At 65.6% G+C, this 57,671-nt stretch carries 51 protein-coding genes, 1 tRNA gene and 1 rRNA gene (1 of these 53 running past the window's edge); 17 read left to right on the top strand and 36 right to left on the bottom strand.

Annotation, left to right across the window (positions count from 1 at the left end; genetic code table 11):
* Positions 1-8, bottom strand: the beginning of a protein-coding gene (gene dinB, locus AC1DDG_RS14480; protein ID WP_230117683.1) for a DNA polymerase IV. Its footprint begins 1,240 nt before the window's first position; only the first 8 of its 1,248 coding nucleotides appear in the window; it begins with the start codon at positions 6-8; the stop codon falls past the left edge of the window.
* 75 nt (positions 9-83) lie between these two features.
* Here dinB and AC1DDG_RS14475 point away from each other — a divergent pair, with 75 nt between their 5' ends.
* Both AC1DDG_RS14475 and AC1DDG_RS14470 read left to right on the top strand, forming a co-directional pair.
* On the top strand, positions 84-617 hold the full coding sequence (locus AC1DDG_RS14475; protein ID WP_230117684.1) for a hypothetical protein: 534 nt from the start codon (positions 84-86) through the stop codon (positions 615-617).
* Positions 614-1,708 (top strand): polyprenyl synthetase family protein, encoded by a 1,095-nt coding sequence (locus AC1DDG_RS14470; RefSeq protein ID WP_476876586.1) that lies wholly within the window; start codon positions 614-616, stop codon positions 1,706-1,708. Before AC1DDG_RS14475 ends, AC1DDG_RS14470 begins: the two co-directional genes overlap by 4 nt.
* A gap of 110 nt (positions 1,709-1,818) precedes the next feature.
* Here AC1DDG_RS14470 and AC1DDG_RS14465 read toward each other — a convergent pair whose 3' ends face one another.
* Positions 1,819-2,172 carry an Rv2175c family DNA-binding protein gene (locus AC1DDG_RS14465; protein WP_230117685.1) on the bottom strand — a complete coding sequence of 118 codons (354 nt, stop codon included), beginning with the start codon at positions 2,170-2,172 and terminating at the stop codon, positions 1,819-1,821.
* Positions 2,173-2,424: 252 nt separating this feature from the next.
* Here AC1DDG_RS14465 and AC1DDG_RS14460 point away from each other — a divergent pair, with 252 nt between their 5' ends.
* Both AC1DDG_RS14460 and AC1DDG_RS14455 read left to right on the top strand, forming a co-directional pair.
* Positions 2,425-3,747 (top strand): lytic transglycosylase domain-containing protein, encoded by a 1,323-nt coding sequence (locus tag AC1DDG_RS14460; protein ID WP_230117686.1) that lies wholly within the window; start codon positions 2,425-2,427, stop codon positions 3,745-3,747.
* Positions 3,748-3,857: 110 nt separating this feature from the next.
* Complete coding sequence (locus AC1DDG_RS14455) at positions 3,858-6,008, top strand: Stk1 family PASTA domain-containing Ser/Thr kinase (RefSeq protein WP_476876585.1); 2,151 nt, start codon at positions 3,858-3,860, stop codon at positions 6,006-6,008.
* A 133-nt stretch (positions 6,009-6,141) separates the two neighbouring features.
* On the opposite strand, the gene AC1DDG_RS14450 is transcribed toward AC1DDG_RS14455, so the two are convergent.
* Positions 6,142-7,533 (bottom strand): class II 3-deoxy-7-phosphoheptulonate synthase, encoded by a 1,392-nt coding sequence (locus AC1DDG_RS14450; RefSeq protein ID WP_230117688.1) that lies wholly within the window; start codon positions 7,531-7,533, stop codon positions 6,142-6,144.
* A 97-nt stretch (positions 7,534-7,630) separates the two neighbouring features.
* Complete coding sequence (locus AC1DDG_RS14445; RefSeq protein ID WP_476876584.1) at positions 7,631-8,602, bottom strand: lysophospholipid acyltransferase family protein; 972 nt, start codon at positions 8,600-8,602, stop codon at positions 7,631-7,633.
* 112 nt (positions 8,603-8,714) lie between these two features.
* Between AC1DDG_RS14445 and AC1DDG_RS14440 the strand changes: the two genes are divergently transcribed.
* The 3 genes from AC1DDG_RS14440 to AC1DDG_RS14430 are packed head-to-tail and all read left to right on the top strand — an operon-like array spanning position 8,715 to position 10,934.
* Positions 8,715-9,503: an alpha/beta hydrolase gene (locus AC1DDG_RS14440; protein ID WP_230117690.1), complete on the top strand. Its 789-nt coding sequence runs from the start codon at positions 8,715-8,717 to the stop codon at positions 9,501-9,503.
* Positions 9,500-10,318, top strand: a complete 819-nt coding sequence (locus tag AC1DDG_RS14435) for an alpha/beta hydrolase (RefSeq protein ID WP_230117691.1) — start codon at positions 9,500-9,502, stop codon at positions 10,316-10,318. Before AC1DDG_RS14440 ends, AC1DDG_RS14435 begins: the two co-directional genes overlap by 4 nt.
* Positions 10,305-10,934 (top strand): hypothetical protein, encoded by a 630-nt coding sequence (locus AC1DDG_RS14430; protein ID WP_230117692.1) that lies wholly within the window; start codon positions 10,305-10,307, stop codon positions 10,932-10,934. Before AC1DDG_RS14435 ends, AC1DDG_RS14430 begins: the two co-directional genes overlap by 14 nt.
* 32 nt (positions 10,935-10,966) lie before the next feature.
* Here AC1DDG_RS14430 and AC1DDG_RS14425 read toward each other — a convergent pair whose 3' ends face one another.
* Entirely contained in the window at positions 10,967-11,956 is a 990-nt protein-coding gene (locus AC1DDG_RS14425; RefSeq protein WP_230117732.1) for an ROK family glucokinase, read from the bottom strand.
* Between the two features lie 289 nt (positions 11,957-12,245).
* Between AC1DDG_RS14425 and AC1DDG_RS14420 the strand changes: the two genes are divergently transcribed.
* Positions 12,246-14,066 (top strand): AMP-dependent synthetase/ligase, encoded by a 1,821-nt coding sequence (locus AC1DDG_RS14420; protein ID WP_230117693.1) that lies wholly within the window; start codon positions 12,246-12,248, stop codon positions 14,064-14,066.
* 138 nt (positions 14,067-14,204) lie between these two features.
* On the opposite strand, the gene AC1DDG_RS14415 is transcribed toward AC1DDG_RS14420, so the two are convergent.
* Positions 14,205-15,689 carry a MinD/ParA family ATP-binding protein gene (locus AC1DDG_RS14415; RefSeq protein ID WP_476876583.1) on the bottom strand — a complete coding sequence of 495 codons (1,485 nt, stop codon included), beginning with the start codon at positions 15,687-15,689 and terminating at the stop codon, positions 14,205-14,207.
* Between the two features lie 158 nt (positions 15,690-15,847).
* Positions 15,848-19,243, bottom strand: coding sequence for a pyruvate carboxylase (locus tag AC1DDG_RS14410; RefSeq protein WP_476876582.1), 3,396 nt, complete (start codon positions 19,241-19,243; stop codon positions 15,848-15,850).
* Positions 19,244-19,548: 305 nt separating this feature from the next.
* Between AC1DDG_RS14410 and AC1DDG_RS14405 the strand changes: the two genes are divergently transcribed.
* The gene (locus AC1DDG_RS14405; protein WP_230117696.1) at positions 19,549-20,370 is read left to right on the top strand and encodes a ParA family protein; all 822 of its coding nucleotides are present in this window, start codon (positions 19,549-19,551) and stop codon (positions 20,368-20,370) included.
* Positions 20,371-20,475: 105 nt separating this feature from the next.
* Here the strand turns inward: AC1DDG_RS14405 and AC1DDG_RS14400 are convergent, their stop codons facing one another.
* The 5 genes from AC1DDG_RS14400 to gcvH all read right to left on the bottom strand — a co-directional run bounded on the left by AC1DDG_RS14400 (position 20,476) and on the right by gcvH (position 23,565).
* A complete protein-coding gene (locus AC1DDG_RS14400) occupies positions 20,476-21,072 on the bottom strand; it encodes a MerR family transcriptional regulator (protein WP_230117697.1) in 597 nt (198 codons plus the stop codon).
* A 254-nt stretch (positions 21,073-21,326) separates the two neighbouring features.
* Positions 21,327-21,830: a bifunctional nuclease family protein gene (locus AC1DDG_RS14395; RefSeq protein ID WP_230117698.1), complete on the bottom strand. Its 504-nt coding sequence runs from the start codon at positions 21,828-21,830 to the stop codon at positions 21,327-21,329.
* Positions 21,830-22,546: a transcriptional regulator FtsR gene (ftsR, locus tag AC1DDG_RS14390; RefSeq protein WP_230117699.1), complete on the bottom strand. Its 717-nt coding sequence runs from the start codon at positions 22,544-22,546 to the stop codon at positions 21,830-21,832. The genes AC1DDG_RS14395 and ftsR overlap by 1 nt, the downstream gene beginning before the upstream one ends.
* Before the next feature lie 22 nt (positions 22,547-22,568).
* Entirely contained in the window at positions 22,569-23,045 is a 477-nt protein-coding gene (locus tag AC1DDG_RS14385; protein ID WP_230117700.1) for an FHA domain-containing protein, read from the bottom strand.
* Between the two features lie 133 nt (positions 23,046-23,178).
* Entirely contained in the window at positions 23,179-23,565 is a 387-nt protein-coding gene (gene gcvH / locus AC1DDG_RS14380) for a glycine cleavage system protein GcvH (RefSeq protein WP_230117701.1), read from the bottom strand.
* A gap of 141 nt (positions 23,566-23,706) precedes the next feature.
* Here gcvH and AC1DDG_RS14375 point away from each other — a divergent pair, with 141 nt between their 5' ends.
* Positions 23,707-24,579 (top strand): Fpg/Nei family DNA glycosylase, encoded by an 873-nt coding sequence (locus AC1DDG_RS14375; protein ID WP_476876581.1) that lies wholly within the window; start codon positions 23,707-23,709, stop codon positions 24,577-24,579.
* A gap of 71 nt (positions 24,580-24,650) precedes the next feature.
* Here AC1DDG_RS14375 and AC1DDG_RS14370 read toward each other — a convergent pair.
* The 10 genes from AC1DDG_RS14370 to AC1DDG_RS14325 all read right to left on the bottom strand — a co-directional run bounded on the left by AC1DDG_RS14370 (position 24,651) and on the right by AC1DDG_RS14325 (position 34,355).
* Positions 24,651-24,727: transfer RNA gene (locus tag AC1DDG_RS14370), tRNA-Pro, on the bottom strand.
* A 139-nt stretch (positions 24,728-24,866) separates the two neighbouring features.
* Positions 24,867-26,417, bottom strand: a complete 1,551-nt coding sequence (gene der / locus AC1DDG_RS14365) for a ribosome biogenesis GTPase Der (protein ID WP_230117703.1) — start codon at positions 26,415-26,417, stop codon at positions 24,867-24,869.
* Between the two features lie 10 nt (positions 26,418-26,427).
* Positions 26,428-27,129, bottom strand: coding sequence for a lysophospholipid acyltransferase family protein (locus AC1DDG_RS14360; protein WP_476876609.1), 702 nt, complete (start codon positions 27,127-27,129; stop codon positions 26,428-26,430).
* Positions 27,130-27,151: 22 nt separating this feature from the next.
* Positions 27,152-27,865: a (d)CMP kinase gene (gene cmk / locus AC1DDG_RS14355; protein WP_476876580.1), complete on the bottom strand. Its 714-nt coding sequence runs from the start codon at positions 27,863-27,865 to the stop codon at positions 27,152-27,154.
* Positions 27,865-28,974: a prephenate dehydrogenase gene (locus tag AC1DDG_RS14350; protein ID WP_476876579.1), complete on the bottom strand. Its 1,110-nt coding sequence runs from the start codon at positions 28,972-28,974 to the stop codon at positions 27,865-27,867. The genes cmk and AC1DDG_RS14350 overlap by 1 nt, the downstream gene beginning before the upstream one ends.
* A gap of 3 nt (positions 28,975-28,977) precedes the next feature.
* Positions 28,978-30,204: a pseudouridine synthase gene (locus tag AC1DDG_RS14345; protein ID WP_476876578.1), complete on the bottom strand. Its 1,227-nt coding sequence runs from the start codon at positions 30,202-30,204 to the stop codon at positions 28,978-28,980.
* 107 nt (positions 30,205-30,311) lie between these two features.
* A complete protein-coding gene (gene scpB, locus AC1DDG_RS14340; RefSeq protein ID WP_476876577.1) occupies positions 30,312-30,974 on the bottom strand; it encodes an SMC-Scp complex subunit ScpB in 663 nt (220 codons plus the stop codon).
* On the bottom strand, positions 30,971-31,855 hold the full coding sequence (locus AC1DDG_RS14335) for a segregation and condensation protein A (protein ID WP_476876576.1): 885 nt from the start codon (positions 31,853-31,855) through the stop codon (positions 30,971-30,973). Before AC1DDG_RS14335 ends, scpB begins: the two co-directional genes overlap by 4 nt.
* A 5-nt stretch (positions 31,856-31,860) precedes the next feature.
* Positions 31,861-32,760 carry a ParA family protein gene (locus AC1DDG_RS14330; RefSeq protein WP_230117709.1) on the bottom strand — a complete coding sequence of 300 codons (900 nt, stop codon included), beginning with the start codon at positions 32,758-32,760 and terminating at the stop codon, positions 31,861-31,863.
* A gap of 254 nt (positions 32,761-33,014) precedes the next feature.
* Entirely contained in the window at positions 33,015-34,355 is a 1,341-nt protein-coding gene (locus tag AC1DDG_RS14325; protein WP_476876575.1) for a cation:dicarboxylate symporter family transporter, read from the bottom strand.
* 139 nt (positions 34,356-34,494) lie between these two features.
* On the opposite strand from AC1DDG_RS14325, the gene AC1DDG_RS14320 reads away from it, so the two are divergent.
* Complete coding sequence (locus tag AC1DDG_RS14320) at positions 34,495-36,147, top strand: sensor histidine kinase (protein WP_476876574.1); 1,653 nt, start codon at positions 34,495-34,497, stop codon at positions 36,145-36,147.
* Positions 36,144-36,857: a response regulator gene (locus tag AC1DDG_RS14315; protein ID WP_230117712.1), complete on the top strand. Its 714-nt coding sequence runs from the start codon at positions 36,144-36,146 to the stop codon at positions 36,855-36,857. The genes AC1DDG_RS14320 and AC1DDG_RS14315 overlap by 4 nt, the downstream gene beginning before the upstream one ends.
* A 20-nt stretch (positions 36,858-36,877) precedes the next feature.
* On the opposite strand, the gene AC1DDG_RS14310 is transcribed toward AC1DDG_RS14315, so the two are convergent.
* A complete protein-coding gene (locus AC1DDG_RS14310; RefSeq protein WP_476876573.1) occupies positions 36,878-38,785 on the bottom strand; it encodes an AMP-binding protein in 1,908 nt (635 codons plus the stop codon).
* A gap of 172 nt (positions 38,786-38,957) precedes the next feature.
* Between AC1DDG_RS14310 and AC1DDG_RS14305 the strand changes: the two genes are divergently transcribed.
* The 4 genes from AC1DDG_RS14305 to AC1DDG_RS14290 all read left to right on the top strand — a co-directional run bounded on the left by AC1DDG_RS14305 (position 38,958) and on the right by AC1DDG_RS14290 (position 43,250).
* Positions 38,958-39,599, top strand: a complete 642-nt coding sequence (locus AC1DDG_RS14305; RefSeq protein WP_476876572.1) for a GntR family transcriptional regulator — start codon at positions 38,958-38,960, stop codon at positions 39,597-39,599.
* Between the two features lie 12 nt (positions 39,600-39,611).
* Positions 39,612-41,132, top strand: a complete 1,521-nt coding sequence (locus tag AC1DDG_RS14300; protein ID WP_476876571.1) for an MmgE/PrpD family protein — start codon at positions 39,612-39,614, stop codon at positions 41,130-41,132.
* Entirely contained in the window at positions 41,133-42,038 is a 906-nt protein-coding gene (prpB, locus tag AC1DDG_RS14295; RefSeq protein WP_476876570.1) for a methylisocitrate lyase, read from the top strand.
* Between the two features lie 72 nt (positions 42,039-42,110).
* Positions 42,111-43,250: a bifunctional 2-methylcitrate synthase/citrate synthase gene (locus AC1DDG_RS14290; protein WP_476876569.1), complete on the top strand. Its 1,140-nt coding sequence runs from the start codon at positions 42,111-42,113 to the stop codon at positions 43,248-43,250.
* 79 nt (positions 43,251-43,329) lie between these two features.
* Here AC1DDG_RS14290 and AC1DDG_RS14285 read toward each other — a convergent pair whose 3' ends face one another.
* The 12 genes from AC1DDG_RS14285 to AC1DDG_RS14230 all read right to left on the bottom strand — a co-directional run bounded on the left by AC1DDG_RS14285 (position 43,330) and on the right by AC1DDG_RS14230 (position 55,461).
* A complete protein-coding gene (locus AC1DDG_RS14285; protein WP_476876568.1) occupies positions 43,330-44,844 on the bottom strand; it encodes a hypothetical protein in 1,515 nt (504 codons plus the stop codon).
* 1 nt (position 44,845) lies between these two features.
* Positions 44,846-45,355 carry an RNA polymerase sigma factor gene (locus tag AC1DDG_RS14280; RefSeq protein ID WP_476876567.1) on the bottom strand — a complete coding sequence of 170 codons (510 nt, stop codon included), beginning with the start codon at positions 45,353-45,355 and terminating at the stop codon, positions 44,846-44,848.
* Positions 45,356-45,429: 74 nt separating this feature from the next.
* Complete coding sequence (locus AC1DDG_RS14275; protein WP_476876566.1) at positions 45,430-45,918, bottom strand: 8-oxo-dGTP diphosphatase; 489 nt, start codon at positions 45,916-45,918, stop codon at positions 45,430-45,432.
* A gap of 69 nt (positions 45,919-45,987) precedes the next feature.
* On the bottom strand, positions 45,988-46,989 hold the full coding sequence (xerD, locus tag AC1DDG_RS14270) for a site-specific tyrosine recombinase XerD (RefSeq protein ID WP_476876565.1): 1,002 nt from the start codon (positions 46,987-46,989) through the stop codon (positions 45,988-45,990).
* Positions 46,989-47,651: an NUDIX domain-containing protein gene (locus AC1DDG_RS14265; RefSeq protein ID WP_476876564.1), complete on the bottom strand. Its 663-nt coding sequence runs from the start codon at positions 47,649-47,651 to the stop codon at positions 46,989-46,991. Before AC1DDG_RS14265 ends, xerD begins: the two co-directional genes overlap by 1 nt.
* 30 nt (positions 47,652-47,681) lie before the next feature.
* A complete protein-coding gene (locus AC1DDG_RS14260) occupies positions 47,682-49,511 on the bottom strand; it encodes a CTP synthase (protein ID WP_476876563.1) in 1,830 nt (609 codons plus the stop codon).
* 117 nt (positions 49,512-49,628) lie between these two features.
* Entirely contained in the window at positions 49,629-51,368 is a 1,740-nt protein-coding gene (gene recN / locus AC1DDG_RS14255; protein ID WP_476876562.1) for a DNA repair protein RecN, read from the bottom strand.
* 3 nt (positions 51,369-51,371) lie between these two features.
* Positions 51,372-52,427, bottom strand: coding sequence for an NAD kinase (locus AC1DDG_RS14250; RefSeq protein ID WP_476876561.1), 1,056 nt, complete (start codon positions 52,425-52,427; stop codon positions 51,372-51,374).
* A gap of 12 nt (positions 52,428-52,439) precedes the next feature.
* A complete protein-coding gene (locus tag AC1DDG_RS14245) occupies positions 52,440-53,252 on the bottom strand; it encodes a TlyA family RNA methyltransferase (protein ID WP_476876560.1) in 813 nt (270 codons plus the stop codon).
* A 1-nt stretch (position 53,253) separates the two neighbouring features.
* Entirely contained in the window at positions 53,254-53,511 is a 258-nt protein-coding gene (locus tag AC1DDG_RS14240) for a hypothetical protein (protein ID WP_476876559.1), read from the bottom strand.
* Positions 53,512-53,520: 9 nt separating this feature from the next.
* A complete protein-coding gene (locus tag AC1DDG_RS14235) occupies positions 53,521-54,510 on the bottom strand; it encodes an HAD-IIA family hydrolase (protein WP_476876558.1) in 990 nt (329 codons plus the stop codon).
* 6 nt (positions 54,511-54,516) lie between these two features.
* A complete protein-coding gene (locus AC1DDG_RS14230; RefSeq protein WP_476876557.1) occupies positions 54,517-55,461 on the bottom strand; it encodes a hypothetical protein in 945 nt (314 codons plus the stop codon).
* Positions 55,462-55,497: 36 nt separating this feature from the next.
* Between AC1DDG_RS14230 and AC1DDG_RS14225 the strand changes: the two genes are divergently transcribed.
* On the top strand, positions 55,498-56,328 hold the full coding sequence (locus AC1DDG_RS14225) for a hypothetical protein (RefSeq protein WP_476876556.1): 831 nt from the start codon (positions 55,498-55,500) through the stop codon (positions 56,326-56,328).
* Between the two features lie 968 nt (positions 56,329-57,296).
* On the opposite strand, the gene rrf is transcribed toward AC1DDG_RS14225, so the two are convergent.
* Positions 57,297-57,413 (bottom strand): 5S ribosomal RNA (rrf, locus tag AC1DDG_RS14220).
* Between the last annotated feature and the right edge of the window lie 258 nt (positions 57,414-57,671).

The raw sequence follows: 57,671 nt of genomic DNA, 5'->3' as shown, positions 1-57,671 counted from the left end.
GGCCCCACACCTGCAATCCTATGCCCTGGGACTGACTAAACTGGAGGCTGCATCCGGCATCAAACCCCAGGAGGAACGCACCTGTGAAGGTCATTGGAACGCACATGCCTGCAGGACTTGTCCTGCTTGCGGCCGGCACGGTGATGGCAGTGATGTCGGCCTGCGCGGCGCCTGCCCCTGGACCAGGCGCATCCACTGAAGCTGCTGTTTCGACCTCGGCCCTGGCGCAGGCGAGCACCACGGCTCCGCCCAGCCCGTCAGCTTCGCCCGGCACCTCAGCCACTGTGGGGGCACTCGTCGCCGGGTTCCCGCAAAAGCTTCTTCCGCTCATGCCCGGGGCCAAGGTCGTGGCGAGCAGTTTCGACAAGTCGGCTTCCCCCGCCACCGTCGCCCTGGTGGGATCCGCTGCCGCCAGGCCTGCCGCCGTCGTCGCTTTTTACACCAAAGCACTCGAGGCTCAGGGATTCAAGGCCGTTCCGGGCAACAGCGTCGGCACCGTTGCCTCCAAGGACTTCGTCCGGGCCGGCAATGAGACCGTCAACATCGCGGTCCCGGAGAATGCAGGCGTATCCACGTTCACCATCGGCGCCAACGTGGCACCTGAGTCCGTCAAGTGATGGTGGCCGAACAGCTGCGCGTCGAACAGACAGCCTTCGTGGCTGCTGTCGCGGGCAAGCTCACAGACTTCCTGACGTCGAGACAATCCGTGATGACCGCAATCTCGCCGGATATCGATCCCATCATGGGCTCCATCTCAAACCTGGTCACCGGAGGCAAGCGGCTCCGTGCACTCATGTGTTACTGGGGATGGCGCGGAGCCGGCGGACCGGCATCCGCCGCGGACGTCATCACCGCCGGCGCGGCTCTCGAGCTGTTCCAGGCTGCGGCGCTGATCCATGACGACATCATCGACCGTTCAGACACGCGGCGTGGCGGCCCCAGCGTCCACCGCCGGTTCAGCCAGCTGCACGAGAGTCAGGGCTGGGCCCTCGACAGTGAACGGTTTGGCCACGCGGCAGCCATCCTTGCCGGCGACCTATGCCTGTCGTTCAGCGAAGAAGCATTCACCGAGATCGGCGAGCAGGCGGCGTCCGGGAGCCGGGCGAGGCTGATCTTTAACCTCATGCGGGCCGAAGTCATGGCCGGCCAATACCTGGACATTCTTGAAGAGGTCGCCGGACCTGTGCGCGACCGCGCCGGCGCCGTGAGCCGGGCGCAGTCGATCATCCGCTTCAAATCGGCCAAGTACTCAACTGAGCACCCGCTCGCTTTGGGCGGAGCGCTCGGAGGGGCCTCGGATGAGCTCCTTCGCGGCTACTCTGCATTCGCACTGCCGCTGGGCGAGGCCTTCCAGCTCCGCGACGACGTCCTGGGCGTCTTTGGGGACCCGGTCACCACCGGGAAGCCCGCGGGGGATGATCTGAGGGAAGGCAAGCGGACTGTATTGGTGGCCTTTGCCCTGGATCTGTCGACACCGGAGGAATCGGCCTATATCGACGCGAAGCTCGGCAGTCCGGATCTGAGCGACGAAGACGTTGCGGAGATCCGCAGGATCATTGCGGACTGCGGTGCGCTGCACGCAACCGAAGTCCTCATCGACGAGTTCGGGGCGGCGGCGTTTGATGCACTCGAGTTGCTCCCGTTGGACGACCTGCCGAAGACCGCCTTGCGGAAGCTGGCTGAAGCCACAGTAAGCCGCACCGCCTGAGACGAACGCAGGGACGGGCCGTCCTGGCCCGTCCCTGCGCTGCGCGAACAACCGAGGTCTGAGCCTCGCCCCGCCTGCCTGCGTGCCTGCCTGTCAGGCCAGGGACGCGTCTACCAGGCCAGGGACTGGGCGCGCCGGCGGATCTCGGTTTTGCGCCCTTCCCGCAGCGCGTCAACGGGGCGGCCGCGCAGCGAATCGTCGGGCGTAAAGAGCCAGGTGATGAGTTCTTCGTCTGAGTAGCCGGCATCGGACAAGACAATAATCGTGCCCTTGAGGCTTTCCACCACGTGTCCGTCCTGCAGGAAGGCCGCAGGCACGCACCGGATGCGGCGATCGCCCACGCGGAGCGCGGCCAGCGCGCGTTCATCCAGCAGCCCGTGGACTTTGGTGATGGAAACGTCCAGCAGCTGGGCTACATCGGGCAGGGGCAACCAGTCGCCAACAAGGCTTTCTACAGTACTCACGGGTCAAGATTGCCATGACCGGCGCATGCACGCCTAGTCGGCGGGGTGCAGCCACGGTTTTTCGTTGATTTCACAGCGCGACACACCAGAAAGCCTAACTTTCCGCATGCCAGGCAATTCTTGTGCTAAATGCAAAATCGTGAGAGATTCTCATAGACCACATTTGCAACAAAAATAACTTGAGTAACACTAGTATCATTAGTCACACTGGCCTGACCGACAGCATTCGCCGCTGAGAAGAGGATCTTTCCCATGACGACGACCCGCTCGCCAAAGCAGCCCCCCAGGCCGAGCCTTCCCATGATTGCGGCGACGACAGCAACGCTGCCTGCCGTCATGCTGTCCTCCCTGGCGCTCGCCCAGCCCGCCGCTGCGGACGCACAGCCCAGCGCGATTCCCGCAATGCTTGCTGCCGCCATGCAAGCCCAGGCAGCTGCGGCCAAAGCCGGCGTCATTCCCGCCGCGTCCGTTCCGGCCACCATTCCGGCCGGCTTGCAGCCTTCCCGTGCAACGCCTAGCAGCCATACGGTTGTCCGAGGCGATACGGTCAGCGGCATCGCCGGCCGCTACGGCCTGAGCACATCGGGGGTGCTCAAGCTGAACAAGCTGAAACTCAACTCGGTGATTTATCCCGGCCAGAGGATCAAGTTGACTGCCGCCGCACCCGCCGCCAAGAAGGCACCGGTTGCCGCAGCCAGCACCGGCGGCAGAACGTATACCGTTAAATCCGGCGACACCCTGGGCGGCATCGCTGCCCGGCACGGTGTCAAGCTGTCCCAGGTACTGGGATGGAACCGCCTGAGCCTGTCGTCGGTCATCTACCCGGGACAGAAAATCAAGATCGGCGCCGGGGTGGCAGTGTCGCCCGCTTCGGCCAGCCCGGCTCCCGCTGCCCAGGCCTCATCCCGGTCCTACACCATCAAGTCCGGGGATACGCTGTCCGGAATTGCTGCACGGCACGGAGTCCGGCTTGCCGACATCCTGGCGGCGAACCGGCTCAAGGTAACCAGCATCATCTACCCCGGTCACAAGCTGGTCATCCCGGGGAAGTCCACCGGCGCACTCCAGCCGGCATCCAGCGTCACTCCGTTGGTGCCCAGTTCCTTCCTTGGCTACACCTACCCCGCGGCAGTAGTGAGCTCCGCCAACAAGAACAAGGCACTGCTCAACGCGTCGCCGGTGCCGACATTGGCGCAGATGCAGTCCATCGTGGCCGATACAGCCCGGCGCATGGGAGTGGACCCTGCCCTCGCCAAAGCCTTCGCCTACCAGGAGTCGGGGTTCAACCAGCGCGCCGTGTCCCCTGCCAATGCCATCGGCACCATGCAGGTCATACCCTCCTCGGGCGAGTGGGCATCCGATCTTGTCGGGCGGAAGCTCAACCTGCTTGACCCGTACGATAACGCGACCGCCGGCGTGGCCATCATCCGGCAGCTCATCCGCACAAGCAAGAACACGGACTACGCAATCGCCGGCTACTACCAGGGTCAGTATTCAGTCAGCAAGCACGGCATGTACTCCGATACCAAGGCCTACGTTGCGGCCATCAAGGCGCACCGGAAGACTTTCAGCTAAACCCCCCGGCGCCCCCATCCGCGTGGTGCAGGGGCCGCTGCGGATAACGATACGGGTCCGGATCGCATGTTGATTCGGACCCGTTTCCGTGCAGCAATTAGGATCGTAGGGTGCAGGAAAACGTGTCGGACAGTCTTGTTGGTTCCCTGGTGGATAATCGCTACCGGGTCAATTCCAGGCTGGCAAGGGGCGGAATGTCCACCGTGTACCTGGCAACGGACCAACGGCTCGACCGCGAAGTGGCACTGAAGGTCCTCCACCCGCACCTGGTCAATGACGGTAATTTCCTTGACCGCCTGGCCCGCGAAGCACGGGCTGCCGCCAAGCTGTCCCACCCCCATGTGGTGGGTGTCCTCGACCAGGGGCACGACGGCCGGACGGCCTACCTGGTAATGGAGTACATCAAGGGCCACACCCTCCGGGACGTCATCAACGCAAAGGGCGCCCTCTCGCCCCGGCTCGCCCTCGCCCTCATCGATCCTGTCGTGGAAGGCCTCGGCGCCGCCCATGCAGCGGGACTCATTCACCGGGACGTCAAACCGGAGAACGTGCTGATAGCCGAAGACGGCCGGATAAAAATCGGCGACTTCGGACTGGCGAGGGCAGTCACCGCCACCACGAGTACCGGGACGCTGATCGGCACGGTGGCCTATCTGTCACCAGAGTTGGTGCTGGGCAAACCGGCCGATGCACGCAGTGACATTTACTCCACCGGAATCATGCTTTTCGAGATGCTCACCGGCCGGCAGCCCTTCGACGGTGAAGTCCCGATCCAGGTGGCCTACCAGCACGTGAATTCGACGGTTGGGCCACCTTCCGGGTTCGCCCCCGGGCTCGCTGAAGAAGTCGACGAGCTCGTGCAGTGGTGCACCGCGAACGATCCCGAAAAACGTCCCGTGGACGGCAATGCACTGCTCTCCGAACTGCGGCACATCCGCACCAACCTCACCGACACGGAGCTTGACCTGCAACCCCCGGCAGCCCTCCATGCCGCGGAGGCAGCCGGCGCGGAGCCGGAGATGGGCGCGCGCGGACGCACCGGCGCAGCAGGACCCGTCCCGCCACAGCCGCCGATGCCACAGCGGCCGGCCGCCGTGAACCATACCGAACTGCTGAGTCCGGTACAGCGGCCCACGGAAATCATTTCGCACACGAGCAACCCCACAGCGGTCTTCCCCCATGCCCGGCAGCTGCCCCCGGCCTTCGGGCTGGAGCCGCCCGAAACCGACGACGCCGCGCCCGCTGCCCTGGGTTCCAGGGAAGCCGGCGACAGGGAACTGAGCAAGAGGGAACAGCGGAAACAGGACCGCGTCGGCGAAAGGGCGCGCTCCCGGGCCGCCGCAACCCCGCTGCGCACGCTGCGCGAAGGCAACTCACGGCGCCGTGGCGCTCTCTGGATCGTGATTCTGGTCATCGCGGCCCTCCTGGCCACCGGCGCAGGCTGGTTCTTCGGCATGGGTCCGGGTTCCCCCGGCACCGTGCCCTCAGTAGCGAACAGGACCGTGGCCGAGGCGCAGCAACTCCTCCGCACGGCCGGCTTTCAGTCGAGCACCCAGGATGTTTTCGACGACGACGTCCGTGCAGGGCTGGTCGTGGGGTCGGAGCCAGATGCCGGAACGGAGATCCGCAAATTCCAGCAGGTCTCACTCTTCGTCTCCAAGGGCCCGCAGCTTTTCCCGCTTCCCGTGCTGTCAGGCAAGTCCTTGGAAACGGCCAAGTCAGCCCTCAACGGCTCTGAAATGGCCCTGGGAAAGATCACCGAGAAGTTCGATGAAGAAGCGGCGGCAGGCACAGTCCTCGGCCAGTCCCCCGCGCCGGGAACACAAGTCAGGCACGGAACGCCCGTGAGCCTCACAGTTTCCAAAGGCCCGCAGCCCATACCCGTACCGGATGTGCGCGGCGAGGAGAAGGAATCTGCCGTCCAGGCCATCGAGGCGGCCGGGCTGAAGGCGGTAGTCGCGAAGGACACCGTGCATGACCGGAACGTTCCGAAGGGCGCCGTCGTCAACCAGGAGCCGGCGTCTGGCAATCTGACGCGAGGCCAGGCCATAACTCTGACCATCTCCGACGGACCGAAGCTCGTGAAGGTGCCGAACTACATCGGCAAGCAGGCCAGCGATGCCCGCGAAGCACTGGAGAAGCGCGGCTTCGAAGTCCGCGTCAACAACATCCTGGGCGGGTTCTTCGGCACGGTCCGGGACCAGGATCCGGTGGACACCGAGGTACCTGAGGGATCAGTCGTGACGCTCACGGTCGTCTAACCGTTCCAGAGCATTGGCCCGTCCCCGGCGTCTGGCCCACGACATGCCTGCGGGCCCCGGGACATGCCCGGAGCCCGCCAGGGAACCGCTTGGAGTTAGTGCCGGGACGCTTCTACGGTGCCCGGCCTCCCCTTTAGTGCCGGGACAGGGCCCCGGCCACGAGGAATGCCATCTCCAGGGACTGCATGTGATTCAGGCGCGGATCGCACACCGACTCGTAGCGGTCCAGGAAGGCTTCCTGATCGATGGGGTCGGCGCCGCCCAGGCATTCGGCAACATCGTCACCAGTCATTTCGACGTGCAGGCCGCCCGGAATCGTGCCCAGGGCATGGTGCACTTCGAAGAAGCCGCGGACCTCATCGATGACGTCGTCGAAGTTGCGGGTCTTGTAGCCGTTCGGCGACGTGACGGTGTTCCCGTGCATCGGATCGGTGACCCACAGGACCTTCGCGCCGGACGCCGTGACCCTTTCCACGATCGCGGGAAGCTTTTCGCGGATGTTGCCCGCACCCATGCGGGTGATGAAGGTCAGACGGCCGGGTTCGCGGTCCGGATCCAGCTTGTCGATCAGCCGCAGGGCATCGTCACCGCTGGTGGACGGGCCGAGCTTTACACCGATCGGATTGCGCACACGCGAGAGGAAATCGACGTGCGCGTGGTCCAGTTCGCGGGTGCGCTCACCGATCCACAGGAAGTGCGCGGAGGTGTCATAGGGGAAGCCGGTGCGCGAATCGATGCGGGTCAGGGCACGTTCGTAGTCGAGCAGCAGCGCCTCGTGGCTGGCGTAGAACTCCACACGCTTCAGCGCCTCGAAGTCTGCGCCACAGGACGCCATGAACTTGATGGCACGGTCGATGTCCCGTGCCAGCGATTCGTAACGCGCGTGGGCGGGGTTCTCGGTGAAGCCCTTGTTCCACTGGTGCACGAGGCGAAGGTCCGCGAAGCCGCCCTGGGTGAAGGCACGGATCAGGTTCAGCGTGGAAGCGGAGGTGTGGTAGGCCCTGAGCATCCGGCTGGCATCGTGGCCCCGGGATTCGGGGGTGAAGTCGTACCCGTTGACGATGTCCCCGCGGTAGGCCGGAAGGGTCACGCCATCGCGGGTTTCATCGTTCGAGGAGCGCGGCTTGGCGAACTGGCCCGCCATCCGGCCCATCTTGATTACCGGCATTGCGGCACCATACGTGAGGACCACTGCCATCTGCAGGATCGTTTTCACGCGGGCGCTGATCTTGTCCGCCGTAGCGTCCCCGAACGTCTCGGCGCAGTCTCCGCCCTGGAGCAGGAAAGCTTTGCCCTGCGCGGCGGCGGCGAGCCGTTCGCGGAGAACGTCGACTTCACCGGCGAAAACGAGGGGCGGGAGCACCGACAGTTCACCGACGGATGCGTCGAAGACGTCCCTGTCCTGCCACGTGGGCTGCTGCGAGATGGGAAGGTCCCGCCAGTTGTCCAGTCCCGGATAATTAGCGGCACCGCTCTGTGCGGTGCTGGTCAGGGAAGAGGCCGGTTTTGCAGATAGCTCAGTCACACTACTAAGACTAGTTGCCGGAGCGGGCATCCGGACACCCGACCTGTCATTGACCGGAGGCTGGGCGTCATACACCTATGCCGAGCGCAAGGGGCGCCTAGGCACTGCGGGAGGATCCGGCGTCGTTCTCCCCACTTGGCTCGTGCCGGGAGCCTCGTCCGGGAGTTTCCCCGGGCGCGGCATCAGGTCCGCCGGCAGGGGCCGGTTCCCCTGCATTAGGCTCCCCGGCATTAAGCTCCCCGGCAACCTGCGCGGATCCATCCGGCGGGATGTCACCGCGAGCGTCACGGGCAGCGGAGGCGCCCGGCGGGGTGTCACCCGCCGGGGTCGCGTTGGTCGGGATCCCGCTAGACGGGGTCTCAGCGGACGGGGCCGCGGCGGAGGGGCCCTTCCCCGCCAGCCGCAGCTTGACCACGGCGGCATATTCATCCACGTATTCCTGCCCGGAGAGGCGCATGAGCTCATACATGATTTCATCGGTTACCGATCGCTGGATCAGCCGGTCTTCCGCCATGCCCTGATACCGGCTGAAATCCAAAGGTTCGCCGAAGATCATGCCAATGCGGCGGATGTTGGGCAGCCGTTTTCCGATCGGCTGGACCTTGTCCGTACCGATCATCGCCACCGGAATCACGGGCACCCCGGCCTGGAGTGCCAACCGGGCCACCCCCACTTTGCCCCGGTACAGGCGGGCATCAGGGCTTCGTGTCCCCTCGGGATAGATCCCCAGCAGTCCCCCGCTGGTCAGCACGTCCATGCCTGTCTCCAGCGAGGCCGCGGATGCAGCACCACCGGAGCGGTCCATGGGGAGCTGGTTGGTGAGCCGGAAGAACAGGGCCGTCATCCGGCCCTTGAGCCCTGTGCCGGTGAAGTACTCCGATTTGGCCAGGAAAATCACGGGCCGGGGCACCATGAGCGGCATGAAGATAGAATCCGAAAAGGACAGGTGGTTGGAGGCAATAATCGCCGCGCCCTCGGCCGGCACGTTGTCCAGTCCCTTGACCCAAGGCCGGAAGAGGGTGCGGAGCACCGGACCCAGGAAGACCCTTTTCATGACCCAATAGAACACGTGTCCAAACCCCTCCGGAAGGCAACTGGCAGGCGCTCCAAAGGACCCGGCCAGCACTGCAATGCAACCCTACTCTAGTGAGATTTAGGCGTAACAGTGACACGATGGTCTCATGACAGAAAGCAGCGACCGGACCACGCCCGCCGCTTTCAGCTACCCGGGCCATGGCCCGAATGCGCGCATCGGAATCGCCATCTGCCATGGCTTCACCGGCAGCCCCTTGAGCATCCTTCCTTGGGCGGAATACCTGGCAGAACGGGGCTTCGCGGTCTCTGTACCGCTGTTGCCCGGCCACGGGACGCGGTGGCAGGATCTGGCCCGCACTGGCTGGGGCGACTGGTTCGGCGCCTTTGACAAGGCGTATCTGGAGCTTGCCGCCAAGACCGACGACTGCTATGTGGCCGGCTTGTCCATGGGCGGCGCCATCGCACTGCTGACTGCCGCCCGCCGGGATGTGTCAGGCGTGGCCGTGGTCAACCCGGGACTGAGTTTCTATGACCGCCGGGTCCGGGTCATCGGACTGCTCAAGTACTTCCAGCGGACCACGGTTCCCATTGAAGAGGAAAATCCGACGGCGTCCCGCACCGAAGACGGCGACTACTCACGGACGCCGCTGGCAGCCGTCCATCAGCTGAAAAGGCTCTTCGCGGCCGCTGTCCGCGGACTCCCCAGGATCAAGGCGCCGGTGCTGGTTTTCAAGTCAGTGAACGACATCGTGGTGCCGCCCACGTCCCTGGCTATGGTCAGGAAGGGTCTCGGATCAACCTGCCTTGAGGTCGTTTGGCTTCAACACAGCGGCCACGTTGCGACGCTGGATGTCGACGCCCGGGAAATTTTCGAAGCGTCCGCGCGGTTCTTTCAGGTGCACGCACGAAGCCACGTATCGTCGGAGAAGTCATGAGCATAGTTCCGGACCACAGTCCGTTCAGCAGCCCCTTTTCCGGCGAGGGCCCGAGTGTCGGCGTCGCACTCTCGCACGGGTTCACCGGCAGTCCGCACGCGGTGCGGGCCTGGGCAGCGGCGTTTGCCTTAGCCGGCTTCGCCGTCCGCATGCCGCTGCTTCCCGGTCATGGCACCACCTGGCAGGAACTGGCGCGAAGCCGCTGGCCGGAGTGGCATGACGCCATGGATGCGGCGTACCTGGAACTTGATGCCGAGTGCGACCAGGTCTTCTCGGCGGGCATCTCAATGGGCGGCGCCCTGGCCCTTCGTATCGCCGCCACCCGGCCGGTTGCCGGCACCATCCTCGTCAATCCCGCACTTGTCATCGACGATCCCCGCGCCCCGCTGGCCGGAATCCTCAAGCTGGTGCTCAAGAGCACGCCGTCCATAGGAAACGACATCCTCAAACCGGGCATTGACGAGGGCGCCTACGCCAGAACCCCCGTGGCGGCGGCCCATGAACTCAACAAGATGTTCAAGGACACCCGCAAGCTGTTGCCGCGCATTACAGCCCCGGTGCACGTGTTCCGCTCCACGGTGGACCACGTCGTTTCCGACTCGAGCATCGTAGCCCTTCGGCGCGGCCTGACCCGCGCGCCCCTGCAGTTGACCAAACTTGAGAACAGCTATCACGTAGCGACCCTCGATAACGACGCCGAGCAGATCTTCAGCGGCTCGGTGGACTTCATCCGTGACGTTCTCGCGCAGACCCGCCCGGGTCTGAAGCAGTCCGCGACAGCAAGCCAGAAGGGCGAGCCCGATGAACAGGCCTGATTCAAATTCGTCCGATCCCAGCGCCAACCAGGACGACGCCGTCTGGCTGGATCTCGTGGCCAGGCTGGAAGCGGACACTGCTTTTGATCCCGAAACCCGCAACCAAAACGGTGCCGGGAGTACTCCCGCCGCGGACAGCACCGGCGCCGCCGGCGGCACGATGCCAGGTTCCGCAGCGGAGAGCCCGGCCAAGCACTTCACCGACTTTGATCCGCTGGGGCTCGCACCGCGTGCCGGCGCGCCCACCGAGTTGTCGGCAGCAGAGCGGCAGGAGGCGGCCGCCCGCCAGCGCGCTGCCGAGAACGCTCCGCCGGGGTCCGGGGCGCCGGGATCTGCAGGATCCGAAGGCCCACGCGACTACGGCATGGAAGACGACGATGGCGCATTTGTGCCCGAGGAACCGCCCAGCCTCTCGGCCACCGACCCCCTGACCATGCTGGCGTGGATCGGCGCAGTGGGCGCTCCAGTGGCATTGGTATTGTCGGCGATGTTCTGGCGCTCAGCGCCGCTCCTGGCGATCCTCGGCATGGTGGTCACCTTTGTGGGCGCGGTGGTCTACCTGATCATGAAGCTGCCCCAGGACAAGGACGAAAACGACGACGGCGCCCGGGTCTAAGCGGGACGCCGGGTCTAAGCGGGAAGGCCGGGTCAGTTGTGCGTCCGGCTACTGACGCGGGACAGGTCTGCGGCGCCGATGAGTCCGGCGTTCGGCCCGAGGGCCGCGAGGGCAATCTCCGCGGCAGGGCGGAAGCCGCGCCCGGTGAGGTTCCGGGCAAAGGCCTTCCTGGCCGGCGCCACGAGCAGCTCGCCGGCCGCGCAAAGTCCACCGCCGATCACGAATTTTCCCGGGTCGAGTGCCGCGGCCAGGTTGGCCAGCCCGAGCCCCAGCCAGTCCCCCACATCTTCCAGCAGCTCCCGCGACGCCGCGTCTCCGGAGATGGCCAGTTCGGTCACCGTGGCTCCCGTGATGCGGTCTGCGTGTCCGTCGACGGCCTTGAGGAGCTCCTGCGCCACCGGGGAGTTAGCGAGGGCGAGCTCCCGGGCCTCCCGGCCGAGGGCATTGCCGGAAGCGTACTGTTCCCAGCAGCCGCGGTTGCCGCATTCGCAGCGGTGGCCGCCGGGCATGATGATCTGGTGCCCGAATTCCCCTGCGACACCGAATCGGCCCCGCTCGACACGGCCGTCCATGACCATGGCCCCGCCGATACCGGTCCCGAGGGTGATGCACACCAGACGGTCCTGCCCCTGGCCGGCGCCAAACCGCCATTCTGCCCACGCGGCGGCGTCGGCGTCGTTGACCAGCATGACGGGGCGGCGCAGCAGGCGCTGCAGGTTGTCCCTCAGCGGTTCGTTGCGCCAGGCAAGGTGCGGGCTGAAGAGGACGGTGCCGCCGTCGAGATCCATCCAACCGGCCGCGCCGATGCCCACGGACCTGATCCGGGCTCCGCGGCCCAGTTCCTCCACGAGTTCGACTATTACCTGTTCGACGGCACGGGGGTCACTACCTGGGGTGGACCGCCTGGCTTCGCTGACGATCCGTCCCTCCGCGTCGACTACCCCGGCCGCAACCTTGGTGCCGCCGATGTCGATGCCGATGGCCAGCCCCGTGCCGGCTGGGCGCATGTGCTGCCGGAACATCCGGCGGGGTGAGCTGCCGCCCTGGCTGCCGAGCGAGCGTCGCCGCCATGCCCGCGGTCCGGTCTCACGGGTCGGGCTGTGCGGTCCGGTCTGTTCGCTGGGCGGGGGCTGCTGCATAATCCCCCATTCTAGGTGTCGGCGCCGGGGCACGCCCGCCCGTGACTTATTGGCTGAAACGGCGCATTGACGTAATGTTACTGGCGAGTAGCTAAATGGCACCTGGCCCGCATGGGCGGGGTACTAAGGTTAGGACTAACCGCAGCGGCCTACGGATATCAAAGGAGCTATCGTGCGCGAATTCAGTGTTCCGCCCCTGGTGACCGTCCCCCCGGACACCAATATCACGGACCTTGTGGTGCGCCAGGCGGCCAAGGCAACAAATCCGGCCCTGTTTTCCCGGCTGGACGCTGCCGGTCAATGGCAGGACATCGCGGCCGTGGACTTCCTGGCAGACGTCTCCGCCCTCGCGAAGGGACTCATTGCCAGCGGCGTGGGCGCCGGAGACCGCGTGGGGATCATGTCCCGCACACGCTACGAATGGGCACTCGTCGACTTTGCCATCTGGTTCGCCGGCGGCGTGTCCGTGCCCATCTATGAGACATCCTCTCCGTCCCAGGTTGCCTGGAACCTGGGCGATTCCGGGGCGGTGGCCGCCTTCGGCGAGTCCGACCACCACGAAAACATCATCAGGCAGGCTGCCGTCTCCGAGGGTCTCACCGCCCTCACACACGTCTGGCAGCTTGAAGGACGAGGCCTGGATGCCCTCCGCGAAGCCGGGTCGAACGTCAGCGACGACGAACTCGAGGAACGCCGGCAGGCCGCCAACCTCAGCGACATCGCCACCATCATCTACACCTCCGGAACCACGGGCCGGCCCAAGGGCTGCGAACTGACGCACGGGAATTTCGTGGAACTGTCGGAGAACGCGCTGGCCACCTCACTGCGCCAGATCGTCAACGAGCAGGCCCGGACCATCATGTTCCTCCCGCTGGCCCACGTCTTCGCACGTTTCATCTCGGTCCTCGCGGTCGCAGCGGGCGTCACCGTGGCCCACACGCCGGACATCAAGCACCTCCTGCCCGATCTGCAGAGCTACAAGCCCACGTTCATCCTTGCAGTGCCCCGCGTGTTCGAGAAGGTGTACAACTCGGCGCTCACCAAGGCCGAGGACAGCGGAAAGGGCGCGATTTTCCACAAGGCCGCCGACACCGCCATTGCCTATTCCCGCGCCCGGCAGGACGGCGGCGTCGGGTTCGGGCTGAAAATCCGGCACGCAATCTTCGACAAGCTCGTCTACGGAAAGCTCCGTGCCGCCTTGGGGGGCCAGGTGGCGCACGCAGTGTCCGGCGGCGGTCCGCTGGGTGAGCGGCTCGGCCACTTTTTCCAGGGCATCGGACTGCAGATTCTGGAGGGCTATGGCCTGACAGAGACCACGGCGCCGATCAGCGTCAACACCCCCGAAAGGATCAAGATCGGTACGGTCGGTGCGCCGCTGGCCGGCAACACGGTGAAGATTGCCGACGACGGCGAGATCCTCACCAAAGGCGTTTGCGTCATGCGGGGCTACTACCAGCGAGATGACCTCACGGCCGAGGCGTTTGTGGATGGCTGGTTCCGAACCGGAGATATCGGCCAGCTCGATGCCGACGGCTTCCTGACCATCACCGGCCGGAAAAAGGAAATCATTGTGACCGCCGGAGGCAAGAACGTGGTTCCGGCCTTGCTCGAGGACCAGATCCGGGCCGATGCGCTGGTTTCCCAAGTACTCGTGGTGGGCGACAACCGCCCCTTCATCGGTGCACTGGTCACGCTCGACGAGGAGGCCCTCCCGGGATGGCTGCAGCGCCACGGCCTGCCGCCGGAAACCACCGTGACCGAGGCTGCGGACCACAGCGCCGTCCAGGCGGCAGTGCAGGAGCTGATCAACCATGCGAACCAGTCCGTTTCGCAGGCAGAGGCCATCAAGTCCTTCAGGATCGTTCCATCTGACTTCACCGAAGCCTCGGGCCACCTGACCCCATCTATGAAGGTCAAGCGCGCGCAGGTCATGAAGGACTTCGAGTTATTCATCGATGAGATGTACAAGTCCCCTAAGCCGACACGCGCCTGACAAGTCCGCACGCACAGGGCCCTCACGCTCACAGCCCACACGCACAGGGCCCTTACGCACAGGAAAGCACAGAGCCCCGCCGGAGCGTCCGGCGGGGCTCTGTTCTCACTGCTGCATCTAGAACAGGTCAGGGCATGCTCAGGCCTGTTGCAGTTCCTCCATCACGAGGGACGCAAGCTCCACCGCTGCACTGCGTGTTGCAGGCTTCAGCTGGCTCAGCTGGATCCGGGACCCCTCGGCGAGGTGCCGGTCGTGGGGAATCCGGACAACGTTCTTGACCCGGGACAGGAAATGCTGCTCGATTTCGTCGATGTTGACCAGCGTGCGGTCACCGGCAGCCATGTTGATGACAACGGTGGCTCTGGCTACCAGATCCTGGCGACCGTGCGCTTCCAGCCAGGACAGCGTTTCAGAAGCCAGCCGGGCCTCGTCCACGCTTCCGCCGGAAACGAGGACCACGGCATCGGCCTTTTCGAGCGTGCCCTTCATGACGGAGTGCACCATGCCGGTCCCGGAGTCCGTCAAAACGATCGAGTAGTAGCGGCCAAGGATGTCGGTCACAGCCCGGTAATCGGCGTCGTCGAAGGCATGGGCCACCATGGGGTCGGTGTCGGAGGCCAGGACGTCGAGCCGGGAACCGTCCCTGGCGGTGTAGTTGGACAGCTGAGCGAAGGAGTTGACGGTAAACCTGTCCTTGACCAGCTGGCGTGCCGTAAAGTCCGCCCGGCCGGGAGAACGGTCTGACAGCGTTCCGCGGTCCGGATTGGCGTCCATGGCGATGACCCGGTCCTCGCGCAGGTCTGCCAGCACCATGCCCAGCAATGTGGTGACGGTGGTCTTCCCCACGCCGCCCTTGCGGGACAGAACGGGAACATAGCGCGTCCGTTCCCCAAGCCGCATGGCGATTCGGTGCTCCATGGCGCGCTGGATCCTGACCCGGTCCGGATCCCCCAGATTCACGAAGCCCAGGGTGGCCTGGTACAGCCACCGCCGCCAGCCCGCCACAGGTGCAGCGGCGGCTTTGTTCAGCAGGCGGTCCGCCGTCAGTGCGGCAGCGGGTTCCGGCCCTTCCGCACGTTCCCGGCGTTCACTGATGTGGTCCGGCGCTTCGCCGGGAGCTTCGCCCGTGTCCTCAGCCCCCGCCTGGTGCTGCCCGGCGTCCGGGTGGTTGGGGTCCGGGTGGTTGAGGTCCGGCTGGTTCGGGTCCGGCCGGACGGCGCCAGAGTGCGCTTCAGACTCTGTGCCCGGCTGCGTCCCTGGCCCGGCGGCAGCACCGCTTGGCGCCAAGTTCCCGGGCCCCGCCGTCACGAGGGGCATGGCCGCTGCCGCGGCGGCAGGCTGCGACATGGTGTTGACGGCGGACAGCGAGCCAACCGACGTCCTGTCCTGGGCGTCGGAGACTGTCACAACGCTGATGTCGCCAGAGGGTGGAACGGACGGCGGGGCAGCCGGCGCCGTGTCCCGCGGCGGTGTGTCCTGGGACGACGCGCTCTGCGGCGCTTCATCGTGACGGACGGCTGCGGTCTCGGTGGACGCGGCGCCAGTCTCCTCCAGAACCGGATCTTCAGCGCCGGCAGCCCCGGCGGACCTCGGCGCGGGCTTTGGCGTGTTCGTCTGCGTCATGGGCTCCCGCTCAGTGTTTTCATCGTCGTCATTCAAAGGCTGTGGGGGCGGCGTCCGCCGTCCCCACAGCCTTCATTCAGATTCCCAGCCTACCGGCAAGCATCCGGGAGTACTGCGCAGTGGTAGCGCCGGGCTGTGCCCGGCGCTACCACCCGCAGTTACTCAACGACGAGCAGCAGGTCTCCGCCCTCGACCTGTTCCACAGCGGAAATCGCCAGCCGCGTGACTTTGCCGCCCACCGGCGTCGTGATTGACGCCTCCATCTTCATGGCCTCGATGGTGGCAACAGTGTCGCCGGCATTGACGGTGTCGCCGGCCTTGACGGTGACCGTCACGGCTCCCGCGAACGGGGCGGCGACGTGCCCCGGCTGGGCAGGATCGGCCTTCTCCGCAGCCTTCACGTTGCTGACCACGGACGTGTCGCGCACCAGGACGGGCCGGGACTGGCCGTTGAGCGTGCACATGACCGAGCGCATGCCCTTCTCGTCGGGTTCCGACACGGCTTCCAGCGAAGCGATGAGGCGGACGCCCTTCTCCAGCTCGATGACGTGCTCCGCGCCGCGCTGCAGGCCGTAGAGGTAGTCGCGGGTGTCCAGGACCGAAACGTTGCCGTACGTTTCCACGCTCTTCTCGTAGTCCTTGGTGGGGCCGGCAAAGAGAAGCCGGTTCAGGGTTCGCTGCCGGGTCTTCGAGTCCCCGCGAAGCGCGGCGCTGTCCTCGGCGCTGAGCTCGGCATCACGGACCTTGATGCTCCTGCCCTGCAGTGCCTTGGTGCGGAACGGTTCGGGCCAGCCTCCCGGAGGATCACCCAGCTCGCCGGAGAGGAAGCCGATGACCGAGTCCGGGATGTCGTAGTTCTGCGGGTTCTCGTTGAAGTCTGCCGGGTCGGCGTTAAGCCCGACGAGGTGAAGGGCGAGGTCGCCAACCACCTTGGAGGACGGCGTGACCTTCACGAGGCGCCCCAGAATGCGGTCCGCAGCGGTGTACATGTCTTCGATCGCCTCGAAGCGTTCGCCCAGGCCGAGTGCCATGGCCTGCTGCCGCAGGTTGGAGAGCTGCCCGCCCGGGATCTCGTGTTGGTACACGCGGCCTGTCGGGCCCGGGAGTCCGGACTCGAAGGGAGCGTAGACCCGGCGTACTGCTTCCCAGTAGGGCTCCAGCGAACTGACATTGGCGAGGCTCAGGCCAGTGTCCCGCTCGGTGTGCGCCAGTGCCGCGACCAGTGCGGAGGCTGACGGCTGGCTGGTTGTCCCAGCGAGCGAAGCCGACGCAACGTCCACGGCATCGACGCCTGCGTCAACGGCGGCGAGGAGGGTGGCCAGCTGTCCGCCGGCGGTGTCGTGGGTGTGCAGGTGGACCGGGAGGTCGAACTTTTCACGCAGGGCGCGGACCAGCTTGGCTGCAGCAGCAGGACGCAGCAGTCCCGCCATGTCCTTGATTGCGAGGATATGGGCGCCGGCGTCCACGATCTTCTGTGCCAGCTCCAGGTAGTAGTCCAGCGTGTAGAGCTTTTCCTCCGGGTCAAGCATGTCGCCCGTGTAGCAAAGCGCGACTTCGGCGACCGCTGTTCCAGTGGCCCGGACGGCGCGGATGGCCGGCGCCATCTGGTTGACGTCGTTGAGGGCGTCGAAGATCCGGAAAATGTCGATGCCGGTGGCGGCAGCTTCGTTGACGAAGGCCTCCGTGACCTCTTCGGGGTACGGCGTGTATCCCACGGTGTTCCGGCCGCGGAGCAGCATCTGCAGGCAGATGTTCGGCAGGGCTTTCCGGAGTGCGGCGAGACGGTCCCAGGGGTCCTCACCCAGGAAGCGCAGGGCCACGTCATAGGTTGCGCCGCCCCACGCTTCGACGGACAACAGCCCGGGAAGCAGTGCGGACACCGCAGGTCCGGCGGCAACAAGGTCTCGCGTGCGGACGCGGGTGGCCAACAGCGACTGGTGGGCATCACGGAAGGTGGTGTCGGTAACTGCCACGGCCGCTTGCTCACGCAGTGCCCGGGCGAACCCTTCCGGGCCGAGCTCCTGCAGCCGCTGGCGTGAACCTGGCTGCAGATCGGGGCCGGCCACGGCGGGCAGCTTGTCGGCGGGATCGGAATGGACCTTGAGCTCGCCGTTGGGCTTGTTGACGGTCACCTCGGCCAGCCATGTCAGCAGCTTGGTGCCCCGGTCGGCGGAGACCCGGGCTTTTAGAAGCTCCGGACGCTCGTCAATGAATGAGGTGGCCACGTTGCCGGCGATGAAGTCGGCGTCGTCCAGCACGGCCTGCAGGAAAGAGATGTTCGTGGATACGCCACGGATGCGGAACTCCGCGAGGGCACGGCGCGCCCTTGCGACCGCTGCCGGGTAGTCCCTGCCGCGGCAGGTGAGCTTAACGAGCATCGAATCGAAGTGGGGGCTGATTTCGGCACCGGAGTAGACGGTGCCGCCGTCGAGCCGTACGCCGGCGCCGCCGGCGGAGCGGTAGCCGGTGATCTTTCCGACGTCGGGACGAAAGCCGTTGGCAGGGTCCTCGGTGGTAATGCGGCACTGGAGTGCTGCGCCCTTGAGGAACACTGTTTCCTGGGACAGGCCCAGGTCGGCCAGGGTTTCTCCAGACGCGATGCGGAGCTGGGCCTGGACCAGGTCGACGTCGGTGACCTCTTCGGTGACCGTGTGCTCCACCTGGATCCGCGGGTTCATTTCAATGAACACGTGCTGTCCGGCGCGCTCACCGACGGTGTCCACCAGGAACTCGACGGTTCCTGCGTTGACGTAGTTGAGCGCCTTGGCGAACTTGACCGCGTCGCGGTAGAGCGCCTGCCGGATGCCTTCATCGAGGTTGGGGGCCGGTGCGATCTCGACGACCTTCTGGTGGCGCCGCTGGATGGAACAGTCACGCTCAAAGAGGTGCATGACGTTGCCCTCGGCGTCGGCCAGGATCTGCACTTCGATGTGGCGCGGACGGAGCACCGCCTGCTCGAGGAACATGGTGGGATCGCCGAAGGCCGCATCGGCCTCGCGCATGGCGGCCTGCAGGGCCTCCGGGAGCGCCTCGCGGGTGTCCACCCGGCGCATACCGCGCCCGCCGCCTCCGGCCACGGCCTTGGCGAAGATCGGGAAGCCGATTTCGTCGGCGGCGGCGATCAGTTCGTCAAGGTCCTTGGACGGCGCGCTCGAGTTGAGAACCGGAACACCGGCCTTGCGGGCCGCTTCCAGCGCGGATACCTTGTTGCCGGCGAGTTCCAGGACCTCTGCCGGCGGGCCGACGAAGGTGATGCCGGCAGCTTTCGCGGCCCGGGCAAGGTCGGGGTTTTCGGACAGGAAGCCATAGCCGGGGTAGATGGCATCGGCTCCGGACTCCTTGGCTACCCGCACCACCTCATCAACGTCCAGGTACGCGCGGACGGGGTGGCCCTCTTCACCGATCAGATATGCCTCATCGGCCTTCTGGCGGTGAATCGAGTTACGGTCCTCGTTGGGGAACACGGCAACGGTCTTGGCGCCCAGCTCGTAGCCGGCGCGGAAAGCGCGGATAGCGATTTCGCCGCGGTTGGCCACCAGAATCTTGGAAAACATACTTCTCCTGCATCATTGCGGGTGTATCGGTAAGTGGTCACAGTGTGTAAGACGCGTGCATTGAAACACAAATCATTGTGTCTACCATCACAGAATTATCCGTCATGTCGGTGCCACAATCACTCCGTCCCCTGCATGGCCCCGAAAGCGTCTTTCGCGGAGCCATGCCCGGGCCGGATAAGAAGGGTTTAGGCGCCGGGTCAACATATGATGAATGGGGCGGCGGAAGCCTGTCCCCGGTTCCGGCAGTGCCGGAGCGGAAACTACCCCAACACGGCAACCGGCGTTAGGTATTGGTTTTTCAAGTGCAAGTAGTCAGCATCAGCAGCCTCAAAGGCGGTGTCGGCAAGACATCCGTCACGACCGGATTGGCGTCTGCGGCACTGGCCGCCGGAATTCCGACACTAGTAGTGGACCTGGATCCCCATGCCGACGCGAGTACCGCCCTGGGAGTGCAGCCGAGCGACAGGCTGGACATCGGCAGGATGCTCAGGAATCCGCGGAAGGCCAAGCTTCCTGACAACGTTGTTGCCAGCGGCTGGACCGGACGGGCGGGAAGCAACGGTTCCGGCCCTGCCGTCCTGGACGTGGCCGTGGGGTCCGCCTACACAGGGATCTACGACCGTCCGGACCTTGGCAAAAGGGATCTCCGCAGGCTGTCCGCCGTCCTGGCGGGCGCAGATAAATACGAGCTGGTTCTGGTGGATTGCCCGCCGTCCCTGAACGGTCTGACGCGGATGGCCTGGTCCGCGAGCACCAAGGTTGCCCTGGTGGCCGAACCGGGCCTGTTCTCCGTGGCAGGGACCGAGCGCACCATGCGCGCCATACAGCTGTTCCGGCAGGAATTCGCGCCCAACCTTTCTCCCGCGGGGATCGTCGCCAACCGCGTGCGCTCCGGATCGTCCGAACACGCGTTCCGCCTGGCCGAAATGCAGTCGATGTTCGGCGACCTCCTGCTGACACCCCACATTCCGGAACAGGCCAACTGGCAGCAGATCCAGGGCGCAGCGCATTCCGTCCATCATTGGCCCGGCGACTCCGCCAAATCCACTGCGGGACTTTTTGATGCGCTCCTCGGCAACCTGATGTCGGCCGGCAGGGGAAGCCGCAGCCGCAGCAGCCGCTAGGGAGCGCGAGCGACGCAAAATGGGCGAAGGCCGCCTCCCCGTCGGGGAGGCGGCCTTCGCTCATTTGAAGCTTTGAAGGGCGGGCGCCGGCTGCGCCGTGTGGCCCTAGCCGATCTTGCGGGCTGCGCGGCGCTTGCTCAGTTCGTCGTCCGGAAAGGTCTGGTCGCTCGCGTGCTCACTGGGCAGGGAGGCCAGGCTGCCTTCAACCTCACGCCAGACCCGCCCCACGGCAATGCCAAACACGCCCTGACCGCCCTGGACGAGGTCGATCACCTCGTCTGCGGAGGTGCATTCATAAACGCTGGCACCGTCGCTCATGAGGGTGATCTGCGCCAGGTCCTCGACGCCGCGCTCCCGCAGGTGCTCCACTGCGGAGCGGATTTGCTGGAGCGACACACCTGTATCCAGGAGGCGCTTAACCACCTTCAGGACAAGGATGTCGCGGAAGCCGTACAAGCGCTGAGATCCTGAGCCCGCGGCGCCGCGTACAGCGGGTTCGACCAGGCCCGTCCGGGCCCAGTAGTCCAACTGCCGGTACGTTATGCCTGCCGCCTTGCAGGCTGTGGGGCCACGATAGCCGGCGTCCTCGTCAAGGACGGGGAGGTCCTCAGTGAAGAGAAGGCCCTGAGCACCGCTTGCAGGCACAGCTACGCCGGCCGTCGAGGGCTGCTTCAGCTCGCCTGCTTCGCCTTTCGGACTCACGTGGATCCTCCTTGTCATGAGCTCCCTTGAGGAAGTTGCTGCAACAGCTCCTACAGGCATGAGGATCAGAATGAAAACTCACGCATGTAATTTGGCCGGAGTAGCACTTTCCAGTGTGACTTGCGCGGCTGTTGTATGCAATGGGAACTTGGTACCTTCGACGTTAGGCCCGCCGCGGCCCAAGGTCAAAGACGTTCGGGTCATTCACGGGGCGTGTCGAAAGTTTCACCCTCAACTTTAACCTTAACGTGACCTTAGCCGTCGAAGTCTTCCGGTTCCACGTCGTCCAGGAACTCCCTGAACCTGCGCAGTTCACGTTCTTCATCCACGGTGGGACCGGGCTCGGTGTCCTCACCTTCGTCGTGTTCGGTGATTCTCACCCCGGCCTCGTCCATCACCGAATCCGCACACCAGATCCGGCATTTGGCGCGCAGCGCAATGGCCAGCGCATCCGAGGCCCGTGAACTGACGGTCGCGCCATTCTCAAACTGGAGCTGCCCGTAGAAGATGTTGTCTTCCACCGCCACGATATTGACGCTGACCACGGAGTGCCCGAGCGTCTCCACCACGTCCACTAGGAGGTCGTGGGTCATGGGCCGGGGCGGCACCACGCCCTGCTGTGCCAGGGCGATCGCGCTGGCTTCCGGTGTCCCGATCCAGATGGGTACATGGCGTTCCCCGTGGATCTCCCGGAGAAGCACAAGGGGCTGGTTGGAGGGCAGCTCGATCCGGACGCCCACAATCTCGACTTCGATCATCAGATCTCCATCCGTGAAATACGGTCCTGGACCAGAGCCCGGTGCAGGGTCAGGCAGAGGTCGCTGATTTCACGGGCCGCCTCTGCGGCCCGCGCCTGCGAGGCGGCGTCCTTGCGTGACGTCAGCGTGGCAACAGCCCGTTCCACCAGGCCGAATTCGCGCTCGGCCGCAGCCTGGAAGGGACGCAGGTGCCGGGGCTCAAGCCCGTGACCTTCGAGCTGGACGCAGGCGCGCGCGACCTGCAATGCGTGTTCGTCAAACTTGCCGTTGGTGTGGCCGATCAGCCCGTAACTCAGCAGAGACTGCAGCAGCGGGACGCTTGCCCCGGACTCGGCGCGCAGTTGTTCCTCGCTGAGCTTGCGGGCCCTGTTTTGCAGCTCTGCCGCGAGCTCGTCGGAGACGATCCGTGGAGAGACAGTCACTCCTGGCGGGAGGTTCTCCGGCCGTTCCCCGCGGTCAATGGCGTCAAGGTAGTCCTTGATCACCTTCAGCGGCAGGTATTGGTCACGCTGGAGGGACAGGACGAACCGCAGCCGCTCGACGTCGCCGTCGGAGTACTGCCGGTAGCCTGCCGGCGTGCGCCGGGGATTGATGAGTCCTTTTTCCTCAAGGAACCTGATTTTCGACGCCGTCATGCTGGGGAAGTCGTCGCTCAGCTGAGCGAGGACCTCCCCGATGTTCAGGACCAGGGGTCCGCGGCGCTCCGGTTGTGCCATTGCCACAGGCAGCCGCTCCGAATCAGACGCGTCCTGCTGCGCGGGCAGGGCTCAAGTAGAAGGTGAGTCGGAATTTGCCGATCTGGACTTCGTTTCCGGACTTCAGTTCCACGCTGTCCACGCGGTCGTGGTTGACGTACGTGCCGTTAAGGCTGCCGGTGTCCACAACTTCGAAGCTGCGTGCCGTGCGGCGGAATTCAACGTGGCGGCGGGAGACAGTGACATCGTCGAGGAAGATGTCTGCGTCCGGGTGCCGCCCGGCTGTGGTGACGTCGGAGTCAAGCAGGAAACGGGCGCCCGAGTTGGGCCCGCTGTGTGCGACCAGCAGTGCGGAACCGGAGGGCAGCGCTTCAACAGCAGCCCGTTCCTCCGGCGAAAGCTTGGGTACGATGGTCGGCTCATCGTGAACTGGAGTGAGGTTGATCGAGGTTGTCTCCGAAGCCCTGCCCACGCCCGTGCCGTAATCACCGTTGGTGTGGTTCTGTTCGCCGCCAACCATGGATTTCTCCTCCTTCGTTGCAGATGTCCCCCTGCAATCAACGCATACCGTCCGGAAATGCCTGGCAGATCCGGTTTCCGCCCGCTGTCCGGGCCACTGGAATCCAATGGCCCGTCAGCGCGAACGGTTAGCTTTAGCCTACCTGTTGTTCGTACTCCGATGCACTGAGCAGGGAGTCCACTGCATCCGCTTCCGCCAGCTTGACCTCGATGAGCCAGCCGTCGCCGTAGGGATCGGAGTTAATGAGGGCTGAATCAGTGTCCAGGGCTTCGTTGCGGGCCACGATTTCACCGGACACCGGGGCGTAGATATCGCTGACGCTCTTGGTGGACTCGACCTCACCCACGACGTCGTTCGCGGTGACGGTGGTTCCGACCTCCGGCATCTGCGCGTAGACGACGTCCCCGAGCGCGTCCTGGGCGAAGTCAGTGATCCCCACCCGGACCACGCCATCGGCGTTCGGCACGGACACCCACTCATGTTCGGCGGTGTAGGACAGATCAGAGGGAATGTTGCTCATCAGGGGCCTTTCATCGGGTCAATCACCAATGTCAACGGAGGCGTAAGGAACAAGCCACCGCTGAAAGTATAGGCATACCTGCCCGGCCGCAGACGGCTCCGGGGCACTGACAGCGCCGCACGGGTGTGCCACAGTGGGGGCATGCCAGAACTACCCGAAGTGGCCGGCCTGAGCAGTTTCCTCGGCACACATTTGCACGGCACAGTGCTGATGAAGCTCCAAGTCCTCTCCGTGGCCGTGTTAAAGACGGCTGATCCGCCCTACACCGCCCTCGAGGGCCGCACCGTGACGGGAGTCCGGCGCTTCGGAAAATTCATCAGCCTGGACGCCGAGGGCCTGCACCTCGTTTTCCATCTCGCCCGGGCCGGCTGGGTCCGCTATACGGAATCACCGTCATCAGCGCCGCTCCGTCCGGGTAAGGGACCCATTGCTGCCAGGCTGGGCTTCGAAGGAGCGGACCAACAGCACATCGGAGTCGATCTGACGGAAGCGGGCACCAAAAAGAGCCTTGCCGTCTATGTGGTGGCGGATCCCCTCGATGTTCCGGGCATCGCCGCCCTCGGACCCGATCCGCTGGACCCTGGGTTCAGCCTCGGACAGTTCGCGGAGATACTCGCGTCCAGTCCGCACCAGATCAAGGGCGTGCTCCGAAGCCAGAGAGTGATGGCCGGAATCGGAAACGCCTACAGCGACGAGATCCTCCACGCTGCAAAGATCTCCCCTTTCGCCATGGCCACCGCCCTGCACCAGGACAGCGTCCGGATCCTCTATGACTCCATCCACAGCGTCCTGGGGGCGGCCGTGAAAGAGGCACTGGGAAAGGCGCCGGCAGACCTCAAGGATGCCAAGCGCGGCGCCATGCGCGTACACGGGCGCACCGGGCTGCCGTGCCCCGTCTGCGGCGACACCGTGCGTGAAGTCTCCTTCGCGGATACCGCGCTCCAGTACTGTCCCACCTGCCAGACCAGCGGCAAGATCCTGGCCGACCGCAGGCTGTCCCGCTTGCTGAAATAGGGGGCTTTCAAGTAGGCCATCTTCGGACAACGAAAAACCCCGCCACCCGGAAGGTTGGCGGGGTTTTGCTTTGGTCGGGCTGACAGGATTTGAACCTGCGACCCCTTGACCCCCAGTCAAGTGCGCTACCAAGCTGCGCTACAGCCCGTCAGTCCTGCCGTTCTCCGCTTGAGTGATATTCAGAAGAATTTCACCTAAGCAGTCCGGCCGAACCACCTCCAAAAGCTTACACGATTCCGGAGGGTGCCCGTGACATTTTCACCCGCCACGGGCCCGGTGTGTCCTAATTAACGCTTCTTGCCCCGCTTTTCGCGAACACGCATGTTCACTTCGATGGGCGTGCCCTCGAATCCGAACGTTTCGCGCAGCCGGCGGGTGATGAACCGGCGGTAGCCCGGATCCAGGAAGCCTGTGGTGAACAGGACGAACTTCGGCGGGCGGCTGGAGGCCTGGGTGCCGAAGAGGATCCTTGGCTGTTTGCCGCCGCGGACGGGGTGCGGGTGCGCCGCCACAAGTTCGCCCAGGAAGGCATTGAGCCGCCCGGTGGGGATCCGCTTGTCCCAGTTCTCGAGCGCCAGATCCAGCGCGGGCACAAGGCGGTCCTTGTGCCAGCCGGTCTTGGCCGAGATGTTGACGCGCGGAGCCCACTCAACATGGGCCAGGTCCTGCTCGATTTCACGCTCCAGGTAGCGGCGCCGTTCGTCGTCCAGCAGGTCCCACTTGTTGAACGCGAGCACCAGCGCACGTCCGGATTCGATGGCCAGCTGGAGGATGCGCACATCCTGCTCGCTCAGCACCTCGTCAACGGCCAGAAGCACGACGGCGACCTCCGCCTTTTCGAGCGCGCTCTGCGTACGCAGGGAGGCGTAGAAGTCGGCACCCTGAGCCATGTGCTGGCGCCGCCGGATACCGGCGGTATCGACGAAACGCCACGTCCGGTCGCCCAGTTCGATGAATTCATCCACCGGGTCACGGGTGGTGCCGGCGGTGTTGTCCACCACCACGCGCTCGGATCCTGCGAGCTTGTTGAGCAGGGAGGACTTGCCAACATTGGGCCGCCCGATCAAAGCCACGCGGCGCGGGCCCCCGGAGCGTTCCAGGCCCTCGATGGTGGAGAATTCCGGAAGCGTGTCCATGACGTGGTCAAGGAGGTCAGCAACGCCGCGGCCGTGGAGGGCCGAGACAGGGTACGGCTCGCCGAATCCGAGCCCCCACAGCGTGGCTGAGTCTGCCTCCTGGGCAAAGTCATCAACCTTGTTGGCCACCATGATGACCGGCTTCTTGCTCCTGCGCAGCATCTTCATGACGCCCTCATCCGTGGCAGTCGCGCCCACGGCGGAGTCAACCACGAACAGCACGGCGTCGGCCAACTCCACGGCCATTTCGGCCTGTTCCGCCACCCGGGCGTGGATGCCGCGGGCATCATGCTCCCAGCCGCCGGTGTCCACCACGGTGAAGTTACGGCCGTTCCAGTGGGCGGCGTACATCACGCGGTCGCGGGTCACGCCCGGGGTATCCTCCACGACGGCCTCGCGGCGGCCCAGGATACGGTTCACGAGCGTGGACTTTCCCACGTTCGGGCGGCCAATGATCGCCAGCACGGGATCCAGCTTGACCGGACCTTCAAGGTCCTCGTCGTCATAGCGTCCGCTCAGGAGGGCGGCGTCTTCCTCGTCGAGTTCGTAGTCGTCCAGCCCGGCACGGAGCGAGGCCGCACGGAGCTCTGCCTCATCATCGTCCAGGGCGGCAAGATGCTCAGCCACCTGGTCGGTGCCGGTGGGCGTGTATTCGTCTTCGCCGGCGCCGGAGCGGCCGGAAGTTTGAGTCGTATCGCTCATTGCACTTTCCTTAGTGGTGATCTGCCGGCAACCCGGCTACTGCGTTGGAACGTTCTTGCGGGAAATCCGCGTCGGGCAAAGCCTGCCCGCTTGTCTGTATGGTGTCTTGGACGTGTTTCGCCAGCGCAGCGCGGATTTCCATTCCCGCCCTGTCCATTGAAGCACGGCCCGTCTCGCCGGGGTTCCGGCTGACGGCGATGGCCGCACCAAAGCTGACGTGCAGCCTGCGGCCGGGGCGTGGAATGGTATCCAGGTGCTCGCCGCCCTGCCTCGTGCCCAGGATGGCCACCGGGACCACCGTTGCCTCCGAGTTCAGGGCGAGCCAGGCCACTCCGTTGCTGATGCCGGTAGCCTTGCCGCTCCCCCGGGTGCCTTCGGGCAGGATCCCGACGCAACGGCCGGCGTCGAGCACTGCCTTGCTGAGCTGCAGTGCGGCCCGGTCACCGGAGCGGTCCACGGGAAGCTGGCCCGAAGCCCGCAGCACCCGTCCCAGGAATCCCTTGAACATCTCCTGTTTGACGAGGATGTGCATGGCGCGCGGAGAAGCTCCGAACATGACCGGGCCGTCCAGGAAGCTGATGTGGTTGCCGGCGAATATCACCGGGCCCTGGACCGGAACGTTGGAGCGGCCGGTGACGGTGGTCCGGTAGACAGCGTGGTCCAGCAGCCAGCCCACGGCGCGGCTCCAGCCTGTGGTCCAGCGGGCCGGCATGCTGACGGCGCCCTGCGCGGCGTTACTCATGATTGATGACCTTGGTGACGATCCGCAGTGCCGCGGTTACGGTCTCCTCGAAGTCCAACTCGGACGAATCGAGAGTGACCACGCCATCCGCCGCCTGGGTGAAGTTCACCACTGTCGAATCCTTGGCGTCCCGTTGGGTCACCTGTGCTGCCAGCTCTTCCGCGCTTTGGGTGCCGCCCAGCTGGATTCCCCGCCGCCGCAGGCGCGCCTCTTCACTGGCGGTGAGCAGCATGCGCACCTGGGCGCCGGGCACGACGACGGTGGTGATGTCCCTGCCTTCCACCACCATGCGGCGGTGGTGGTTTTCAATCAGCGCACGCTGCCGGCGGATCAGTTCCGTCCGGGCTCCGAGGGTGGTGGCCACGGCGCTGACAGCCGACGAGATCGCAGGTTCCCGGATTGCTTCGGTGACATCGGTGCCGGACACCCGCACATACTCTTCATGCGGTGTGGTGCTGATATCGAGCGGGAGCTCTTCGGCGGCAAGCTCCACGGCAGAGGCGTCAGTAAGGTCGGTTCCGCGGTCGAGGCAGAACCAGGTCAGGGCACGGTACATGGCGCCGGTGTCGAGGTAGGCGAGGCTGAGGCGGCGGGCCACTTCCTTGCTGACGCTGGACTTCCCGGAGCCCGAAGGACCGTCGATGGCCACCACGAGCGGCCGGCCGAGCCGGAGGGCAGGCAACGTGTCGATAAGTTCCTGTGTCATCACTGCAGTACCCGCCATCCACGGTCGTTGAGGGCCTCAATGAGGAGGTCGTGCCTGTTGGGCAGCACGGACAGCTCCACCATGCCGACATTCTGGCCGGATGAGTGGTCCAGGCGGAGGTCCTCGACGTTGACGCCGATCTCTCCGATTTCTGTCAGCAGCCGGGCGATCTGCCCGGGCCGGTCATCCACCAGCACGGTCAGCCACGAGTATGCCTGCGCCGGACCGCCGTGCTTGCCCGGGATCCTTGACTGGCCGGCGTTGCCTTCACTGATCAGCTGGGCAAGGTCGAGGCGGGCACCCGGGGCTTCCGGATCCTCCAGCGTGCCGATCAGCCTGTTCAGGTCTTCCCGGACGCTGTACAGGATCTCCACAACCTTGCCCGCGTTGAACCCAAGAATCTGGACCCACAGTGTGGGGTCGCTGGCAGCAATCCGGGTCGTATCGCGGAGGCCGTTACCGGCCAGCGACAGCGCATGCAGCGGCGTGCCCTGCAGCCTGCTGGCCAGCAGGGATGACATCACTTGTGGCAGGTGCGATACCAGTGCTACGGCTTCGTCGTGTTCCTCGGCCGTGAACTGGGACACGACGGCGCCGAGGTCAACGGCCAGGGCCCGTGCTGCCTGCAGCGCCGGGGCTGACGTTTCCTCAGCCGGGCAGAGCACCCACGGCATGGACGTGAAGAGCTCGCCGCGGGCAGCAACTGGCCCGGACTTTTCGCGTCCGGCCATGGGATGGGTGCCGACATAGCGGCCCAGGTCCACGCCGCGGCGGCGCAACTCGCCCTGGATGCCGGCCTTGACGCTGGCAATGTCCAGCACGGTGGCATCCGGGTAGTCGGACAGCGCACGTTCCACGACGTCCGCTGTCACGTCCGGCGGGGAAGCCACCACAACCAGCTCAGGCTGCTCCCCGCCCAGCGATGCCAGGGGCAGACCGGCGCCGATGTCCACGGCGACGGCCTGGTTGGTGGGCGACGGGTCAGACAGGTAAACGGCCACGCCGCGGCCACGAAGGCCCAGGCCGATACTCGTGCCGAGCAGGCCCGTGCCGACGACAACGACCGGGCCGTTCAGGTGCTCACGGCCGTGAGTACGGAATGCCGACATGCCCTAGAGCCCTACGGATGCCAGCAGGTGGCCGACTTCCTGCTTGCCGAGGTTGCGGATGCTTCCCTGGCGCTGGTCGCCCAGCCCGATCGGTCCAACCTTGACACGCACCAGGCGCAGCACGGGGAATCCGACGGCGTCGAAAAGCCTGCGCACAATCCGGTTCTTGCCTGAGTGCAGCACCACTTCGATCAGCACGTGGCCCGGAGTGGAGTCGACCAGCTTGAAGGAATCAACGGAAGCGAATCCGTCTTCGAGTTCCACACCGGCCTTCAGCTGTGCGCCGATCCCCTGCGGGAACGGGCCGCGGACCTGGACGAGGTATGTCTTGGGGACCTCATACGACGGGTGCGTCAGGCGGTTGGCGAGTTCGCCGTCGTTTGTCAGCAGCAACAGCCCTTCGGTGGCGACGTCGAGACGTCCAACGTGGAAGAGCCGTTCGCCGTGGCTGTTGCGGACAAAGTCGCTGATGCACGGGCGGCCGTCGGGATCCTCCATGGTGGAGACGACACCCTTGGGCTTGTTGAACACCATGTAGACCATGTCTTCGTCCAGCTGGATGCGGAGGCCGTCAACGTGGATCACGGCGGTCGTCGGATCGACGCGGACACCGAGTTCGGTGACGACCTGGCCGTCGACTTCGACACGGCCCTCGGCGATCATCTCTTCGCACACGCGCCGCGAAGCCACCCCGGCCTGGGCCATGACCTTCTGCAGGCGGACGCCGTCGGAGTCGTGCAGTTCGGACTGCGGCACGGGGCCGCTGGGGCCGCGCTTCCGCGAAGGTTTGCGGACGGCGCCGAGGTTCTGGCCGAACCGTTCGCCGCCGAACGCCCGCGTACCGAAGGTCTTGGCTGCAGCGGACCGCGGCTTGGGCTTGAGCGCGCCGGGAGTGCCGGGCGTCTTTCCTGCCCCGGGTTTGCGAGCTCCGGGCTTGCGGGCCGATGACTTGGCGCCGGACTTCCAGTCCCCGGTGGCCGGCCGGGCAGCCTGACCGGCGGGTGCCTCGTCCGGATCGACGAAGCGCTCCTCGCGGGGCTTCGGCGCCTTGTGCGGACGGTCGCCGAACGGCCGGTCTCCGCCCTTGGAAAAATCGCGCTGCCCTGAGCCGAAGCCTGCGCCGCGCTGGCCTGCAGGGCCGGCCTGCCCTGCGCCGCGCGCTGAATTGCGTTCCGGACCTTTACGTCCTGAACTGTTACGTGGTGAACCCTGGCGTCCCGCCTGTGTCATGACCCGTCCTTCGTTGTGTTGACCGGCAACGGTTGTCCAAGGACAACACTAGCCAGCCGTGCAGATTAAATCTGCCCCTATAAATACTGTCGCGCAGGCCCGATGGCCTACATTCTTCCGGCGTCGTAGAACTCTTCGATTCCTTCCAGCCCCGGAAGGTGCGGCGAAATCTGAGGCAACTCAGCCACCGAGCCGATTCCCATGCGTTCAAGGAAATACGACGTCGTGCGGTACAGGACAGCGCCCGACTCCGGATCTGTTCCGGAATCCTCGATCAGTCCGCGCTGGGTCAGCGTCCGCACGACAGAGTCAACGTTAACTCCCCGAATTGCAGACACCCTGGCCCTGGAAACGGGTTGCCTGTAGGCGATGACGGCGAGCGTTTCAAGCGCCGCCTGGGTCAGCCTGGCTGTCTGGCCCTCAAGGACGAAGGCACCGACAATGTCGGCGAATTCGGCCCGTGAGTAGATGCGCCAGCCACCGGCAACATTCCGCAATTCAAAGCCCCGGGGGCTGGAGGTAAAGCCAGCTTCTCTGGCAATTTCCATATCCGGGGCTTTAACAGTATAGCCGTCATACTCGCGCTGCAGTTCCAGCAGCAGCAGCTCGACGGCATCCACGGTCAGGTTCAGCCCGGCTGCCAGGTCCGTGGCTGAGGCGGGCTGGTCCAGCACCATGAGCACGGCCTCCAGGGCAGACCGGGCACCACCGGGAAGCCCGGAGACGTCAAGGCCGCCGTCGGGAGAAGGTTCCTGGTGGGTGTTCCTCACGGCTGTTCCTCATATTCTTCGCTCAGATGATCGCTGCTCCACCCGGCGCCCGGCGCGGTCCAGCGGACGGTCAGGTCACCGAGCGGGGCAAGCTGGTTGAAGGCCACTACCTGGTCCCGGAAGAGTTCCAACAGGGCCAGGAACCGCGCAACCACCATGAGGGTGGACTCGGCATCCGCGATCAGCGCCCGGAAGGACAGGGGTTTTCCCTGCTGCAGGCGAAGCCCGATCAGCTCCGCCTGTTCCCTGACACTGACCGGACTGCCATGGAGGTGCGCCAGCCCCACTTCGGTCGGCTCGGGAGTTTTTGGTTTCACAGCTGCTTCGGCAAGCGCGGCGAACTGCTGCGGCGTGTACTTCCAGACAAGCTCCGGAAGCATGGCGGCAAAGTGCTCCTCCAGCGCCACCTGACGCGGGTACCGACGCGACTCCAGCTCAAGTGTGGTGTCCATCAGCGCGGCCACCTGCTTGAACGCCTTGTATTGCAGCAGCCGGGCAAAAAGCAGGTCCCGGGCCTCCAGGAGCGCTATGTCATCATCATCCTCGACTTCGCCCGCGGGGAGCAGCCGGGCGGCCTTCAGGTCCAGGAGGGTGGCGGCGATGACGAGGAACTCGCTGGCCTCGTCGAGAGCCCACTCCTCCCCCAGTTGCTGCAGGTTCCGGATGTACTTGATGAACTCATCGGTCACAGTGGCAAGCGCTACCTCGGTGATGTCGAGCTGATGCTTGGAGATCAGGGCAAGCAGGAGGTCGAAGGGGCCGGTGAAGTTCGCCAGCCGCACTTCAAAGCCGGACTTCCGCACTTCCGGCGGGGTCCCGCCGTCGTCCGCGTCCGCCTGCTGGCCGCCCTGCGCGAGCGGCGTTGCCGACTCAGCCGTCATCCAGGCTAGGGCGCGCCGCCGCGCGAGATAAGTTCCTTGGCGAGGCGGCGGTAGGCGTCGGCACCGATGTGGTTGCCGGCGTAGCTTGTAATCGGTTCGGCGGCCACCGTGGCGTCGGCGAACTTGATGGAACGCTTGATGACGGTTTCGAAGACTTTGTCCCCGAAGGCCTCCACGAGACGGGTGATGACCTCGCGGCTGTGCAGGGTGCGGGCGTCGTACATGGTGGCGAGCACGCCGTCCACCTGCAGCCGCGGGTTGAGGCGGTCCTGGACCTTGTCGATGGTTTCCACGAGCAGCGCCACGGCCCTAAGGGCAAAGAATTCGCAGATCAGGGGAATGATGACGCCGTGGGCGGCGGTGAGGGCGTTGACCGTGAGCAGGCCGAGGGAAGGCTGGCAGTCGATCAGGACGATGTCGTAGTCGTCCTCGACCTTTTTCAGCGCGCGGTCCAGGACCTGTTCGCGGGCGACCTCGTTGACCAGCTGGACCTCCGCAGCGGACAGATCGATGTTGGCCGGGAGAAGGTCAACGTTCTCGACGCCGGTCTGGTGGATGGCATCGCGGATGTCCACCTTCCGGTCCATCAGGACGTTGTAGACGGTGAGGTCCAGTTCATGGGGGTTGACGCCGAGCCCGGCGGACAGTGCGCCCTGGGGGTCGAAGTCCACCAGCAGCACGCGGCGTCCGTACTCTGCCAGCGCGGCCGCAAGGTTGATGGTGGACGTGGTTTTGCCCACGCCGCCCTTCTGGTTGACCATGGCAATCACGCGGGCCGGTCCATGGGAGGACAGCGGCGCGGGCTCCGGAAATTCGCGGTAGGGACGTCCTGTGGGACCCATCACGGCGTCTTCCAGGTCGAGTTCCGTGCCTTCCAGAGTTGCTGAACCCTGTTCGCTGCTCACGTATCTATCCACACTTTCGATGACGGTGATGTTTCTGCGCCTGACTGTCGAGCGCCCATGCTTCTTCCACCCAAGGCTACAGCGCCCGACACGGCATTCCGTGGAACTTGACTTTTGATGGCGCTTGAGCCTTTACCTTGTACCTGAGGTAGAAGGTTGCCCGGCCCCCGGCCTCCCGGGCAAATGAGAACCGCCCGCACAGGCTACGCCTGTGCGGGCGGCGGTCCGGCACATCGGCGCCGGGATTGTTTGTGTCAGGCCTTGGCCGGAACAGCCTGTGCCGGGGTTTCCACCATGCCATGGTGGTCGGCCATCATGGTCTGCTCGTTGAACGGCTCCTCGCCGGAGAGCACGCGGTCCACCTGTTCGCCGTCAATTTCCTTGACCCAGGTGCCGATCAGGACGGTCGCCACGGCGTTGCCAGTGAAGTTCGTCAGGGCACGGGCCTCGGACATGAACCGGTCGATGCCCACGATCATGCCGACGCCGCCGAGGAGTTCCGGCCTGTGAGCCTGGAGGCCAGCGGCCAGGGTGGCAAGGCCGGCACCGGTAACGCCGGCTGCGCCCTTGGAAGCGATGATCATGAAGATCAGCAGCGAGATCTGGGACCCCAGGTCCAGCGGAGTTCCCATCGCGTTGGCCACGAACAGTGACGCCATGGTCAGGTAAATGGCGGTGCCGTCCAGGTTGAACGAGTAGCCCGTGGGCACGGTGACGCCGACAACCGGCTTGGAGACACCCAGGTGCTCCATCTTGGCGATCAGGCGGGGCAGCGCGGCCTCGGAGGACGAGGTGGAGAAGATCAGCAGATATTCACGTGCGAGGTACTTCATGAGCTTGAAAATGCTCACCCCGGCCACCACCTGCAGCAGGCCGCCGAGGATCACGACGATGAAGAGTGCGCAGGTGATGTAGAAGGCGACCATGAGGGTGAACATGCTCACGATGGCCTGGAAGCCCGTGGCGCCGACGACTGCGGCGATGGCACCGAACGCGCCGACCGGAGCGAGCCACATGATCATGATCAGGATCCGGAAGACAACTGCCTGGCCGAGACCGATTGCCTTGAGGATCGGGGCGCCCTGCGGGCCCATCTTCTGGAGGGCGAAGCCCACGAGGATCGCGGCGAGCAGCGTGGGAAGCACGGGGACGTCACTGGGAATGATGCCTAGCAGGAAGTCCACGGTGCTGTCCGTTGCGGCCTTCTTGTTGGGATCGTAGGGGGCAAGTTCCAGTCCCTCACCGGGGTGGATGATGTTGCCCACCACGAGGCCGATCGCCAGGGCGAATGTGGACATCACCACGAAGTAGCCCAGGGCCAGGCCGCCCACCTTGCCGACAGTGGCTGCCTTGGCGATGGAGCCGATGCCCAGCACGATGGTGCAGAAGATGATGGGGGCGATCATCATTTTGATGAGCTTGATGAAGCCGTCACCCAGCGGTTTCAGGGATTTGCCGACCTCCGGGAACAGCAGTCCGACGACTGCGCCCAGGATGACGGCGGCGATGACGGCGATGTAGAGGTAGTGGGACTTGTCGAGTCCCTTGCGCGCGGCTTTGGCCGGCGCAGCCGACTCTCCTCGTTGAGAAGCCATGGTGTCTCTCCTTATGGATAATCTGGAAGACGCTTCGGCTCAGCCTCTGGGCTCTTCGCGTCGGTCCTTTGTGATTTCCATCATTGGGCATGGCGTGACCTGGCTCACCGTTGCGTTCATATTGGTCATAGGAGGTGTTGTGATCCACCGTTGGAGCATTGCAAGGCGGCTGTTCGTCGCGAATCTGTTGTTCGTGCTGGCGCTTACGGCAATCGTGGGCACGGCCGCCTTCGTGGACGCCCGTGACCGCACCTACGACGAGGCCGGACGCCGGATGACGGCCGTGGCTGTCTCCATTGCCGACAACCCGCTGGTGCTCCAGGCCGCTGCCTCCCGTGACCCCTCGGCCACGCTTCAGCCGTATGCGCGCCGGGTGATGGGTGACGCGCGCGCCGATTTCATCACCATCATGGCGCCGGACCGGACCCGGTGGACGCACCCCCTGGACCAGGAGCTGGGCCAGCCCTATATCGGCTCGATCTCCGAAGCCCTCGACGGGCGCGTGTTCACGGAAATCACGGCCGGAACCCTTGGCCCCTCCGTGCGAACCATCGCGCCAGTCAAGGACGCCAGCGGCTCGGTGAAGGCGCTGGTCGCCGCCGGCGTGACCGTAAGGAACATTGACGTCGCGGTGGCGGGCAGGATTCCGGCCTTGCTGGTCATCGCCGGCGGCCTCCTGCTGGGTGGATCGCTGACGTCCTGGCTGCTCGGACGTTATCTTCGACGCGTAACGCGCGGCTGGGGGCCGGAGCAGCTTGCCCAACTTTTTGCGTATTACGAATCAGTACTCCATTCGGTCCGCGAAGGCGTCATTTTGATCGACCCCAGGGGAAGGGTGGTGATGTACAACGACCAGGCTGCTGAGCTGCTGGGACTGGCGCCGCGGGGATCCGGCGGTGACCAGGCGGACGCTCCGTTCCTCGCGGACCTCCCGTTGGCACCGAGCCTGAAAAACCTGTTCGATTCGGGACGCACGGCCCTCGACGAGATCCATCTGACGGACTCCGGCGTTCTAGTCGTGAACCAGGGTCCGGCTGTGGGACCGGACTCCCCTGCCGGACGGCAGCGCCCTGCGGTCTTCGGAACAGTGGCCACGATCCGTGACCGCACGGAAATCGAGTCCCTGGGCACTGAGCTTGAGAGCATGCGGACTCTCTCGGGTGCGCTCCGTGCGCAGACCCATGAGCACGCGAACAGACTGCACACCATGGTTTCCCTGCTGGAACTGGGCAGAACAGGTGAGGCACTGGAGTTCGCGACGAAGGACCTGGAGCTGAGCCAGCAGTTGACGGATGACATGGTCAGTTCGGTCCAGGAGCCGGTGCTGAGCGCCTTAGTGATGGGCAAGGCTGCGGAAGCCCATGAACGGGGGGTCGAGCTCGTGGTGGATGCCTCAGGTCCGGCCCTCACCGGCGGACTGGCGGTCCAGGACCTCGTCACAGTCCTGGGCAACCTGCTGGACAACGCCATTGACGCTGCCGCCGACGCCCCGGCACCGAAACGCGTGACACTGACCGTCGATTCGGGCAGCGGCGGACTGGATATCACCGTCCAGGACTCCGGCAAGGGCATCGACCCGAAGTCCGTGGACGACGTGTTCCGCTACGGATTCAGCACGAAGAAGGCCGGGCCTTTCGGGCGGGGCCTCGGGCTGGCGCTGGTCAAGCAGGCAGTCCAGCGCCTTGCAGGTACGATGACCATCACCAACGCCGGCGGCATCAACGGCGGCGCATGCTTCCATATCGTGCTCCCGGCAGCCGTCCCGCCACGTCTCCCGGAGGAGCAAGAGTGACAGACATCCGAGTCCTCGTCGTCGAGGACGAACCCGTAGCAGCGGCGGCGCACGCCGCCTACGTGGGCAGGCTTGCCGGGTTCAGTCTTGCGGGCACGGCACCGGACGGACAGTCCGCGCTGCGGATGCTCACGGAATTCGCGGCCGCCGGCAGCCAAGTGGAGCTGGTCCTGCTGGATATGAACCTGCCGGACCTCCACGGCCTGGATATTGCCCGGCGCATGCGCTCTGCGGGTCACTTCGCAGACATCATCGCCATCACCGCGGTCCGGGAGCTCGCAATCGTGCGCAGCGCCGTCTCAATCGGTGTGGTGCAGTACCTCATCAAGCCATTCACGTTTGCCACCTTCGCGGACAAGCTGGACAGCTACCGGCAATTCCGCGAGCAGTTGGCCTCGCCCGAATCCGGCTCGGCCAAAGTGGGCGCATCCCAGAGCGACGTGGACCAGGCCTTCGCGAGCCTCAGGGCGCCGTCAGAGTTGCCGCTTCCGAAGGGCTTGGCCCACTCCACCCTTGATGCCGTCCGCGACTTCATGAAGCAGCAGCCGGGGGCGGTCTCGGCCACCGAAGTCATGGCGGCGCTCGGCATGTCGCGGGTCACCGCCCGGCGCTACCTGGAGTACCTCGCCGACGCCGGCGCGGTCTCCCGGACGGCCCGGTACGGGGCGCCTGGCCGCCCGGAAAACGAGTACCGCTGGTCCCGCGCCTGACGCAGCAGGTTCCGACAAGCTCAACCGGCGCCGTTGGCGTCCGCCGGCCGCAGGGCTGCCATCAGCTGGTCCAGCACCCCGGCGTCCTCGATGGTGGAGGGAACAACGTAGTCCTCGCCGTCGGCGATTTGCCGCATCGTCTTGCGCAGGATCTTCCCCGACCGGGTCTTGGGCAGCGCCTCCACCACCGCGACGTTCTTGAAATCGGCCACCGCCCCGATTTCCCGCCGGACGAGCGCGATGAGCTCCCGTTCGAGAACCGGCACCGGCAGGTCCACGCCCGACTTCAGCACCACGTATCCGCTGGCACGCTGGCCCTTCAGCGGATCGGCGACGCCGATGACGGCGCATTCGGCCACTGCAGGGTGCTGTCCGATGGCCTGCTCCATGGAGCCGGTGGACAGCCTGTGTCCGGCGACGTTGATGACGTCATCGGTCCGCCCCATCACGAAGAGATACCCGTCCCCGTCGCGGTAACCCGAGTCGCCGGTGGCATAGCAGCCCTCGAATGCCTGGAGGTACGACGAGATGTACCGGTCGTCGTCGCCCCACAGCGTCGTCAGGGTGCCCGGGGGCAACGGAAGCCTAAGCACGATGTTTCCTTCGGTTCCGGCGTCGACTTCCGCGCCGGAACTGTCCACGATGCCAAGGTTGAAGCCTGGCATCGCCACCGTGGGTGAGCCTGGCTTGATGGGGAGGGAGTCCAGTCCGCGCGGGTTGGCGCAAATGGCCCAGCCCGTTTCCGTCTGCCACCAGTGGTCCACCACAGGCACCCCCAGGATACGCGCCGCCCAGTGATAGGTGTCGGTGTCCAGGCGCTCGCCGGCGGCGAACAGGGTCTTCAGGCTGGAGGTGTCGTAGCGGGCCAGCAGTGCGGCCTCAGGATCCGCCTTGCGGATGGCGCGCAGGGCGGTGGGCGCGGTGAAGAGGACATTGACCTTGTGGTCCTCGATGACCCGCCAGAAGGCGCCGGCATCGGGAGTCCCCACCGGCTTGCCCTCATACAGAACGGTCGTGGCGCCGGCCAGGAGCGGGCCGTACACAATGTAGGAATGTCCCACGACCCAGCCGACGTCGGACGCCGTCCACATCACGTCACCGGGCCCGACGTCGTAAATGTTTTCCATGGTCCAGCCGAGGGCCACTGCGTGGCCGCCGTTGTCCCGGACCACTCCCTTGGGGCTTCCCGTAGTGCCTGATGTGTACAGGATGTAGAGCGGATCCGTGGCGCTGACATCCACCGGCGCAGCGGCTGCTGCCCCGGCCATTTGCTCGTCCCAGTCCAGCCAGCCGGCGAAGTCGGCGCGTTGAGCCGCGAAGCCGTCCCGTTCCTTGACCAAGACCCGGGTGCCTTCCGCGCCTGCGAGCGCGAGAGCCTCCGCCACTGCGGGCAGGTACTCCACGCGGCGGGACGGCTCGATTCCGCCGGAGGCGGTTACCACGGCCATGGGGGCGGCGTCGCGGATGCGCGCGGCCAGTTCCTTGGGCGCGAACCCGCCGAACACCACGGAATGGATGGCACCGAGACGCGCGGTTGCGAGCATGGCGATGGCGGCTTCGGGAATCATGGGCATGTAGATCACCACCCGGTCCCCCTTGGCCACGCCCTGCGCCCTCAGGACGCCGGCGAACCTGGCCACGAGATCGGTGAGCTCCGTATAGCTGTACCGTTGCTGGCTGCCAAGTACGGCGGAGTCGTAGATGAGTGCGTCCTGGTCTCCGCGGCCCGCCTGGACATGCCGGTCCAGCGCATTGAAGGCTGTATTAAGGACGCCGTCCGGGTACCAGCCGTAGAGCGGAGCACGGGCGCTGTCCACGGCCTGGTGCGGAGCCTGAGACCAGGACACCCGCCCTGCGGCCTCCAGCCAGAATTGGTCGGGCGTGGTGAGGCTGCGGTCGTAGGCGTCGCGGTAGCTGTTGGTGACCATGAAGAGTTCCTGTCCACTACGTTGTGTTGCGGCCCATGCTATCCCCGGCGCAGGTCCGCAGACAAGGGCTGTGTATACATAAAGGATGATCTTCTGCCCTTTTTGCCAAATTACTGGGCTCGATCTGGTTTTATGTATACACTCAAGAGAACTACCAACGAAGGGAGGCCAGATGCGCGCCAGCGACAGAGCCTATGCGGCACTGCGCGACGACATCATCGAATGGCGCCTCCGCCCCGGTACCGTCCTCGCTGAAGTCGAGCAGTCCGAACGCCTCGGCGTCTCGCGGACACCGCTGCGGGAAGCGCTGAGCCGCCTCACCGCGGAAGGGCTCACGACGACGGCCGGCGGCCGCGGCGTCGTCGTCACCGACATCTCACTGGAGGACATCGACGAACTGTTCGAGCTCCGCGAAACGCTCGAAGGCAAGGCCGCCGCTCTGGCGGCAGAGCGAGGTGATGCCGCCGTTTTCCTGCAGCTGCAGCGCGAGCTTCTCGAAGCGCCCGCACTCATTAGCACCATTGATCCGGCCCGCCACGAGTACTACGAGCTCGTGGGCCGTCTCGATTCGGCGATCGACGCCGCCATTTCCAACTCCTACCTGGCGCAGGCCATGCGGAGCCTGCGCGTGCACCTGGTCCGGGTCCGCCGGCTCGCCGCCGACGACCACGCGCGGCTAACAGCCGCCGCTGCCGAACACGCAGCCATCGCCGAGGCGATAGCAGCCGGCAACCCGCGGCTTGCCCAGGCCGCCACCACCATGCACCTGCACCGCAGCCTCTCCCACGTCAAAGCCACCCACACACCTCAATAACAAGGAGCCACCATGGTCAAGGAACACCACGTCCGCGTGTACAAAAGCGAGGAAAACCTCCCCCGGGAAGACCAGCTCGCCCACAAAATCGCCGTGGTGGCGGCCGACCCCGTTCCTGTCACGGACGACGTCACCGACATGGTGATCAACCGCATCATCGACAACGCCTCTGTAGCCATTGCCTCGCTGAACCGCGCCCCGATCATCGCCGCGCGGGCACAGGCCCTGACCCATGGCCCCTCGACCAACGGCAAGGGCTCGAAGGTCTTTGGCATCGGCGAGCGCGTTTCCCCCGAATGGGCCGCGTGGGCCAACGGCGTGGCTGTCCGGGAGCTGGATTACCACGACACCTTCCTGGCTGCCGATTACTCCCACCCCGGCGACAACATCCCGCCGATCCTGGCCGTGGCGCAGCACGTGGGCTCTAGCGGAGCGGACCTGATCCGCGGGATTGCGACCGGCTATGAGGTTCAGGTCAATCTGGTCAAGGCCATCTGCCTGCACAAGCACAAGATCGACCACGTGGCGCATCTCGGCCCGTCCGCCGCTGCCGGCATCGGCACGTTGCTGGGGCTCGACGTCGAAACCATCTTCCAGTCAGTGGGGCAGGCGCTGCACACCACCACCGCAACCCGCCAGTCCCGCAAGGGCGAGATCTCCACCTGGAAGGCCCACGCCCCCGCGTTTGCCGGCAAGATGGCCGTTGAAGCCGTGGACAGGTCCATGCGCGGCCAGACGTCGCCGGTGCCGATTTACGAAGGTGAGGACGGCGTCATCGCGTGGATGCTCGACGGCCCGGACGCCTCCTACAGCGTCCCGCTGCCCGAAGCCGGCGAGGCCAAGCGGGCCATCCTGGACACCTACACCAAGGAACACTCCGCCGAATACCAGGCGCAGGCCTGGATAGACCTCGCCCGGAAACTCCACGGCGAACACCCCGAGGTCACCGACCCCGCCAACGTGAAGTCGGTCCTGATCAAGACCAGCCACCACACGCACTACGTGATCGGCTCCGGCGCGAACGATCCGCAGAAGTACAGCCCCACTGCCAGCCGCGAAACGCTGGACCACTCCATTCCCTACATCTTCACCGTTGCCCTGCAGGACGGCGCCTGGCACCACGTGGACTCCTACGCTCCCGAACGCGCAACCCGCCCGGACACGGTTGAGCTGTGGCAGAAGGTCACCACGGTGGAAGATCCGGAGTGGACGCGCCGCTACCACTCCCTGGACATCAACGAGAAAGCATTCGGCGGTTCCGTGGAGATCACGCTGGCCAACGGCACCGTCATCACCGACGAGATCGCCGTGGCCGACGCGCACCCCTTGGGTGCCCGGCCGTTCGCCCGCGAGCAGTACATCAACAAGTTCCGCACCCTCGCCGCGGGCCTCGTGGAAGAAGAAGAAATCGAGCGGTTCCTCGAGGCTGCCGCCCGGCTTCCGCAGCTGGCCGCCGGCGAGCTTGACCAGCTGAACATTACCGCCGCACCCGGCGTCATCGACTTCGCCGCCGCTCCGAAAGGGCTGTTCTAAATGCTGTACTCCAAGGTCACACCGGAGCAGAAGCGGATCCGCTTCCGTGAACTGCTGGCTTCAGGGACCGTCCAGCAGTTCCCAGGCGCCTTCAATCCCCTTTCCGCCCGGCTGATCGAGGAGAAGGGCTTCGCCGGCGTGTACATCTCAGGCGCCGTGCTGGCCAACGACCTCGGACTGCCGGACATCGGGCTGACCACCCTCACTGAGGTTGCCACCCGGGCCGGGCAAATCGCCCGCATGACGGACCTGCCGGCCATCGTGGATGCCGATACCGGATTCGGCGAGCCGATGAACGTCGCCCGGAGCGTCCAGGAGTTGGAGAACGCCGGCCTGGCCGGCTGCCACATCGAGGACCAGTTCAACCCGAAGCGTTGCGGCCACCTGGACGGCAAGAACGTGGTGGACCTGGATACGGCCACCAAGCGCATCAGGGCCGCTGCGGACGCCCGGCGCGATGAGAACTTTCTGATAATGGCCCGCACGGACATCCGGGCGGTGGACGGGCTGGAGGCTGCCAAGGACCGTGCCCGCGCCCTGGTCGAGGCCGGCGCCGACGCCATCTTCCCGGAAGCGATGAAGGACCTGAGCGAATTCCAGGCCATCCGTGACGCGGTGGACGTGCCGATCCTGGCCAACATGACCGAGTTCGGGAAAAGCGCGCTGTTCACCGTGGACGAGCTGCAGGGTGTGGGCGTGAACATGGTGATATATCCGGTCACCCTGCTCCGTAGTGCCATGGGCGCTGCGGAGCGTACGCTGGAATCGATCAGGGCCGACGGAACGCAGGAGGCACAGGTAGGAAGCATGCTGACCCGCGCGCGGCTGTACGACCTCGTGGACTACGAGGCCTACAACCGCTTTGACACCGGCGTCTTCAATTTCCGGATCCCCGGAACCGACTGACGCGCAACCCACACCCGGACCACCGGCCCCGGACGGCCGGTAAATCAGACGCAAGGAACGAAGGAGTTCAGCATGGCTGAAGAAGAGATCAAAAAGGGCCTCGCCGGCGTCGTGGTGGACTACACCGCCGTCTCCAAGGTCAACTCGGACACGAACTCGCTGCTGTACCGGGGCTATCCGGTCCAGGAACTCGCAGCAAGATGCAGCTTCGAGGAGGTCGCGTACCTGCTCTGGAACGGCGAGCTACCGGATGCCGGGCAACTGGCCGCGTTCACGGCCCGGGAGCGCGCCGGCCGCCCCTTGGATCCCGTGGTGAAGCAGGTGGTCGACACTTTGCCGGTCACGGCGCATCCCATGGATGTTTGCCGGACGGCTGCCTCCGTGATGGGCGCGCGCCATGAACTTGCCGAGGACTCCTCCCGGGAGGCCAACATGGCCAAGGCCGTGGACCTGTTCGCGGCCATGCCCGCCGTCGTCGCCTATGACCAGCGGCGCCGGCGCGGGCAGGAACTCGTGGAACCCCGCGAGGACCTTGGCTACTCCGCCAACTTCCTGTGGATGGCCTTCGGTGAGGACGCCGTGGCGGAGGTCGTCGAAGCCTTCAACGTCTCGATGATTCTCTACGCCGAGCACTCCTTCAACGCCTCCACGTTTACGGCGCGCGTCATTACATCCACCCTGGCTGATCTGCACTCGGCGGTGACCGGCGCGATCGGTGCACTGAAAGGTCCGCTGCACGGCGGCGCCAACGAAGCCGTCATGCACACCTTCGACGAGATCGGCATCAGGTCCGAGGAATCCCTGGAGGAGGCCGCAGCCAGGGCCAAGGCCTGGATGGAAGACGCACTGGCCCAGAAAAAGAAGGTGATGGGCTTCGGGCACCGCGTCTACAAGCACGGCGACTCCCGCGTGCCCACCATGAAGGCTGCCCTGGACAAGATGATCGCGCACTATGGCCGTCCCGAGCTGCTGGGGCTGTACAACGGGCTCGAGTCCGCGATGGATGAGGCCAAGGGCATCAAGCCGAACCTGGACTACCCGGCCGGCCCCACCTACCACCTCATGGGCTTCGACACAGAGATGTTCACGCCGCTGTTCGTCGCCAGCCGGATCACCGGCTGGACTGCCCACATCATGGAACAGGCCGCTTCCAACTCGCTGATCCGTCCCCTGAGCGCCTACAACGGCCCGGAGGAACGGCACGTCCCATAGCTTCGATTTGCCTTCCGAGCGTACGACGCCGGGCCGGTCACCTTTTCGGGTGACCGGCCCGGCGTCGTTTCAGCAGGCCTCAGGACGTGATCTGCAGGCTCCGGATCATTGCCTTCAGTTTCAGGTATTCGGGTGTCTCCATGTAGGCCCTGGCCTCTGCCACGCTGGCAAACCGTGGTTCGGAGGCGTTTTGGACGGCCCGGTCTGCGAAGGACAACATTCCCCGCGGTGTGCCCGTGACCACTGTGTACATCAGGCAGTTGTCCTGCACCGACCCGCTGGACTTGTCCACCAGCCCCACCTGGTAGCTGAGTCCCTTGCCGTCGGACGTCTGGTCCATCACCCGGTAGGAGAACCGGACTGCCCGCTGTGCGGCCCAGTCTGCTGTCAGAGATGACGAGGCCGTATCAAGCTCAGTTATCTTGTGCGTCCCGTCCGTGCAGGCGCCGCCCAGGCCGCCGGCTGCACCGTGCACGAAATCCGCCACCGTCTTGCCCGCCCCATCGGTCACCCGGATTCCCGAGCCCGGGTAGTCAGGCGTTCCGACAGTGACATCCTTCGCGGTCCAGCCCTGCGGCAGAACGAAGCTGGCCTTCCCGTCCTGGCTGACAAAGCGCGGGCTGATGGCCGTTTTGGCTGGCTGCAGTGCAAGGGAGATCAGCATGCGTTTGACGTCCTGGTACTCCTGCGTCCCCATGTAGGCCTTAGCCTCGGCAAGGGAATCAAACGTGAGCGGAGCGTCTATTCCGTCGGCCATGAGCCAGGTGGTGTCGCCAAACTGCGGGATCGGAACGTTTTCCGGGCCCAGGATACCGTTGTACAAGCCACACGTGGTGGTTTGCGGAGCCAGATCCTCGTCGGCAAGTGCCAGCGAGCCGTAAACCTTGTCTCCCTCTATGACGCGGAAGACAAAGGCGGACGGACCTTGGGCGGAATCCTGGCGCTTCCCGGCTTTCTGCGGGATGTCCACGACCACCGAGTCGAGGGTCTGGTATGGCTTCGGGTCCGGGCACGCTGGACCACCCGCTGAGTCGTAGAGCAACCGCAGGGTGGCCTTGGTCTTGCCGGCGGCATTCTTCACTTCGACTGTGTTGTAGGAACCCCCGTCGATTGTGTGCGGGGCCTCTGACACGCTCCAGCCGGCGGGGTGTTCGAAGGTTGCCTGGCCGGTGGCGTCCGTGAAGGTGGTCCAAGCAACCGGCGCCGGGACCGGCTTCGGCGGAGGCGTCGCGGTCGCCGTCGTAGTTGCAGGGGTGGTCCGTGTTGCCGTCGGCTTCACTGTTGCTGCTTCTGCGGTTTCAGACACGGTGGGCGCAACGGGGCCAGCGGGAGCGGGCGCCGAGGTCAGGGTCCCGAGGTTCATTGCCACCAGGATGCCGGCCGTCACCGCCGCAGCGGTCAATGTAAGCACGCCGGCCAGGCGCGCCCGGCGCCTTTTCCGGTCCTCGAACCTCACCACGTCGGCGGGCAGGCTGTCGCTGAACATGGGCGCCCCTGCAAGCACTCTGCGCAGGGCCGCGTCAGCGTCGGGCACCTCTGCCGGGTCGTGACGGAGCGGGTCGGTCCCGGAAATCAGATTCTGGATCGGATCCATGTCATGCCCCCATCTTCTGTGTGATCGATCCGGCTGCCACCGGCATTTGCTTGCGGAAGGCGGCCCGCGCGCGGTGCAGACGTACCCTCGCGGCGGATTCGCTGCACTGCAGCACGCCCGCAATCTCCGCCATGCCCAGCTCGTCCCAGTAAGCCAGTTGGAGGATGTCGCGCTCGCTCTCACGCAGGGCGGCCATCGCGTCGTGGACCACGAGGTCCCCGGACTCCCCGCCGGAGCGCAGCTCCGCCGCTGCCCGGAGCTTCTCCTGCAGCGCCAGCAGCCTGTCTCGGCTGCGGTACGCGTTTCCAATCAGATTCCGCGCCACCGTCAACAGCCACGCGATGTCTGTCCGGGGCTCGTCACCCCATTTCTGCCAGACAACACGGAAGACGTCTGCTGCGAGCTCTTCAGCAAGCTCTGCCGACTCCACGCGCCGCCGGACGAATCTGTAAACCCGCGGATAACTTTCCCTGTGAACGGCGACGAACGCCAGTTCGCGTTCCGATTCCACGCATCCCCCAAAACGAATGAAGTAGTGTCCTGCTTGGCAGGCTAACCATATTGTTTCCGCTCCGGGGCCGGCTGTTACACACCCCGCGAAGAATATTCAGCGGAGGCCACGGTCTGGTTGTCATCGTTCAGGGTGATGACCGCAGCCACCGCTTCGCCACCCAGCGCGGCGGGGAGCCAGTGCTCGGCGTCCTGCCACATGCGCTCCAGGGGAAGCGCGGAGACAAGAAACCATTCCGGAATAATTTCTTCACTCTCCACGGGGTCGCCGATCCATCGGCGCGCGGTAAACAAGCGGGTGGACATGTTCCATTCCGGCCGGGCGGGAAAGACGAATTCGATCAGCCCGGCGTCGCGAAGGTCTTCCTCCAGGACCACCACTCCGGCTTCCTCGTGGACCTCACGGCAGGCCGCCTGCGCGTCGGTCTCGCCCTCCTCCACATGGCCGCCCAGGCCCACGATCTTCCCTAAGCCGAACCCGGTCTTCTTAAGCCCCAGCAGGACCTCCGGGCCCGCCGCACCGTCGCGAAGCATGAAACAGAGGGTTACGGGTGTCGACGTCATGGATAAACAGTAGCCCTCGCCCGCTCCGGTCCCGGGCGTCACGTCGGGATTCTGCGTGCGGCCCTACGCCTAGCCCAAAGCCCTCGGGTGGGCCGCGGCATAGATTTCGCGGAGCGTGTCTGCCGTCACGAGGGTGTACACCTGTGTGGTGGTCACGGACGCGTGGCCCAGAAGTTCCTGGACCACCCTGACATCCGCTCCGCCTTCGAGCAGATGCGTGGCGAACGAGTGGCGAAGGGTGTGCGGCGATACGTCCTTGGTGATGTTCGCCTTCTCCGCGGCAGCCTTCAGGATGGTCCAGGCGCTCTGCCTGCTGATGCGCCCACCCCTGGCGTTGAGGAAGAGCGCCGGCGTGCCCTTGCCCTTCGCTGCCAGCAGGGGGCGGCCCCGGACAAGGTAGGCGTCGAGTGCCCTGGCCCCATACGATCCGAGCGGAACCAGGCGCTCCTTGGAACCCTTGCCGAACAGCCGCACGATCGCCGGTCCGGCCTCGGCAGGCTGCAGCGAGACGTCGTCCACATCCAGTCCCACGGCCTCGCTGATGCGGGCACCGGTGGAATAGAGGAATTCAAGCAGTGCCCGGTCCCGCAGCCCGGTGGCGGTGTCGGTCCCGGCGGCTTCAAGAATCCTGGTGACTTCATCCACGGTGATGGCCTTGGGCAGCCTCTTCCCGGGCATTGGCGGGTGGACGTCGCTGGCCGGATCCGCCGTCGTCGTTCCTTCCAGCGCCCAGAACTTGTGCAGTCCCCGGACGGCGACCACGGTGCGGGCCGCCGAGCGTACGCCCAGGGGCGTCCCGCCGTCGGAACCGTCAGACAATGCCTGCGCGAAGCCCGTCACATGGTGGCGAGTGACGTCGCCGGGGCGGTTAATGCCTTCTGCGGCCAAGAAGTTGGAGTAGCGGGCAAGATCGCGGCGGTAGGCGGACAGGGTGTTGGCAGCGAGGCCGCGCTCCACACCCATGTGCTGGAGGTAGTCGGTCACGGCGCGGTCGATCGCCGTCCGCGGACGATCCTGGCTCGGGCGGCCCGGGGCCGGCGAAGCCTCAGCTGCTGCCGTGACTGCCGTCATCAGCGCTGGCTGGGATGGGCCGGCCAGGGCGCGTTGGCCGGTCGCAGATCGCCGAAGCCGTCTGCCTTCGCTGTTGCGGCGGCAAGGATTCCGACGACGGCGGACGGGTTGTGCAGGCGCCCTTCCAGCACCGCTGCCACCGCTTCCTCGAGCGGAATCCAGTGCAGTTCGATTTCTGCCTCTTCGTCCGTGCGCACGTGAAGTTCGTGGTCCGGCACTTCGGTGAGCCCGCGGGCGAGGTAGATGCGGATCGCCTCGCTGGAGGATCCGGGTGAGTTGAAGAAATCCACCAGGACGTTCCAGGTGCTGGCCACGAGGTCCGCCTCTTCGGCGAGCTCCCGGGCGGCTCCCACCACGAAGTCCTCACCCTCCACGTCCAGCAGGCCTGCCGGGATCTCCCAGAGGTCCATTCCCACCGGGTGCCGGTACTGCTTGATCAGCAGCACCTCGCCGGCGTCATTCATGGGAAGCACGGCCACTGCCCCGGGATGGTCGATGTAATCGCGGACCAGGGGGTCGCCCTCGTCGGTGAGCTTGAAGCTGTCGCTGACGACGTCCCAGATCCGGCCCTCGTAGACCTTCTCGGTGGACAGCAGACGGCGCGGGCTCGGCGCATCCGAAACCTGCCGTGCAGCAGGAGTGTTTCCAGAATTACCGGGCATCGCGCCGTCCTCCGTCGTTGGTGCTCTGGTCTACTTTGCGGTTACTTTGCGGGCTGTTGCTTCCGTCCCCGTTGCTTTCGTCCCCGTCACGTCCGTCCCCGTCACGCCCGCAGGGGTCTCGGAGATCCGAGCTGCAGAGGCCAGGGCGCCGTTGTCGGCGCTGCCGCTCTGGTGTTCCAGCGCAGCCTTGACCAGTCCGGCGAAGAGCGGGTGCGGCCGGGTGGGGCGCGAGCTCAGTTCGGGGTGGGCCTGCGTGGCGACGTAGTACGGGTGTACTTCGCGGGGCAGTTCCACGTACTCGACGAGCTTCCCGTCCGGGGATGTTCCGGAGAACACGAGGCCCTGGGCGGCGATCTGCTCGCGGTACTTGTTGTTGACCTCGTAGCGGTGGCGGTGGCGTTCGCTGACGGTGGTGGTGCCGTACGTTTCCGCGATGACCGAACCTTCGTCCAGCTTGGCTTCGTACAGGCCCAGGCGCATGGTGCCGCCAAGGTCTCCCTTGCCTTCGACGATGTCCAGCTGCTCTTCCATCGTGGCGATCACCGGGTACTTGGAGTCCGGCTCGAATTCGCTCGAAGAAGCACCTTCGAGGCCAACCACATTGCGGGCGTACTCGATGACCATGCACTGCAGGCCGAGGCACAGGCCCAGTACCGGAAGACGGGTTTCCCGGGCGAACTTCAGGGCGCCCAGCTTGCCCTCGAGGCCGCGGATGCCGAAGCCGCCGGGAACGCAGATGGCGTCCACGCCGTCCAGCGACCTGACGGCGCCTTCGTGGGTTTCGCATTCGTCGGACGGGACCCAGCGGATCTTGACCTTGGCGTCATTGGCGAAGCCGCCGGCGCGCAGGGCCTCCGTGACGGAGAGGTAGGCATCCGGCAGGTCGATGTACTTGCCCACGAGGGCAATTTCAACCTCGTGCTTGGGGTTGTGGACGGCTTCCAGCAGCTTGTCCCAGCTGGTCCAGTCAACGTCCTTGAAGGGCAGGTCCAGGGCGCGGACGATGTAGGAGTCCAGTCCCTGCGAGTGCAGCGTCTTGGGGATGTCGTAGATGCTCGGGGCATCCGGGCAGCCGATGACGGCGTCGATGTCGACGTCGCACATGCGGCCGATCTTGTCGCGCATCGGCTGCGGGACTTCGCGGTCCGAACGGATCACGATCGCCTCCGGCTGAATACCGATGGAGCGCAGGGCCGCAACGGAGTGCTGCGTTGGCTTGGTCTTCAGTTCCTGTGACGGGCCGATGTACGGCACGAGGGAAACGTGGAGGAAAAAGACATTTCCGCGGCCGATGTCCTGGCGGACCTGGCGGGCGGACTCAAGGAAAGGCTGCGACTCGATGTCGCCTACCGTGCCGCCGATCTCGGTGATGATGACGTCGGGGGCGTTCTTGCCCTCGGCCGGCAGGCGCATCCGGCGCTTGATTTCATCGGTGATGTGAGGGATGACCTGGACGGTGTCACCCAGGTACTCGCCGCGGCGTTCCTTGGCGATGACCGTGGAGTACACCTGGCCGGTGGTGACGTTGGCCGAGCCTTCGAGGTTTTCATCGAGGAAGCGCTCGTAGTGGCCGACGTCGAGGTCCGTTTCCGCACCGTCATCAGTGACGAAGACCTCGCCGTGCTGGAAGGGGTTCATCGTGCCCGGATCCACGTTCAGATAGGGATCGAGCTTCTGCATAGTTACAGACAAACCGCGTGCCCGCAGCAGGTGGCCGAGGCTTGAAGCCGTCAGTCCCTTGCCTAGCGAGGACGCCACACCACCGGTGACGAAGATGTGTTTGGTCGTCTTGGACGAGCCCGGGAACCGGGAATTTACACGGGAATTTGATCGCTGCACCACGGAATTCGAGCCTATCATCAATTGAGCCTTCCACGGATCGGGTAACGCGTCCCCAAATGCCTCAGTCTTCCGTGTCCGGGCGCTGGGGGCAAGGGCAGTGTGGGCAAGGGCCTTCCGGGCAAGGGCACCTGCGGCTCAGGCCCGTTGGGGCAGCAGCTTGGCATCGTCCAGCAGCTCCTGCGCATGCGCCTGGGCGGTTTCGGAGTCCTCCTGGCCGGCGAGCATCCGTGCCAGTTCCCTGACCCGCTCGGGCTCGTCCAGCAGTTGGACGTCACTGGAGGTGAACCCGGTGGCGGTGCCGCCGTCGGAGCCCCGCACGGAGGTCTTGGTGACCCGGATGTGCTGGTCCGCGAAGGCGGCCACCTGCGGCAGGTGGGTGACCACGAGCACCTGGACGTGGCGGGCCAGCATGGCCAGCCGGCGCCCGATTTCGACGGCGGCGCGGCCACCCACACCCGCATCCACTTCGTCGAACACGAAGGTGGGGACAGGATCAACGGCTGCCAGCACCACCTCGATGGCGAGCATGACCCGGGAAAGCTCACCGCCGGAGGCGCCCTTGCCCAGCGGCCGCGCGGGAGCCCCCGAGTGCGGCCGCAGCAGGAAGGAGATCTCGTCCGCGCCGTAGGGGCCCAACTGGCCGGCGGCCTCGAGGTTGATGATCAGGGTGGCATCCGCCATGGCGAGGGCCTTCAGCTCAGCGCTGACCCTGGCCGAGAGCTCCTTGGCCGCCTTGGCCCGGATTTTGCTGATCGCAGCGGCCCGTTTTGTGAGTTCCGCCTCCGCCCGTGCCACTTCGGCGTCAAGGGCCTCGATCCGGGTGGAGTCGTCCTGCAGTTCATCGAAGCGGACGCGGGCGTTTTCCGCCCAGACGAGGACTTCATCGATGCTCGGCGCGTACTTGCGGACAAGTTTTGCCAGTGCGGCACGGCGGTCTTCGATCTCGGCCAGCCGCTCCGGGCCTTCCGAATCCAGGCCGGCCTGATAGCTGGCAAGCTCCGTGGCAATGTCGTTGAGCAGGAAGCCCACCTCCGCGAGGCGCGCGGCGGCCGCGCCAAGCTCTTCGTCATGCTCCGATACGTTCTCCAGCGTCCGCTTTGCCGCATCCACGAGGGTCGTGGCGTCGCCGGTGTCGCCGAAGTCCTCGGCGATGAGTGCCTGGTGTGCGGTGGTGGCCGCGATGCGGAGTTCCTCGACGTTGGCCAGCTTCACGGCCTCGGCCTTGAGGGTGTCGTCTTCGCCCGGCTGGGGGTCAACGGCGTCGATTTCCGCCAGCGAAATCTCGAGCGACTCGGCCTCGCGGAGCCGGTCCCGCGCTGCGCTGCGGAGCGTTTCCAGCTCGGCCTGGCTGGACTTCCAGGAGCCGTAGAGTTCCTGGAAGCCGCTTAGGGTTGCGGCCAGGTTTTCGCCCGCGAACTTGTCCAGTGCCTCTCGCTGGGCGGTCGCACTCTTCAGCCTGATCTGGTCCGACTGGCCGTGCACCACCACAAGCGATTCGCCGATTTCGGCGAGCACGCCCACGGGGGCAGCCCGACCGCCAAGGAACGCACGGCTGCGTCCGTCCGCCCCCAGGCGCCGTGACAGCAGCAGTTCCGCCCCGCCGTCGAACTCCTCGATCTCCGCGCCGGCGTCACGGGCGCGTTCCAAGGCAAAATGCCCGGTGTCGAGCCTGACCACGGCTTCCGCGGAGGCGCTCTTGGCGCCGCTGCGGACGGCACCGGCGTCGGACCGGGCACCGAGCAACAGCCCGACGGCGGTAACCACCATGGTCTTGCCGGCGCCGGTCTCGCCGGTGACAACGCTCAGTCCGGGGCCCAGCGGCAGCGTGGCGTCCGTGATGACGCCCAGGTCGCGGATTCTCAGTTCTTCAAGCATGGATCACTTCCCCGTCGGAGGATCGGAATCTTCATCTGGCCCGGCGAAAGGCTGCGCAGCCCGAGGCAGGCCGTCAAGGCTTGGCGCGGACAGCGGCGCCATGGGCCGGGGCGTGCGCACGATCGGCACCGGGCCGGTGTGCACCTCCTCGGACTGCGGCACGGGGCCGCGCCAGCCGTGAATCGGCAGTTGGAACTTGCGGACGAGCCGCCCCGAAAACGGCGTCTGGTGGGTGCGCGCCAAGCGGACGGGAGTGGCTGACTTGGTGACCTCAACACGGGCGCCGGGCGGAAGGTCAACCGAGCGGCGGCCGTCGCACCACAGCACGCCCTGGGCGTCCGTCCGGTTCAGGACCTCCACCGCCAGCCGTGACCGGGGCGAGACCACCAGTGGCTTGGCGAACAGTGCATGGGCGCTGATTGGGACGATCACCAGGGCTTCGACTTCAGGCCACACGACCGGGCCGCCGGCAGAAAAGGCGTAGGCCGTGGACCCCGTGGGCGTAGCGAGTACCACGCCGTCGCAGCCAAAGGACGTCAGCGGACGCTCATCCACTTCGGTGACCACCTCGAGCATCCGTTCCCGGTTTCCTTTTTCGATGGCCGCCTCGTTGAGGGCCCACGTGTGCCAGATTTTCTGACCGCGCACCCAGACCTGGACGTCGATGGTCATCCGCTCCTCCACCGTGTAATCGCGGCTGGCGATCCATTCAACGGTCTGCGTGAGGTCCGCCCTCTCGCTTTCGGCCAGGAAGCCGACGTGGCCCAGGTTCACTCCGAGCAGGGGAACGTCCACTTCGCGGACCAGTTCCGCGGCGCGAAGGATGGTGCCGTCACCGCCGAGCACCATGACGAGCTCGACGTCGGGCAGTTGGACGTGGTCGTGCAGGACCTCGACAGGCTGCTCCAGCCGCCCGAAGAAACCCTCCATGTCGCCCAGTTCTGACTTTTGCATCACCGGGATAATGCCGGAAGCGTGCAGCTGGGCGCACGCTTCCCAGGCAGCCTTCAGGGACTCTTCGCGGCCGGTATGGGCAAGTACCAGTACACGCCTGCTCATCGGTTCCGCTCTCTAGTGGTTCGGCCAGATATTTCCGAGCAACGCAGCAACTGCTGCGTCCCGCTCTTCGATCTTAGGCAAGTCTTCGGCAATTCTTCGTTTTATCCACAGGAAGTATTCGACATTTCCGTCCTGCCCGGGCAGCGGACTCGTGGCCAGTCCGCGCAGTTCCAGGCCTGCGTCGATGGCAGCACTCGCCACTTTACCGACAGCCATCCGGCGTTCGCGCTCTGAGGTGACCACGCCGGTGCGTCCCAGCCGGTCCTTGCCGATCTCGAACTGAGGCTTGACCATGAGCACCAGGTCACCGCCCGGGCCGGTGCACGCCGCCAGCGGCGCCAGGACCAGTGTCAGCGAAATGAAGGACAGGTCCGCCACCGTCAGTTCAACGGTGCCGCCGATGTGGTCCGGGTCCATATAGCGGACGTTCAGTCCCTCATAGACGCTCACCCGCGGATCGCTGCGGAGCTGAGGCACCAACTGGCCGTGCCCGACGTCGACCGCCACCACCTGCGCGGCGCCCCGCCGCAGCAGGACGTCGGTAAAGCCGCCCGTGGAGGCACCGGCGTCAAGGCACCTTTTGCCGCCGACAACGACGTCGGGAAACGCGTCCAGCGCGCCGGCCAGCTTGTGGCCAGCCCGGCTGACATAGGTGTCGGTGGCATCTTCAGCCACCGTGAGCTCACGGTCGTCCGGCACTTGGAGCGACGCCTTCGCCAGCACGTCGCCGGCAGAAGACACTTTGCCCTCGGCGATGAGCCGCGCCGCATGCGTGCGCGACCGCGCAAGGCCGCGGCTGACGAGCATCTGGTCGAGTCTGATCATGTCAGGCGGCGCCGGCCCCGCTAGGAGTGTTCTCGTTCAGCGCTTCGAGCAAGGCGTCGTGTATGGCTGTGTAGGCGGCAGGATGCTGGGAAACGGGCAATCCGGGGATTTCCCGCACCTGGTCCAGGATCTCGTGGACCGTGCCGTCGCCAACAGAGATGCCCTCGGATCCACCCGCACCAGAATCGGCGGGCGGCGGTTCAGGCCAGGACACCAACGAGGCAGCCTCGACGTGCGAGTCAGGATTCAGCTCTGTCATGGCACCAGTCTATTGACCGAGCCATTCAAGCACGGGAGCTGTGGCCTCTGCAGCGTTCGGGTGCGCCTCCCACCAGGCGGCACAGGCTGCACGCCACGAATCGAGGCTTTCCTTGTTGCCGCTGATCCGTACACTCTCTCCGTCTACTGAGGCAGTCGAATCACCGCAGCGGAACGCACCGCCGTCATTCTCCACCGCGGGATACGGCTGGTACAGCCCGGTCAGGTCCTGGATGACGAAGGCGGGCCGTTCGTCCGTGCGCGCCGCCAGGATCGACTCCCGGGTGTCGACGCCGGTCAGGACGGCCACGGTGGCGAAGCCGGCTCTGTTGCCGCCCAGGATGTCGGTATCCAGCCGGTCGCCCACCACGAGCGGCCGCTCCGCCCCGAGGCGCTTGGCCGCAGCGTGGAACAGCGGAGCTTCGGGTTTGCCTGCGACACGCGGCGTCTGGCGCGTTGCCGCCGTGACGGCGGCAACGAGGGTGCCGTTACCGGGCGCCATTCCGCGGGCCTGGGGAATGGACATGTCCGTGTTGGTGGCCACCCACAATGCCCCGCCGGCCACGACGTACGCAGCTTCCGCCAGGTCCTTCCAGCCGATTTCCGGATTGAAGCCTTGCACCACGGCCACAGGGTTGCCCTCGGCGCTATGCACGGGCTTGAGGCCCACGAGCTCGATTTCGTGGGCAAGGGCCGGGCTGCCGGTGATCAGGATGGCGGATCCGGCCGGAAGCAATGATGCCAGCAGCTCAGCTGCAGCCTGCGAGGAACTCACCACCTGGTGGTCTTCGGCGGGGGCGCCGAGTTCACGCAGATGGGCAGCGACCTGCGCCGGAGTCCGGGAGGCGTTGTTGGTCACGTAACCAAGGCCGACGCCGACGCCATCCAGTCGCCGCAGCGATTCCACCGCTCCCGGGATGGCATGGGGGCCTGCATAGACCACACCGTCCAGATCGGAGAGCAGTGCGTCGAACCGCGAAATCAGGTGTGTGTCATCCATTCGTGCCTAGTCCTCCGAACCTTCGGGCCTGCGGTCCTCGTGGTCCGATTCGTATACTTCAGGCTGGATGTCACCGGTCTGGGCGTCACCGGCGTGGGCGTCACCGGCGTTCTCTGACTCCATTTCCTCGGCGTCGTCCGTCTCAGCGGAATCGGCGTCGGACTCGGCGTCATCGGACTCAAAGTAGTCGGAACCGGCGTCGTCCAGGTTGTCAATTGCTGACGACTGATCTGCCGCGGGGCCTGCGGCACCGTCCTCCGCACTGACCTCGGCAGCCTGCTGCGCGGAAGAAGGGCGTGCCTGCTCGGGAGCCGCGTCTGCGGCCGCCTGGGCTATCAGTCGCCGGCGTTCGGCTTCCTCGCGTGCTTCCTCTTCCTCGTCCCAGCCGAGGTCGATGATGTCTGGTTCCTCGGATATTCCCGTGCCCAGGGCATCCTCGGCGACCGTGGCCTGGCGTTGCCACTTCCCGGCCTCGGCTCCACGTCCGGCGGCGCCCAGGGCATCTGCATAGGCCCGGAACAGCCGCGGGCTGTAGGAGAAGGCACGGTTGATGTCCAGTTGCGCGATCTCCAGCTCGGCGACGGCAGCATCAAGCTGTCCGAGGTCCGAGCGGGCACCGGACGCAACTATTGCCAACTCCACCTTGCCCGGAGCGTCCAGGTCCTGGGCTTCCTCCGAGCGGACAACGTCCAGCGCACGGTCGGGCCGTCCAAGGCCACGTTCGCAGTCAGCCATGACGGGCAGGTGCACGTTGGAGCCGCTGATCCTGCGGTAGGTCCGGAACTCACGCAGAGCCTCGCCGTAGTGTCCGGCGGCATAGGCCGTCAGGCCCACGGCTTCGCGGACAGCCGCGAGGCGCCCCCCGCGCCGGCTGGCGGCCAGGGCGTGCTGGAAGGCAAGCTCGGGCTCTTCGTCGATGAGGCGACCGGCCATCACAAGGTGGCGGGCCACCCATTCAGCGCTCTTGGCTTCAAGGGTCTTGATCTGATGCTGCGTGGCGCGGTCCAGCTCCTTGCCCGTGACATCCTCGTCGATCTCGGGAGAACGCTCACGGTCCGGGCGGTTGGCGCTGCGCAGGTCCCGGGCGTTGGGGACACGGACCGGGCGGTCTTCGTCCCTGTCGCGGCCGAACTGGCGCGGGCCGGAGTCGCCCCGGTCAAAGCTGCGCGGTGCCCTGTCCTGCCTGTCGCCGAACGGCTTGCGGTTGTCCCCGCCGCCAAAGCTGCGGCGGTCGCCTTCGCCTTCACGGCGCGGACGGTCACCGAACGGCTTACGCTCACCGGCACCGAAACTGCGGCGGTCGCCTTCGCCTTCACGGCGCGGACGATCCCCGTACGGCTTACGGTCGCGGTCGCCAAACGGCTTACGGTCACCCTCGCCCTCACGGCGCGGACGATCCCCGAACGGCTTACGGTCGCGGTCGCCAAACGGCTTACGGTCACCCTCGCCCTCACGGCGCGGACGATCCCCGAACGGCTTACGGTCGCGGTCGCCAAACGGCTTACGCTCACCCTCGCCCTCACGGCGCGGACGATCCCCGAACGGCTTACGGTCGCGGTCGCCAAACGGCTTACGCTCACCCTCACCCTCACGGCGCGGACGATCCCCGAACGGCTTACGGTCGCGGTCGCCAAACGGCTTACGGTCACGGTCGCCAAACGGCTTACGCTCACCCTCACCTTCACGGCGCGGACGATCCCCGAACGCCTTGCGATCGCGATCACCAAACGGCTTACGCTCACCCTCACCTTCACGGCGCGGACGATCCCCGAACGGCTTACGGTCACGATCGCCGTCGGGACGGCGGGGGCCATCTGAGCCCCGCCCGTCCTGGGCGCGGAATCCGCGCGGATCCCCACCGGAGTTGTTGGTGCCACGGAATGATCCGCCGTTGGAGCCGCGGTCACCTCCGGAGTGTCGGCGGTCTTGTCCGCCGCGATTGCCGCCGTTGTGCTCAGCCATGGTGGATTCCTCCTGTAGTGAGCCGACCACTGGCGCAATGCGCAGCCGCTCTTATCCTTGTTTTCTTGTCCGTGCGCAACCCGAGGTAAAGCACCTCGAAGCTCGCATACCTCATGCAATTCTAGGCGAGAGCCCGCGGGACGACTAACGGGAAAGCCGCCAGAAGGAGCTTCGTGGGAATGCTCACAACCAGGTTCCTGGTGCACCCCAACGGCGTCAGCGCAGGAAGTGAGAGACGGTTCATCGTCTAGCCACCGACGCTCTCTCACTTCCTGCGGGAAAGTCACCGACGCTCTCTCACTTCCCGCGGGAAAGTCACCGACGCTCTCTCACTTCCTGCGGGAGAATTACGGACGCTCCCTCACTTCCTGGGGGAAAGTCACCGACGCTCCCTCACTCTGTCGGGTTCGACGGCGGCGTGTTGGCCTGGGTGCCCGGGCCGACCTTGGTGGGGTGAGAGAGCGTTGCCCAGGAAGCTGCAGGAAGTGATAGGGCGTGCCGGGTTTTCGTGCAGGAACTGCGAGAGCGTTGCCCGAAGAGGGTGCAGGAAGTGAGAGAGCGTGCCGGGTTTTCGTGCAGGAACTGCGAGAGCGTAGCCGGAGAAGGCGCAAGGAGTGCGGGAGGGTCCCGGGTTTCGGTGCAGGAAGTGAGAGAGCGTGCCTATAAATCTCGGCCGGTGCAAAACCCCTGCCGTTGAGTCGGCCGGGCCGTGGCGGGGCCGTGGCGGGGCCGTGCTGGCAGGGCCCGTCGACTCCGGGGGGATATTTGGGGTTAAAGAGCGAAGGCCCCGACGTTTGTTGTCGGGGCCTTGGCCGTAAATGGTTGTCCGGCGGTGACCTACTCTCCCACACCCTCCCGGGTGCAGTACCATCGGCGCTGTGGGTCTTAGCTTCCGGGTTCGGAATGGGACCGGGCGTTTCCCCCACGCTATGACCGCCGTAACCCTTGTACCCGAACCCCCTGSGGGGGTTGGGAAAWCYKGTGGTTACAACTTCCTGTGCCGTTKYCTCTSTTTCGAGGGSKGGCGCAGGGTGTGGTGTTGTTATTTTGTTGTTGGTTCTCAAGCAACGGGTTTGTTGGTTGGGAACCACATAGTGGACGCGGGCAGTCTTGTTATCTTCGTACCATTGTGGGTGTGAACGTCTTTTGAATCCGTTCACCAATGGTGTGTGGTGTAAGTTATCGGCCTATTAGTACCG

Source organism: Arthrobacter sp. 10L430 (assembly GCF_056395245.1).
The sequence above is the reverse complement of the archived record's forward strand: the minus strand, read 5'-3'. Positions and strand labels throughout refer to the sequence as shown.

Coding starts and splice junctions, on each gene's coding strand:
- xerD (WP_476876565.1), bottom strand. CDS start 46,989: ATGACGGCAGTCACGGCAGCAGCTGAGGCTTCGCCGGCCCCGGGCCGC.
- AC1DDG_RS14300 (WP_476876571.1), top strand. CDS start 39,612: ATGGTCAAGGAACACCACGTCCGCGTGTACAAAAGCGAGGAAAACCTC.
- AC1DDG_RS14345 (WP_476876578.1), bottom strand. CDS start 30,204: ATGACACAGGCGGGACGCCAGGGTTCACCACGTAACAGTTCAGGACGT.
- cmk (WP_476876580.1), bottom strand. CDS start 27,865: ATGACACAGGAACTTATCGACACGTTGCCTGCCCTCCGGCTCGGCCGG.
- ftsR (WP_230117699.1), bottom strand. CDS start 22,546: ATGGCACAACCGGAGCGCCGCGGACCCCTGGTCCTGAACATCGGGGAG.
- AC1DDG_RS14260 (WP_476876563.1), bottom strand. CDS start 49,511: ATGATAGGCTCGAATTCCGTGGTGCAGCGATCAAATTCCCGTGTAAAT.
- AC1DDG_RS14410 (WP_476876582.1), bottom strand. CDS start 19,243: ATGTTTTCCAAGATTCTGGTGGCCAACCGCGGCGAAATCGCTATCCGC.
- AC1DDG_RS14435 (WP_230117691.1), top strand. CDS start 9,500: ATGAGCATAGTTCCGGACCACAGTCCGTTCAGCAGCCCCTTTTCCGGC.
- AC1DDG_RS14395 (WP_230117698.1), bottom strand. CDS start 21,830: ATGATCGAAGTCGAGATTGTGGGCGTCCGGATCGAGCTGCCCTCCAAC.
- AC1DDG_RS14385 (WP_230117700.1), bottom strand. CDS start 23,045: ATGGTTGGCGGCGAACAGAACCACACCAACGGTGATTACGGCACGGGC.
- recN (WP_476876562.1), bottom strand. CDS start 51,368: ATGCTTGAAGAACTGAGAATCCGCGACCTGGGCGTCATCACGGACGCC.
- AC1DDG_RS14290 (WP_476876569.1), top strand. CDS start 42,111: ATGGCTGAAGAAGAGATCAAAAAGGGCCTCGCCGGCGTCGTGGTGGAC.
- AC1DDG_RS14310 (WP_476876573.1), bottom strand. CDS start 38,785: ATGGTCACCAACAGCTACCGCGACGCCTACGACCGCAGCCTCACCACG.
- AC1DDG_RS14415 (WP_476876583.1), bottom strand. CDS start 15,689: ATGACGCAGACGAACACGCCAAAGCCCGCGCCGAGGTCCGCCGGGGCT.
- AC1DDG_RS14325 (WP_476876575.1), bottom strand. CDS start 34,355: ATGGCTTCTCAACGAGGAGAGTCGGCTGCGCCGGCCAAAGCCGCGCGC.
- AC1DDG_RS14360 (WP_476876609.1), bottom strand. CDS start 27,129: ATGCCGGCCCGCTGGACCACAGGCTGGAGCCGCGCCGTGGGCTGGCTG.
- AC1DDG_RS14250 (WP_476876561.1), bottom strand. CDS start 52,427: ATGAGCAGGCGTGTACTGGTACTTGCCCATACCGGCCGCGAAGAGTCC.
- AC1DDG_RS14350 (WP_476876579.1), bottom strand. CDS start 28,974: ATGTCGGCATTCCGTACTCACGGCCGTGAGCACCTGAACGGCCCGGTC.
- AC1DDG_RS14375 (WP_476876581.1), top strand. CDS start 23,707: ATGCCAGAACTACCCGAAGTGGCCGGCCTGAGCAGTTTCCTCGGCACA.
- AC1DDG_RS14440 (WP_230117690.1), top strand. CDS start 8,715: ATGACAGAAAGCAGCGACCGGACCACGCCCGCCGCTTTCAGCTACCCG.
- AC1DDG_RS14425 (WP_230117732.1), bottom strand. CDS start 11,956: ATGTTCCGGCAGCACATGCGCCCAGCCGGCACGGGGCTGGCCATCGGC.
- AC1DDG_RS14305 (WP_476876572.1), top strand. CDS start 38,958: ATGCGCGCCAGCGACAGAGCCTATGCGGCACTGCGCGACGACATCATC.
- AC1DDG_RS14460 (WP_230117686.1), top strand. CDS start 2,425: ATGACGACGACCCGCTCGCCAAAGCAGCCCCCCAGGCCGAGCCTTCCC.
- prpB (WP_476876570.1), top strand. CDS start 41,133: ATGCTGTACTCCAAGGTCACACCGGAGCAGAAGCGGATCCGCTTCCGT.
- AC1DDG_RS14245 (WP_476876560.1), bottom strand. CDS start 53,252: ATGATCAGACTCGACCAGATGCTCGTCAGCCGCGGCCTTGCGCGGTCG.
- AC1DDG_RS14265 (WP_476876564.1), bottom strand. CDS start 47,651: ATGCCCGGTAATTCTGGAAACACTCCTGCTGCACGGCAGGTTTCGGAT.
- AC1DDG_RS14225 (WP_476876556.1), top strand. CDS start 55,498: ATGCTGCGTGGCGCGGTCCAGCTCCTTGCCCGTGACATCCTCGTCGAT.
- der (WP_230117703.1), bottom strand. CDS start 26,417: ATGAGCGATACGACTCAAACTTCCGGCCGCTCCGGCGCCGGCGAAGAC.
- gcvH (WP_230117701.1), bottom strand. CDS start 23,565: ATGAGCAACATTCCCTCTGATCTGTCCTACACCGCCGAACATGAGTGG.
- AC1DDG_RS14240 (WP_476876559.1), bottom strand. CDS start 53,511: ATGACAGAGCTGAATCCTGACTCGCACGTCGAGGCTGCCTCGTTGGTG.
- AC1DDG_RS14275 (WP_476876566.1), bottom strand. CDS start 45,918: ATGACGTCGACACCCGTAACCCTCTGTTTCATGCTTCGCGACGGTGCG.
- AC1DDG_RS14335 (WP_476876576.1), bottom strand. CDS start 31,855: ATGACGGCTGAGTCGGCAACGCCGCTCGCGCAGGGCGGCCAGCAGGCG.
- AC1DDG_RS14235 (WP_476876558.1), bottom strand. CDS start 54,510: ATGGATGACACACACCTGATTTCGCGGTTCGACGCACTGCTCTCCGAT.
- AC1DDG_RS14285 (WP_476876568.1), bottom strand. CDS start 44,844: ATGGATCCGATCCAGAATCTGATTTCCGGGACCGACCCGCTCCGTCAC.
- AC1DDG_RS14430 (WP_230117692.1), top strand. CDS start 10,305: ATGAACAGGCCTGATTCAAATTCGTCCGATCCCAGCGCCAACCAGGAC.